We start from the raw sequence: 57,671 nt of genomic DNA on the forward strand, positions 1-57,671 counted from the left end.
TGCAACCTATATAAGTGATGTTACTTATGGCCGAGTATATTACATGCTAATAGAAACTAATTCTTCATACCAAGAACTAAAAATAGCTATAAATGGTAGTTTTGGCGCTGTGGTTGCTTCAGGGAAATTTAATCTAGAAGTGGATGCATTAAGAGACTTAAAAGAAGTTAAAATTAATGTAACTGCTTTTGGTGGAGAAGCTAAATCTACGATCAAAACCATAGGCGCTAATTTAAATGAATTGGTTGGTTTATTAGCAGAAAGTGCAAAAATAGAAACAGGCTTACCTATTAGCTATGTGGTACGAAGTGTAAATACATCAGAAATTGTAGGAGTACAACTTGCAACAACATATAGTACTACGTCTTGTGATCTTGTAAAAAATGTAGATGCTCCCATTCAAACAAAGCATTGGCACGGCAATAAAGATCTTGAAGAAGGTGGAGTAGGAGCTGCTTTTGAACGCGCCTCAGGTGAGTATATTTTAATTAATACGACTGGTGATAAATTTATGAGAAGTTATAATGGCGAATTAGACGGGCCATTTCCTGTAACCACCCTATTTAAAGGAGAATATCCATTTTTTACGGGTGATAAGAGTAATGCTACTTTTGACGGTATTGGTGCCATTGTAAATGTTAGAAAAAATGCCCAAGAAATTAGTATTAACAACCAAGCTCAATTTCTTGCTATTTCAAAAAATGGACTCCAATATAAATATGTGAATGGAGATACTTGGGAAGATTTCACCACGGTGAGCGACCTTTCTATTGAAAAACTAAGTAAGGGCACTAATCCATTTAATACCGGAGGAATAGGCGCTATACTAAATGTGTATTATGAACTGGAAAATGAAAAAGAGGACAAATACAAAAGCTCTATGCATATTTTTAATCAACAGGGCACAGAATATTCATTGTATTGGTCGGGAAGCTCTTATGCAAATACGGGTACTAACTTTAATATAGCATATGATATAAAACCAGCCGAAGGCAACGCGTCTTCTGCACCCAAAGAATACAACAGCCTACCTTTTAATACGGTTGGGGCTTCCTTTAGTTTCTATACTAGTGGTGTTAGGTATTTTGTAATTTTTGACAAATCAGGAAAAAGTTATGCCATAACAGATGCCAAGGACACGTATTCTTATTCTCAAGCATACCATCTTAACTAAATTGTAGCTTCTAAAAAATACCCAATGGGTATATTTTGAAATGTGGGAACAGTCGGTTTTCAGGTGCTAAAAACACTTGATGCCGACTGTTTATTTTTTTGCTTCAACTAATTCTAATTGGCTTATACTCACATTTGTGGTAAACATACCATAATTAACAAATGCTTTGTTTTTCTCTAATTTATCAATACTCCCCACTATTTTCCCATCTAACATCCGAACACGATCACCAATTTTAAAAATAGGTTTAGGTTTGTTCTTTTCTACATGCGCCTTTACCTTTTTTTCTTTCTTTTTTTCTTCACGGATAACTTCTACTTCCTGAATTACTTCTTTCTCAACTTCGGCTTTTTTTATCTTTTCAACCTTTACTTGTTGCGAAGATTTCTTTTTACGTTTGCTATTTATGTGTAAAAAGCTTAGCTATAGTTTTGCTAATTTCCTCTAGTTTTTCCAAGGGCGTAATTAAACTAGGGTTGGTAACATTTATCTTCTGCGTCGTATTTAGGGAAGATTGCATTGGATAAATTAAAATACAACTTGTCTTTTTAAAATACGTATTCAAATAAGTCGGAATTTTACTCATATTTTTATGGTAAGAAAGCTGTTCTTTTCTGCTCAAAACAATAATTATGTTGTCGTCTTTGAAAGAATTTTTAGCTATAATCAAAAAATTATCCCAATCATTATACGTTTGAAATGAACATTCAATAGGATATTTATTTTTAATATCTTTTATAAATTTTAAAGTTTTTTCATTTCCATAAAAAAGGAGTTTAGCACTGGTATTTCTGGCGATATTCCACACTTTCAGTAACCAAAAAGGAAAACCTATTTCTTTTTCCGCATTTTCAGGTACAATAACGATATGTCTTTTTATAGTAGCGAGAGGTTGAACAGGTTTATAAATTAAAGTGGTAGTGCTACTTTTAGTTAAAATACCTTCTGTAAGGTTTCCTAAAAATGAATCGGAAATACCTTTATGAACATGGAGCCCTAAAATTAAATCAGTTATAGCGTGTTCTTTTGTAACGCTAGTAATTCCATTTACTAAATTGATGTCATAGCGCAATAGTTCATGTAATTTGGTGTCTGTCGCGGCTGCAGCTACCGCTGCTTTACTTAGTATTGTTTTCGCTAGTTTATCTGCAGAACCATTAGTCTTACTATTGTCAACCATACTTAGCGCATACAAGCCGTCTTTGTTACTTTTGGATTTGATAGTGATTCCTAAATTAATGAGTTCATCAATAGTATCAATATTACTAATAGGAATTAATATTCGTTCTAGATGATCAGTTTCTTCAGGTAAAGCATCTGTATGTTCTAAAAGGGCAATATTTTGAGCACCTTTTTGAGCTACAAAGGAAGCGATAGTACATGTAAACAGAATCATAAGTATTGTTCCATTCAGAATAGTTTCGTTTAATAAACGCACCGGCTCGCCAGATGGTGTTTCCCCAAGAATTATAGAATATCCAACCAAAACCGCTGCTAATGTTGCTGCTGCTTGGGCATTACTTAATCCAAAAATTAATCTACGTTCATCTGAAGAAAAACCATAAATTTTTTGTGTACACCATGCAGCAATAAATTTTGCAAGAGTTGCAATAAAAATCATGATTGCCGCAACTTTAATCGTTTCAAAATCTTTAAAAAACACACGGTAATCTATAAGCATTCCCACCCCAATTAAGAAAAAGGGAATAAAAATAGCATTTCCAACAAACTCCACCCTATTCATTAAAGGGGAGGTGTGGGGAATAAGTCTGTTTAAGGCTAAACCAGTTAAAAAAGCCCCTATAATAGGTTCTATTCCCGCAAGCTCTGCTAGACCAGCCCCTAAAAACACCATTACTAAAACAAAAATATATTGAGAAACATTATCATCAATTTTTTTAAAAAACCATCTACCGATAATTGGGAACAGGAATAGCACAATGAAACCAAAAATTAGTATGGAAACTGATAATCGAATCCAAAATTGTGCATTTACTTCTCCCGTTGTCATTCCTACAATAACTGCTAAAACCAATAAAGCTAGGGTGTCAGTGATCATTGTTCCGCCCACCGTTATGTTTACAGCTCTATTTTTGGCAACACCAAGCTTGCTTATTAATGGGTAAGCAATTAGTGTATGAGATGCAAACATACTAGCAAGTAAAACAGCTGTTTGTGTAGAAAATTCTAGTATATAAATCCCACATAAAGTACCTAATGTCATGGGAATACTAAAAGTAAGTAAACCAAAAACTATACTTTTTTTACTATTTTTTTTAAAGTCAACTAAGTCTATTTCTAATCCTGCAAGAAACATGATATAAAGTAATCCGGCTGTTCCAGATAGTATAATTCCACTATCTCGTTCTATTAAGTTAATTCCATTAGGGCCAACTACAGCACCTGCAATTATTAGCCCAAGAAGATGTGGTATTTTAATTTTGTTTAAGATTATTGGAGCAAACAAAATAATCACCAATATTAAAAGAAATTTTAAAACAGGATCTGTTAATGGCAGCGATGTTTCAAATATGTTTACTACTATCATAACTTAATTTATAGAATGAAATATTAATAACTCACTCAATATTTGAGTAATTAACGTGGGGGAGTGTTTAAAAAAACGTTCTATTTTTTATTTGAATGTATTAAAAACAAAAATCATTCAAATAACTTTTCCGCTTCTAAATTAAGATAGTTTGGTAGTATAAATATAAATGAAACTATGAGTTGTATGCTAATTAAATAATGAAACCAATCATTTATACGGGTTGTTCAGTATTACTTATTTTTTCTTAATAGGAATGTATTTTTAGATGGTGTAATTTACTTTTTTTGCAATAATTTAATACTTAAGGCTAGTATTGTATTAATTATGCGAGCTCGTTTAATGAATATATTTTATAAAGTATTCATCAGTCTTTACTCAAGTTAAATGCTACTTGTTTCATGTATAAAATAACTAAATTAGAAATTACTTCGCACTTATTTTTCATAAAATAAGAGTATAGGGTTCGTCTTTAAATAATTCCAAAGTACATTTTTTTTGATTTAACGCATGGCTCCATTTTTTTTAAAAGTTTCCCTAAAAAGAGAACCTACAGGCTTATAGTGACGAAAAAAGAATAAGAACTAATGAAGGTATTTAAATGTTATGTTTAGTTAAGAACGTATTAAGTACCAACCTTCAAGTAATATTCCAGCTGTCCATTTTTTTATACGTTACATTCATGCTAAATATCCTGATTTTTTAAGGGAATCCTGTTATGAATTCCATTTTATTATTTGTGTTTCCTTATTTTACCATTTAGATCTTAAATAAGGGTAATGCTCTAAATACTGTTTTTAATTTCTAAGGGAAAGTTGAACAGTCTATTTTCAAAACAAATTCTACGTAAATTAGAATCATACAATTATTTCTAATTTTTAAAATAGATATTGAATTCTTGAATAATCCGTAGTGATAGAATTGCTTAGATGACATTGGTCATTTCATATATGTTAAATGAAGTTTAACTTTGAAGTATACTTAAAATCATTCTAAAATGAAAAGAATATTAATTCCAACAGATTTTTCAAAAAATGCGCATAATGCTATAAATTATGCCCTTGAACTCTACAAAAGAGAATCTTGTGAATTCTTTATTTTGCATTCTTACTATCTTACTGGATACTCAAAAAACAACCTTTTAAGTCCTGAACCTACCGATAAAAAACTTAATGAGGTAAAAGAGTTAGCTGAAATAAATATGGTAAAGCTAAAGGATCAACAGCGTTTTAAAACGGGGAATAACAATCATACATTTCATTTTTTAAATGAATTTGGTTCTTTTAATGATGTACTTAAAAAAGTTGTTGAAAAGGAAGACATTGAGTTAATACTTATTGGATCGGAAGGAGGACAGGACGATAAAAAAATAATTCAGGGTAGTAATGCCGTAAATACGATGGAGAAGGTTAGAAACTGTCCGGTATTTGAAATTCCAGATACTGTTACTTTTAAAAACCCTAACGAGATTGTATTTCCTACCAGTTTTAAAACGCATTATAAAGAAAAAGAATTGGCTACCTTAATTGAAATTTCTCAATTAACGAATGCACCCATTAGAATTTTATACATTCAAAAAGATAAAGAATTTAGTAAGCAGCAAGCAGAAAATAAAGAATTACTTAATCAAATTTTAGGAGCTACTAGTTTTACGCATCATGTACTATATAGTTCAAATTTACAAGAAGGTGTACGTTGTTTTTTTCAAAGCCGAGAGAGTGAGATGATTGCTTTTATAAATAAGAAACATAATTTCTTTGGTAGTATTTTCTCAAATCCAATGGTAAAAGATTTAGGCAATAACCCAAGTATTCCTGTTTTAGCGTTACATGATTTAAGAAACTAGAAAATTAAAACAGTATACTCTTTAAAACATATGGTAAGAACAGTTTATTTTTAAGGTAAATACTAGTCACCTATGCTGCTGTAAATACGATCTACAGAATGGTACGTCTAACCATTCTGTAGATCGTATTTTATGTAAATTTTTAGAAGGGACTTTTTAGTTACATCCAGACCTATTCATTAGGTCAATGTCGTTACCATTACTGCTTAGAAGTCTACTTCTTCTTTTTTGCTTCAACTAATTCTAATTGACTTATACTCACATTGGTTGTGAAAATTCCGTAATTAACAAATGCTTTGTTTTTCTCTAATTTATCAATACTCCCCACAGCTTTCCCATCTAACATCCGAACACGATCACCAATTTTAAAAATAGGTTTAGGTTTGTTCTTTTCTACATGCGCCTTTACCTTTTTTTCTTTCTTTTTTTCTTCACGGATAACTTCTACTTCCTGAATTACTTCTTTCTCAACTTCGGCTTTTTTTATCTTTTCAACCTTTACTTGTTGCGAAGATTTCTTTTTACGTTTGCTATTTTCTGTCTCTACAATCCGAAGTAATTCTGATACTAATGGTCGCTTCTTTTTATCTTGAAAATACTTCAATGAGGCATCATTAAGCTTATTCCCTAAATAAATCATACGTTGACTAGAATCATATAATTCCTGATAATTCTCAAGCTTAGATTTTACTTTAGTGTTTAATTCTTCAAAACGTTGTGCTTCGCTACGCGCTTTGGTTTCTTCCTCTCTTAATTTAGTTCCTGTTTTTACCATAGAACTACGCTCTTTTTGCAGTTTAGCTATCGTAGCATCAAAACGGACTTTACCGCTTTCTATCTTCTTTTTAGCACGGTTTATTAAACTATATGGAATTCCGTTTTTCTGTGCTACTTCAAAAGTAAAAGAACTCCCTGCTTGCCCTAATGCAAGTTGGTAGGTAGGCTCTAATGTATTAGAATCAAACAACATATTTGCATTGGTAGCATGTGGCAATTCATTAGCCAAAAGCTTTAAATTAGAGTAGTGCGTTGTAATTACGCCATAGGAACCACGCTCATAAAATACTTCAAGAAAAATTTCGGCTAATGCACCTCCTAATTCTGGATCACTACCAGTACCAAATTCATCAATTAAAAACAATGTTTTATCATCACACTTACGCAAGAAATAGTTCATGTTCTTAAGTCGATAACTATACGTACTTAAATGATTTTCAATAGATTGATTATCCCCTATGTCTGTTAGAATTCTATTAAACAAAGTCACTTTACTGCGTTCATGTACAGGAATCAGCAGCCCACTTTGAAGCATTATTTGAAGTATCCCCAGGGTTTTCAAGGTGATACTTTTTCCCCCAGCATTAGGCCCAGAAATAACGATAATTCTATTCTCGTCATGAAGTCCTATGGTCTGTGGGTAGGTCTTTTCTTTTTTGCGCTTATTTGTTAAATAGAGAAGTGGGTGGTAGGCATCTCTTAAATACAACTCATTTGTATCACTAATTTCGGGCATTACAGCATCCATTTCCATAGCATACTTTGCTTTTGCTGCTGTAATATCTATATGTGCTAAAAATTCCTGATACATGGAAAGTTCAGGTATAAAAGGGGTAATATGTGCCGTTAGCACCCTAAGAATTCGCTGAATTTCTTCTCGCTCTTCAAATTCTAAATTATTTAATTGACGACTAAATTGTAAAGCTGCCTCTGGTTCTATATAAACAATACTTCCTGTTTTAGAAGTACCCATAACGGCTCCTTTTACTTTTTTTCGGTTCATTGCTTTTACCGCTAAAACACGACGATTATCTACAACAGATTCCCTAATTTCATCTAAAAAATCTGAAGCTTGATACATGGTTAATGCTCTTGCAAAACTTTGATTTATCTTCCCCTTTAATCCGTTAATTTCTTGCCGGAGCATTCGCAGATTATCAGAAGCATTATCTTTAATTTCACCAAACTTATCGATCACAGCATCAATCTGTGCTGGAATTTCTGTATTTAACTCCACTTCCTCAGAGGCCTGAAAAAGCAATGGATAATACTCTCTAAATTTTTTTAAAAACTTTTTTAGGGTATTTACAGTACTACAAATATTCCCTATTTTACGAAAACCTGAAATTTCAATAGTAGCATTTTCAATTTTCAAAAGTTTTAACTCTTGATTTATAGCATCAAAACCATGATTGGGAATGCGGTTATCATTAGTAAAAGAGGCTACATATTCAGAGGTTTGCCCCAAATGTGTAACAATAGCTTCTTTTGATCGGAGCGGTGTAATATGTAGCGCATTTTCTTTACCTTGTTCCGTATTACAACGTGCTACTATATGGTTTAGAACTGTATAAAATTCTAAATCTTTTAATGTTTTATCGTTTATCTTATTCATTCTTTTTCAAAGATACATTGAAAAAAATATTTCACTATAAATTCCAAAAATAATTCAAAGGTATTTATTCCTGTTTTATAGTGCTTAAGGCTCATATAAGGCAATAAAAAACAGTTTTAGAAGTTTATAATAAGCTAGATACAGTAGTCCTCTGTAGCAATGCTAACTTATTTATAGTATTATGAAAAACCAAATTAAGCTTCTTACATATTTAAGTATTACCCTATTAATGACGGCTTGCGGGTCTACCAATAAAATGACTATGGGAGTGACGACACCAGCCAAAGTATATCTTTCTTCTGACGTTAAATCAATAGGTATCATCAATAGGAGTGAACCATCAAAAGGAAATAAAGGTCTTGATAAAATAGATCAAATTTTATCTGCAGAAGGCTTAAATCTAGATAAAAAAGGAGCCGAAGCTGCTATATCCGCATTTGCTTCAGAGCTAGGAATGCTAAAAAATTTGGATGAAATAAAAATTATAGAAAACGTAGAAGAAGTAAAAAGCGGATTAGGTGTTTTACCGGCTACATTATCATGGGAAACCATAGAAATGTTATGTGATACTTATCATGTAGATGTTATATTTTCATTGGCTTTTTATGACACCAATACAAAATCATCTTTTAAAGTAACCACAATGCCATTAGAAAATAATTTAGGAGTTAAAGTAAACGTTCCTGCGCAAGAGGTTACCTTAAATACCTTAGTGAATTGTGGATGGCGTCTATATGATCCTAAAACAAAATTGGTTATTGATGAAAGAAACTATACTAAAGAAATGCTTTTTCATGGTCAAGGAATTAATCCTATAAAAGCAGTTGAAGCGGTAAAACAACGTAATGAAACTGTGCAAGAATACAGTCGCAATGTGGGTATTGCATACGCACAACGATTGGTACCTAATAAAATAAGGATATCTCGAGATTATTATATGTCGGGTACGGATAATTTTAAAGTAGCACACCGTAGAGCGCTTACTGGTGATTGGGATGGTGCTGCTGAACTTTGGAAAAAAGAATTAAATAATTCTGATTTAAAAATACAAGGTAGAGCCAATTATAATATGGCCATAAGTAGTGAGATTGATGGTGATTTAGACCTTGCTATTTCGTATGCTTCAAAAGCGTATACAGACTATGAGAATAAATTAGCGCTAGACTATGTAAACATTCTCAAATATAGAGTAGAACAAAATAATGTACTAGATCAGCAACGTTCTCACTAAGGTTAACGTATTAATTTTAGCTATTTTTGATTTAAAATAATCAAAAATGATAGGGAATATTCATAAAAGCTGGAACAAACATTTAAAAGAAGAGTTTAATGCTCCTTATTTTAAGGCTCTTACCACTTTTGTGACAGAAGAATACCAAACACAGACCTGTTACCCAAAACAAGAAGAAATATTTGCAGCATTTAATCATTGCTCATTTGAAGAAACCAGAGTAGTTATTATTGGGCAAGATCCTTATCATGGACCCAACCAAGCTAATGGCTTGTGTTTTTCCGTTCATGATGGAGTTACGCACCCGCCTTCATTAAAAAATATCTTTAAAGAATTATCTACTGATATAGATAAGCCATATCCTACATCTGGAAATCTAGAGAACTGGGCGAAACAAGGGGTTTTACTACTAAATGCAACACTAACGGTTAGAGCTCACGAAGCTGGAAGTCACCAGAAAAAAGGGTGGGAAGTATTTACTGATACTATAATTAAGAAAATTAGTCAAGAAAAATCTGATATTATTTTTTTATTATGGGGAGGTTTTGCTAAAAAGAAGGTTAGGTTAATTGATAGTGACAAACATCATATAGTAACCAGCGGGCACCCATCTCCTTTAAGTGCAAATAGAGGCTACTGGTTTGGAAATAAATGCTTTAGCAAAACCAATCATATACTTAACAAAATAAATCAAAAGCAAATTACATGGTAATTAAAGACCATATGCTCAAATTTTCTACCATCAAAATATTACAATTATAACATTTCAAACAAAATATCCGGTTTTTGTAACTAATTTACCATATATTAAAGCTCTAAATTGACAATTCCTGCTAATTTTCAACATTATTATTAAGAATCTTTAAAAATTAAGTAACTATTCATTATTTATCTCGTTTAAAGATAAATTCTCAATATTTTTGACCCAACCAAAAAACACAACCATAATGAATATTAAATCTATCATACTCGTAGATGATGATGAATCTACAAATTTTATAAATAGTGTCTTTATAAAAAAACTAGATATAGATGTAGATGTCTATAAAGCATTAAATGGAGAAGAAGCCTTACAAATTTTAGAGGAAAGTTTAGAGGATTCAGATTTTTTCCCCTGTTTACTTACGCTAGATATTAACATGCCTGTAATGAACGGTTGGGCATTTTTAGAACGCTACAAAAAGTTAACGACTACGATAAAAGACAATTGCGTTATTGTAATGACTACAGTCAGTGAAGACGATAAGGATTTAATTAGAGCGACTGATAATGAAGATGTTAAAGAATTTTTTCAAAAGCCCATGTCTGATGAGAAATTCAGTGCTTTATTAAATAAATATTTTATATAAGCTTAATTTTATTTACGCAGTAGTAATGCTTCTGGCTTTAATTTTTTTTCAATTAAATTTAAATCAAAGAGTGTATCCTGAACTTTTTTAAGCGTTGAAACTTTTAGTTTGGATTGACTCCATTTTGTAATCTTCAACCACTCTTTTATATCCTCTAGTTCTTGACCATAAGCATTGGCAAGTGTTTTATCTATACTCGGAATATTTTTAAATTCTTCAGTATACCGATTAATAACCTCCGTAATATGATGGATTAAGGTAGCGTTATCTGCTATAAACTTATCAGTAGCGGCTATTACAAAACATGGCCAAGGGGTAGGGCAATCATCAATACGCCTAAAAACCCCACGATCTACTAGAGGTTTGGTCGTAAATCTTTCCCACATAAAGTAATCCGCGGTTTTATTCGTTAAGGCCTCAATAGCTCCATCCAAATTATTAATTACCTCAAATTTCAATTTTTTTGGATCCCAACTTTGATTATCAGCGTTTACATACGCCATTAGATGGCTTCCACTGCCAAACCTACTAATTGCCGCTGTAGTTCCTTTTAGGTCTGTAATAGTCTTATAATAGCTAGCTGCTGCCACATGAATACCCCAAAGTAGCGGCGTAGAAATAAATTCTTGAACTATTTTTACGGGATTACCTGCAGAAATACTTTTAACAATACCTTCCGTTAGAATAATAGCTAAATCGGTTTCATCATTTTCAAGCATTTGACACATTTTACCTGTGCCCTCGGGAATATCTGACCAACTTAAATCAATACCTCGTTCTTTAAAAGCATTTTCTTCTATAGCCATATGCCAAGGAAGATTAAAATGCTCAGGAACGCCAATAATTCTTACCTTTTTCATTATTCCGTAAGTTTATTCAAGGTAAATTTAATTAGTTTTTCGGTAGCTACTGTAGGGTTCGTTAAAAACTCTCCCGTACTTCTATTTGCTAAAATACAATTTAAAGATACTGCTCTATGTCCTAATAATTTTGCCAAACCATAGATACCAGAAGTTTCCATTTCTAAGTTTGTAATTTTCAAACCCTTATAATCAAAAGAGGCCAATTTAGCATTTAGATTTTCATCTTCTGTTTTCAAACGTAGTTTACGGCCTTGAGGACCATAAAAACCAACATTTGTAGCCGTAAACCCTTTATGCATTTCATCAGACATAAAAAGAGCCGCAAGGTCATGATCACAAGAAACTACGTATGGTGTAGACTTATCTTTAGACCAATCCGTATGTTTCATAAAACTATTCTGAAGCGCTTCATCTAAAATATGCTTTGCATCGTAAAAACGTAGCAAACTATCAAAACCAATAGCTCGTTCACTCAAAAGAAAATCGCCTACTTCAATATTTGGCTGAATAGCACCTGTAGTACCTATTCGTATAATATCTAATTGCTTTTTATGCTCATTAATGGTTCTTGTATCAAAATTGATGTTAACCAAAGCATCCAATTCATTTAGTACGATATCTATATTATCTGTTCCAATTCCTGTAGAAATTACAGAAATTCGTTTTCCGTTTAAGGTTCCCGTATGGGTATGAAATTCTCGTTTCCCTTTCTTTACTTCTATGGTATCAAAATATTTTGACACTACAGGTACACGGTCAGGATCTCCAACAGTAATAATGGTGTCTGCAAGATCTTCTGGTACTATATTTAAATGGTAAATGCTATTGTCAGCATTTAAAACTAGTTCTGATGCTTTTAATTGCATGTTATAATTTTAAAATTTTATTCGTAGTTGAATTGTAAAGGAAATTATATTTTAAAGCACCCCCTAGATAAAAATCGTTCTCTTGGATACAAGAGTAATAACTAGTTTCTCCTTGTAAAATTAATTTTCCTTTCTGTGTTAATTTTACAGGATTAAAGGAAGAGAATAATGGTTTTAACCTTCCTATAGCACGTTTAAATTGTGAATCGCCAAAACCTAAAATTCCCTGATCATTCAGTAATATCGTCATGAAATCTCCTTTATTAGCAGGCATTTTATCGACCGCTAATTGCAGAATTTTAGATTCCATATCATTTAACCCATTTTTTACAGATGGAAAACGATGTAAATGCGCTTGAATGCTTTCTTCAAGGTATTTAAATTGAAAGTTATTAAAATCTGTAAGATTTTCCAATCGAATAGGATTATCGCTGCAATAAAGCTGCCATACATAATCTGCATATTCTATATCATCTAAGCTAAGTACAACTTTGTTTTTATAAAGATTTTTTAGTTGGGCATCCGTTAAATCATTTAACCCATACTTCGCATCTGTTTCATCTTCTTTACCACTACAAACCAAAGATATTTGAGCGTATTTACGGTGCGTCTTAAGCCAACTTATTACAGCCAGCATATTAATCTGACAGAATAGATCGTACTCAAACCACAATACAATCTCATCTTCCTTTTTATGGTTACAAAGTGATCTGTATTCTTTTAAGGTTTTTTCTATAAATATAGATTTTGAAACCTTATAATTCTTGTTTAAAAACTCAAATCGTGTTTTCCAAAAATTCTCACTCCCCACATTACTTTCTGTTTTGCCTTCGCAAAGCATTTCGCGCCAAGTAATGATAGCACCAGGCACATCAAGAGTTTTTAATTTATTAGTGAAAATATCGCCGTTTGTTATGTGTAGTAGGGAACTCATTTAGGGTTTATTTAAAAATTAAGGGATATAAATGTACTATTAAAAGTAAAGCTACAAAAGAGAATTAACAGATTTCATCCGCCCACACGTTTAACTTTAAAACCTTTCTCTTTCAATAAGGTCATGATTTTATCTCTAAAATCTCCTTGGATAATAATAGCACCATCTTTAAAACTACCGCCAACACTTAGTTTTGTTTTTAATTCTTTAGCCAATTTCTTAAAATCATCATCGGCGCCAGTATATCCTTCAAGTATGGTAATAGGTTTTCCTTTTCTCTTTTCGTATTTGCAAATGATAGGATCATCTTGCATCCAAATTTTAGCACCAGAACTAGGCTTTTCTGGTATCTTTTCTTCTTGATGCTCTGGAAAAAAGTTTTTTAGTTGATCTTTCAAGTCCATTTAAAAGGTATTAAAATATTTTATTCAAAGAAACGTCTGTGATAATTTACTTGTCCTAAATGATAGGATAGATGCGTCGCTAAATGTGTTAAATAATAATCAATCGTTGTAATCTCTTCTTTTGAAGGAATTTTTGGACTATCATTCTTTAAATCAGCTTCTTTAATAGTTTCTAACGATTTTTCTATTGCTATAATTGTATCATCAACCTGTTTTATTAAAACAGGCCGACTACTATTTTTAAAAGAAAATTCTGCTTCTCTATTTCTTATATAATTTGTTTTACCAAAAGGCACACAAATTAATGCGTTTAAATTACCTACGATATGCAAACATAAGTTTCCTGCTGAATTGGTAATACTCTTATCTACTTTCCACAAAGAAGCTTCTTCTTTATAGCTTTCAATTTCTACTTTAAGTTTTAATAAATCTCGTTTAAAAATAATTTTTAATGTTTCTAAAGACATTTAGGTTATTTTTTTATCAACCCTAATTCTATCAAACGCTCCTGTAAATAGTCTCCCGCAGTTATATCTTCATATAATTTAGGGTTTTCTTCATCAATACAATTCTCTAAGCATTTTAAAGACATTTCACCTACGGGATGCATAAAAAATGGTACTGAGTAACGAGAAGTTCCCCATAATTCTTTAGGAGGATTCACCACCTGATGTATTGTAGATTTAAGCTTATTGTTAGTTAACCTTGATAACATATCTCCCACATTAATCATTAATTCTTCTGGTTTTGCTATAGCATCAACCCATTCGTCTTTATGATTTTTTACTTGCAAGCCTTTACCATGTGCCCCCATTAATAAGGTGATAAGGTTAATATCGCCATGTGCTGCAGCTCGCACTGCATTTTTAGGTTCCGATGTAATTGGAGGATAGTGAATAGGTCTTAAAATAGAATTCCCATTTTTAATATAATCATCAAAATAGGTTTCTTCTAAATTTAAATGCAAAGCCAAAGCTCTCAAAACATATTTTGCTGTTTTTTCTAACATTTTATAGGTTTCTTCACCTACTTCATTAAAATTAGAAAGCTCTTTAACAAGTACATTAGCCGGATATTCATTTTCTAATTTGGGATTATCTACAACGTACTGACCAAAATGCCAAAACTCTTTTAAATCACCTTCCTTCTTGCCTTTTGCATGTTCTTTTCCAAAAGAAGTATATCCTCTTTGACCGCCAATACCCTCTATTTCATAGGAGTCTTTAACGTCTTGTGGTAATTGAAAAAAACTTTTAATTTCTTCATACAAACCATCGACTAATTTATCAGACAAAAAATGGCCGCTAAGTGCTACGAAACCAATATCTTCGAAAGCACTTCCTATTTCTTTTATAAATTTTTCTTTTCTCTTTGGATCCCCAGATACGAAATCTTGCAAATCTACACTTGGAACAACACTCATATAATAAAAATTAAAAATCAAATTTAACTAAAAATAAGTGAATTCTCAATTGTTAAGAATGTTTTTGTTCTGAGCCAAATTTGTTACATTTATAGTACGCCACAAATCCGAATCAAAAGTTATGAAGTACACGGACTATACAATCTCTGATCATTCAAAAATTCAATTGTACAAACAACTTTTATTACCTCGTATGATTGAGGAAAAAATGCTAATTTTATTACGACAAGGAAAAATAACAAAATGGTTCAGTGGAATAGGTCAAGAAGCAATTTCTGTTGGTGTTACTGCTGCCTTACATGTCGATGAATATATCTTACCCATGCACCGAAACCTAGGCGTGTTTACCACTAGAAACATTCCTTTATCTAAATTATTTTCCCAGTGGCAAGGCAAAGCTAATGGCTTTACAAAGGGAAGGGATCGCAGTTTTCATTTTGGATCTCAAGCCTACAAAATAATTGGTATGATTTCTCATTTAGGACCGCAACTAGGAGTCGCAGATGGAATAGCACTTGCCAATGTTTTAAAAAAAAATAAACAAGTTACCGCTGTTTTCACAGGCGAAGGTGCTACAAGCGAAGGTGATTTTCATGAAGCCCTAAATGTTGCTTCAGTGTGGAATTTACCCGTACTTTTTTGTGTTGAAAATAATGGATATGGATTATCTACACCTACAAACGAACAATTTAAGTGCAAAAATATTGCCGACAAAGGTATTGGGTACGGTATGGAGTCACATATTATTGATGGCAATAATATTTTAGAAGTATTCTCTAGAGTTAATGCTATTTGCTTAGACCTGAGAGAAAACCCAAGGCCTGTTCTATTAGAGTTTAAAACCTTTAGAATGCGTGGTCACGAAGAGGCGAGTGGCACAAAATATGTCCCACAAGATTTACTGGATACTTGGGAAAAGAAAGACCCGATAGCCAACTATGAATCCTATCTCATAGCCTCTAAAATTATTTCATCTGACAGTGTTGCGCATCTAAAAACAAAAATACAGCAAGAAATAGAGGATGAGTTACAAATAGCCTTTCATGAAGAAGAACTGCTACTTGATCCAGAAAAAGAGCTGCAGGATGTATATGCTCCTTATAGGTATAAGGAATATCCTAAAAATATAGCTACTGAAAATATCCGATTGGTAGATGCAATATCCCAAAGTTTAAAACAAGCTATGGAAAAACATGACAACTTAGTCATTATGGGGCAAGATATAGCGGAATACGGAGGTGTTTTTAAAGTTACAGAAGGTTTTGTTTCGCAATTTGGAAGAGAACGGGTTCGGAATACTCCCATTTGTGAGTCTGCCATAATCTCTGCTGCTATGGGGTTATCTATTAATGGAATGAAAGCTATTGTAGAAATGCAATTTGCCGATTTTGTGAGTAGCGGATTTAATCCCATCGTTAATTATTTGGCAAAATCGCACTACCGATGGGCAGAAAAAGCAGATGTTGTTATTAGAATGCCCTGTGGAGCAGGAGTAGGAGCGGGTCCTTTTCATTCTCAAACCAATGAAGCCTGGTTTACCAAAACACCTGGGCTAAAAGTAGTATACCCTGCATTTCCTGTGGATGCAAAAGGCTTACTAGCCGCCGCTATTAATGATCCTAATCCCGTACTCTTTTTTGAACACAAGGCTCTTTACAGAAGTCTTTACCAAGAAGTGCCCACCGCCTATTACACATTACCATTAGGAAAAGCTGCTGTATTAAAAGAAGGAACCGCGCTTACTATTGTTTCCTATGGAGCAGCAATACACTGGGCCTTAGAGGTACTAGAAAAAAATCCGGAAATTAAAGCAGATCTTATAGATTTGCGAACATTACAACCCTTAGATTCTGAAACTATTTTCAACTCTGTTAAAAAAACAGGTAAATTAATTATTTTACAAGAAGACAGCTTATTTGGCAGCCTTGCTAGTGAAATTTCTGCCTTAGTTATGGAAAATTGTTTTGAATATTTAGATGCCCCTGTACAGCGAATAGCAAGCTTAGACACGCCAATACCATTTTCTAAAACATTAGAACATAATTATTTACCCAAAGATAGATTCTTAAAAGCTTTATTGGCCCTTTTAGCCTATTAAGTATTCGTGCTAAAAAATTATTTCATCGAATTAAAAAATTCTACATACTAATATGATCTTGCAGGCGTTTAACAACGGTTTAACATAGTTTATTAAATACCTTTATACGATTTTTACGTATATAAGTTTTACCTAAATAAAAATAATTATTATGAAGAAAATTTTAATACTGAGTTTACTTTTTAGTGTACTTTTAAATTCTTGTATTGCACCTAAAGCAGCAAGAGAAAAACGTAATTTAATTAACGGAAACTGGCAACTAACGAATGTTTCTTTTGAAGGGAAACCAGGCAGTTTTAAATCTATTTTATTTAATGATGCATTAGATATCTGTTTTGAAGGTAGTAATTGGTTTTTTAGAGAAAATAACAGTACTGGAAGTTACACAATTACACAGTCTACCTTATGTAATGGGGGAGAGCGATTTATTCGTTGGTCCGTAGTGGAAAATGATTATGGCACGAGTCAGTTACAATTTAAAGCAATTGATGAGAAGAAGAAAGATATCTCAGGAGGTTATGGATATCGTTTAGATATTGATGCACTTACAGCATCAAATATGAAATTAAAATCAAATGTGATGGCTAATGGTGAACAAGTAGCTGTAGTTTATGAATTTACAAAACAATAAAATGATGAAAAATATAGGTTTAAAATTAAGTACGGTTATACTAGCTGTTACATTGACAGTTAGCTGTAGCGCAGTTAAAAATGCAAACAATAAACAAAAAGGTGCCGTAATTGGTGCCGGTAGTGGCGCGGCTATTGGTGGTATCTTAGGAAATAATATTGGAAACGGTAATAATACCGCTTTAGGTGCTATAATTGGTGCTGTTGTAGGTGGTGCAGCTGGTGGATACATTGGTAACCGTATGGATAAGCAAGCAGAACGTATAGAAGAAGAAATACCAGGTGCAGAAGTTACTAGAGTAGGTGAAGGGATTAATGTTGTATTTAACGAAGATGCTGGTGTATATTTTGACACTAATAAATCTGTAGTTAAAGGTACATCTGCAACTATTTTAGATCGTTTGGTTGGTATTTTAAAAGAATATCCAGATTCTAATATTCTAGTAGAAGGCCATACGGATAGCGCTGGGCCAGCAGATTACAATATGAACCTATCAAAACAAAGAGCAGAATCTGTAACTAGTTATTTAAATACACACGGAATCTCTTCTAATAGACTGACTACAAAATGGTACGGTGAAACACAACCAAAATCTGATAACAGCACAACTGAAGGAAAAGCAAAGAACCGTAGAGTGGAAATGGTTATTGTTGCTAGTGATGAACTAAAACAAGAAGCGCTTCAAAAAACAAACTAATTTGTAGCACTTTTTTCAATGATATTTTAAATAAATCCTGGCGTTACTGCCGGGATTTATTGTTTAAATAAGTATCTTCACTAGTGTGAAAACATATGATACAATTATTATTGGTGGTGGTTTAGCTGGACTTACAGCTGCAATTCATTTGACACAAAATAACCATCGTGTACTTGTTTTTGAAAAACAAGAGTATCCCCACCATAAAGTATGTGGAGAGTATGTTTCCAATGAAATTGTACCCTACTTAAATACATTAGGCATCTCTCTATCTGATGCCGTAGCCATAGATACACTGCAATTTTCAACGGTACAAGGAAACACTATTACTACAAAACTACCATTAGGAGGTATAGGTATTAGCAGGTATGCCTTAGATTTTTCTCTTTATACCCGAGCCCTAAAGCTAGACGTTACTTTTATTTTTGAAGGGGTTAATTCGGTAGATTTCACAAATAACATTTTTCATGTTAAAACAGATTCAGGTAGGGTGTTCACATCCAAAACAACGATTGGTGCCTTTGGAAAACGTTCAAATATGGACAAGCATTTGAACCGTAGTTTTATGAATAAAAAATCTTCCTGGCTAGGGGTAAAAGCACATTATCAATTACCAGATTTTCCCGAACATCTTGTTGCATTACATAATTTTAAAGGAGGTTACGGCGGGTTATCAAAAACAGAAACAGGAGCTGTTAATTTTTGCTATTTAACTAACTACAAGAGTTTTAAAGACTCTAAAGGTATTACTAACTTTAATGCAAGAGTAGTTTCAGAGAATCCGTTTTTACGTAGCTTTTTAGAAGATGCCATTCCTATTTTTGATCAACCTCTAAGCATAGCACAAATATCTTTTGAGAAAAAAGAAGCCGTAGAAAACCATATGCTTATGTGTGGTGATTCTGCTGGACTCATCCATCCACTTTGTGGTAACGGAATGGCCATGGCAATACATAGTGCAAAGATCGCAAGTGAGCTACTCGTGGTTTATTTAAACTCCCCAACACCCAATCGAAAACTACTAGAAGTTGACTACAAAAATAAATGGAATAAAGCCTTTAAGCATCGCCTTTGGATAGGACGAAAATTACAGTGGCTCTTACTCCACAACAACCTATCAAATATAGCCATGAAAATTGTAGCAAAATCTCCAAAACTCTTGCAGTTACTTATCAAACAAACCCATGGAAAACCTATCGTATGTTAATTAATTTATCAGAAAGAAGCAACCAGCCCGAGTTGATGGATAGTTTTGAGGAGCCCATAGGCTCCTTAGAACTCGTTTTCCAAGATATTAACAGTGTAAATAGTCTGTTGGGTGGCAATAACATCACGATGAAGGCTATTCTACAATTGATGGATACTCAAAAAAAAGAACAGTATACCATTGTAGATATGGGATGCGGAGATGGTAACATGCTAAGAGAAGTGGCTTTATATTTCAGAAAACATAAGCTAAAGGCTTCTTTTATAGGCATCGACCTAAATGAAAAAGCCCTTGAAATTGCCCGAAAAAACGCTAAAGAATTCCCTGAAATCAGATTCCTTTACCAAGATATTTTAACGCTTAAAGAAGAAGATTTAAAATGTGACATATTGATAAACACGTTAACCATGCATCATTTTACTGATGATCAAGTACTCATTTTCTTAAATAAGTTTACTAAACTTGCTCAAATAGGGGTCGTGATCAATGATTTACAAAGAAGTAGATGGGCCTACTATCTTTTTCACCTGTTTAGTGCTATTTTTATAAAAACAAGAATTGCTAAGATTGATGGCTTAATCTCCATACAAAGAGCTTTTATCAAAAAGGAGCTGAAATCATATGCAAAAAAACTGCCTAATGTTTCTCATGACATACAATGGAAATGGGCATTTCGGTATTTATGGGTCATGAAACCAATAAAAAAACAAAGTACAAGTCACATAGTTTAAGCTAGATAAAAGAACACATGAATGACGTTAAAATAATATCGGTTGCAAAGCAACTTCCTGAATACAGCAGAACAACTGCCGAAATTCTACCCTTAGTAGAAACTTGGCTTGCAGGTCAAGAGGAACGTTTTCAGCGTAAGGTGGTAAAGATTTTCGAAGGTGCTGCCGTAGATAAACGCTATAGTATTATGGCTCCGGAAGAGGTTTTTGTAGCCACTTCTTTTGAAGATAAAAATAAAATCTATGTTCGAGAAGTCAAAAAATTAGGAAAGCAGGTATTACAAAAAGCCTTAAAAAAATCTAATTGGGAACCAGATTCTCTGGATTATATCATCACCGTGAGTTGTACAGGCATCATGATTCCTTCTTTAGACGCGTATTTGATTAATGATTTAAATTTAAGACAAGACATTGTTCGCCTCCCTGTCACAGAAATGGGTTGCGCTGCAGGGGTATCGGGACTCATTTACGCCACCAATTTTTTAAAAGCTAATCCAAACAAAAGAGCAGCCGTTATAGCCGTAGAGAGCCCCACAGCCACATTCCAATTAGAAGACTATTCTATGGCAAACATGGTCAGTGCTGCTATTTTTGGTGATGGTGCTGCTTGTGTATTATTATCTTCGGAAGAAGATGCTATAGGACCTAGAATTATTGGGGATGAAATGTATCATTTTAAAGATGCCACCCATATGATGGGGTTCGATTTAACCAATAACGGCTTGCAAATGATCTTAGACCCTGCCGTACCCGCTACTATTGCCGCTCATTTTCCAGAAATTGTCCATCCATTTTTAAAAAAGAATGGAAGTGCTATTGAAAAAGTGGATCATTTAATTTTTCATCCTGGCGGACGTAAAATAGTACAAACTGTAGAAGAACTTTTTGGAGCTTTAGGAAAAAACATTGATGATACACGAGAAGTGCTTCGCCTTTATGGTAATATGAGTAGTGCTACCGTTTTATATGTATTAGAGCGTTTTTTAGAAAAAGAAATTCCCAAAGGAGAACAGGGTTTGGTTTTGAGTTTTGGACCTGGTTTCTCTGCACAACGGGTTTTATTAGAGTGGTAATATGAAAAATACAGCAAAAAATAAATGGTCCATAATTCTTGGCGGAAGTAGCGGACTAGGTTTGGCTACTGCCAAAAAACTAGCGCAGCATAATTTTAATCTCATAATTGTTCATCGCAGCAGGCGAAGCGATTTAGAACAAATAACAGCCGATTTTGAAGCCATAAGACAGAAAGGAATTCTATTAAAGAATTATAATGTAGATGGCACCAATCCCGAGAAAAGAACAGAAGTAATTGAAGATATCAAAACTTGGATAGCTACAGATACTATTGCTGTTTTGGTACACAGTATAGCCAAGGGCAACCTTAAACCGATGCATTCCGAAATTGAAAAAGAATTAGAACATCAAGATTTTACCATTACCCTTGATGCTATGGCGATTAGTTTATATGATTGGACCAAAGATGTCGTGAAAAATAAGTTGTTCGCTACAGATACTCGGATAATTTCTTTTACTAGTGAGGGCAATACTAAGGCTATACCTAATTATGCGGCAGTTTCTGTTGCCAAAGTAGCTCTAGAAGCCATTACCCGTAATATAGCCCTAGAATTTGCTCCTATTGGAATTAAAGCCAATTGTATTCAAGCAGGAATTGTAGATACAGCATCACTTCAGATGATTCCTGGATATGAACGTATAAAAGATAGTGCTTTAAGTCGGAATCCGAACAAAAGATTAACGACTCCTGAAGACATTGCTAATGCTGTTTATCTGTTAACCATGGAAGAAGCTAAGTGGATCACTGGAACGGTTATTAAAGTAGATGGAGGAGAAAGTTTACAATAATATGGAACATCAAATTATACTAGCACAGTTGCCTTACACAGCTCCTTTTTTGTTTGTAGATGGTCTAACGGCTATAGACACCAATGGTGTTTCTGGATTTTATACCTTTAAAAAAGAAGCTGATTTTTACAAGGGTCACTTTAAAAATAACCCTATTACTCCAGGAGTATTATTAACGGAGTGTTGTGCTCAAATAGGACTAGTATGCTTAGGTATTCACCTGATTACTTCAAGTGATACTTTAAGAGATAATGCCTTGCAAATTGCGTTAACAAGTTCAGAAATGGAATACTATTTACCGGTGTATCCCGATGAAAAAGTAAGCGTTACATCTGAAAAAATATACTTTCGGTTTCATAAATTAAAATGTCATGTAAAAATGCATAATGCAGCAGGAAAATTAGTTTGCAAAGGAACGATTGCAGGAATGCTTAAAAATAAATCAAATGAATAACCGTGTGGTCATTACAGGTTTGGGAGTTTGCGCGCCAAACGGCGTTAACCTATCAGATTTCACCCATTCTTTAAAGAATGGAATTAGTGGTATCCGTTTCCAACAAGAATTGGCAGATTTAGAATTTGGGTGCCATATTGCAGGAAAGCCACAAGTAACAGATGCTCACAAACAGGCCTATTTTACACCATTACAATTGCGTGCTTTAAATTCTACGGGCATTGTCTATGGCGTAATCGCTGGTGTAGATGCATGGAAAGATGCTAAATTACCTATTAAAAATACTACTTCTCCGGATTGGGATAACGGAATTATTTTTGGTACCGGAATACTAGGGGTAGATCAATTTAGGGAATCTATTCATTTAATTGATGCCAAAAACACCCGTCGGTTGGGCAGTACCTCTGTTATGCAAACTATGGCTAGTGGCATAAGTGCTTATCTAGGTGGTATATTAGGTTGCGGTAATCAAGTAACCACAAATTCTTCGGCATGTACTACAGGTACCGAAGGTATTCTAATGGCGTATGAACGCATTAAGTTAGGGAAGGCAAACGTCATACTTACAGGTAGTTGTAGTGATAGTGGACCTTATGTTTGGGGTGGATTTGATGCCATGCGAATACTGCCAAGAACCTATAACAATAATCCTACGAATGCCAGTAGACCTATGAGTGCCTCTGCAACTGGTTTTGTAGCAGGGAGTGGGGCGGGAGCATTGGTGTTAGAGTCCTTAGATAGCGCATTAAAAAGAGGCGTTCCAATTTATGCTGAAGTTCTTGGGGGTGCCGTGAATAGTGGCGGACAAAGAGGTGAAGGCACTATGACAGCACCAAATAGTGAAGCGGTACAGCGCTGTATTGTTGATGCCGTTAGAGATGCCCATATTAATTTTGCAGATATTGATGTCATAAATGGGCATTTGACAGCAACAGCTAAAGACGCACTAGAAATAGAGAATTGGAGTAAGGCCTTGGGTCGTAAAGAAAGCAATTTTCCTTATATCAATTCTTTCAAAGGTATTTTTGGTCACTGCTTAGCCGCTGCTGGGAGTATTGAAGCTGTTGCAAGCATACTACAATTTAAGGAAGGTCTTGTGTTTGGAAATAGCAACTGTGAAGATTTGCATCCTGACATTACGCGGCTCATAGCCCCACATAAAATTCCTCAACAAACTATAAAGCATCAACCTAAAATTATGGCAAAAGCAAGCTTTGGCTTTGGAGATGTAAATGCATGTGCTATTTTTAAAGAATATATAAACTAATTATCCCCGTATTTAATTACACCCTATGGAAACAGAAGAACGCTATCAGAAATTAAAAGAAATTATAAAAATCTACCTTCCTGAAGATGTGTCAATTTTGGAAGTTACCAATGAAAGTCATTTCATTAATGAGTTAAATATTAATTCTGCCAACCTCGTAGATATTGTGCTAGATGTTGAAGATGCTTTTGATATTACCCTTGAAAATGAAGATATGGATCAGATGCTTACCGTTAATGATGCCTTACAGATTATTCAGAATAAATTAGATGCTAAATAACTTCTTCTTCTTTCCCTTTAATCAAAAGAGATGCAACTATACCACCAATTAGTGCTAAAGCTATCACTCCTAAAGATAACCACTCTGGAAATTCTACATGATGAGACAAGAGCATTTTTATCCCCACAAAGGCTAGGATAACAACCAAACTATAATTGATGTATCTGAATTTCTGTAACATTCTAGAAATTAAGAAGTACATAGAACGCAAACCTAAAATAGCCAAGATATTAGAGGTAAATACAATAAAAGGATCTGCTGTAATGGCTAATATGGCAGGAATACTATCTAGCGCAAATAAAATATCTGTCAGCTCTATAACAATTAGGGCTACAAATAGGGGAGTAGCTGCATTCAATCCCATCCGCTTAACAAAAAAATCGTGTCCATTAATTTGAGACGTTATTGGATATACTTTTTTAATTTGCCGAAAAACAAAAGAGTTTTTAGGATCAAAGTTTTCATCATCTCCTTTTAACATCTTAAAAGCAGTATACAATAGGAATACTCCAAATACATAAATAATCCATTCAAATCTCGTAATTAAAGCTACCCCAAAAAAGATCATTAAAGCTCTAAACACAATGGCTCCTAGAATACCCCAAAATAATACGCGATGTTGGTAAATTAATGGAATTTTAAAAGAAGTAAAAATCACAGCAATAACAAACACGTTGTCAATACTTAAAGAAAGTTCTATTAAATATCCGGTAATGTACTTTAAAACAGCACCTTTGGGTGTAAGTCCCGTAGGATTTTCTATTAGCCCCGAAGAGAACAACCAATAAATCACTCCGCTAAACGCTAAAGCAACGGTAACCCAAACGGCGGTCCATATGCTAGCCTCTTTTGTTTTTATAATATGGTCTTCTTTATTAAAAACACCCAAATCAAGGGCTAAAAAAATTATAATTAGCACCAGAAACAATCCCCAAATTAACATATGAATGCATTTTAAAAAGTAAAAGTAATCATGATTTGATAATAATAAGTATCAGAATTAAAAAATAATTAATTCAATCGATTTTAATGGTTATTGAGTGTATTTATTAACTCCAATATATAGCAGAAAAATTAGACACCTAACATACAATGTAAGACTCAATTCAAATTTACAAAACACCAAAACTTTGTTTTTTTTTGCAATACAGCAACTCTGCTATGAAAAATAAAAAAAAATATTATTCTTTCTGGGTGATTATCCTGTTCTTTTCTGTAGTATTTTATCAACTTATTGCTCAAGAAAAAAATAGCACCAGCAAAAACTACACTAGCAGAAGAAGAATAAGAAGAAGAAGAAGAAGAAGAAGAAGAGATTGTCGTGTTTCTGTTCGAGTTAAATTGTACAAACATGGTAGAATTTAAACGTAACTAATTTTAACTCACTAGTAGCTACATTGCAAAGTTCTTAAAACGAGTAGCTTAAATTGGTCTGGTCCAAACCAAAATTAAGGTAATGGCAATTGATCCTTTCCTCTAAAAAACAAAGAAAGCCTTAAAACATTTATGTTTTAAGGCTTTCTTTCTAGGAATAACAAATAGGTACTATTTAACCCTACTCATTTTATCTTTTCTTTTTTGAAGTTGACGTTCTAATTCATCTACAGATGATGCTATTGATGCTTCAAAACTTCCATTGCTAGATTCTGCAAATAATACTGGACCAGGAATACTTAATTTAATATTACAAATTAACCCTGTATCTGGAGTAGAGGTATTTTCCTTTTTCAAAAAAACATCTGCACGAATAATATTATCATGTTTATCAAAAAGCTTTGTAAGTTTCTTACCTGCGAAAATTTCCAATCTTTCACTTGCTTTTACGTCGTTATATTCAAAATTGATATTCATATATATACTTTATTTAAATTGATACTAATACTAACTCTTTTCTGATACTTAAAGATACCACATTTTTTCCTTAAAGTAATTGTTAAATATGCATTAATACTATATTAAATCATTTTTAGTTTGAAGTATTTTTCGTACATTAATAGTGGATTTAAACACGAGGACATGAAAGAATCAAAAATTAATGTAGCACAGCCAAAAGATTTTTTGGATAAACGCAATTATTTAATCAAATTAGAGCGGTATTCAAAAGAATTAGATCAATTAGACGTAAAACTCAACAGTTACACTTGCGAGCCAAAAACGGAAGATTTATTTGAACGGAAGAGTTTGTTAAAACAACAGATGCATCGTTTAAAAAAAACAAATCAAGAAATAATTTACTCAGTTAAAGAACGAAAAGATCTCTTAGAAAATCAAGTTGATCGGATCAAAATTCAACTGCAGGAATTTATTACATTGCAATCAGAATTTCATGCTTATTATACAAGGGCACAACAGCATTAAGTTTCTTTTTTGATGTACAAATGCTATTCCGCCACTTGATTAATTTAATTTCTAGATGCTTGATTTTAGGAGGTGTCAATACTAAAAATATTGCAAACATTCCTAAGAATTAAGCGCTGGACAAACCCATTGCGGAAAATAGTTGCATTATCTTAGATTGGACGTTTTCAATAACAACAAGTGGTATATATGCTCTTGTCATAGACTATTATTAGGTAAGGGAAATTCTATAGAAACGATTAATTGAATAACTGATTGTAATTTCTTGAAGGTAAAAGGCGATACCAACAACCCCTACTTATCAATTTTAGAGAATGCCAAATGGGAAAAAACATCCATTTGGTATAGCAGACCTCCTCACAAATCATAATTATATAAGGTTAAAGCGCTTTAAAAGAGGAATCCCGTACAATTAAATTTGTCTTAATCTCAATAGTTTTAGATACCAATTCTTTATTAGGAAGGTTAATTTCTTCTATTAAAGACTTAGCTGCAATTCGACCAATACGTTCTCCTGGTTGGTCTACAGTAGAAAGCTCTGGTTGTATTATCGTTGAATTTATTGAATTACTAAATCCTACCACCGCAACTTCTTCTGGGATTTTTACATTAAATTTATGCAATGCTTTAATAGCGCCAATAGCGGCATTGTCTGTAATTGCAAAAATAGCATCTGGTCTTACTTTCTGACTCAATAAAACATTCGTAAGTCGCTTGCCATTATTTAATGAAATATCTTCCGTACTCTGTACTAATTTTGGATTGAAAGGAATACCATACGTTTTTAAAGCTCTTTTATAGCCTTCAAAGCGTTTTTCAGAATTGAAGGAATTCTCTGTTTCTTTAAGGATGGCAATTCTTTTTTTTCCTAAACCAATTAAATGTTCTACAGCATTGAAAGCCGCTTCTTCCTCATTTATTACAATCTGAGTACAAGGTACTTTTTCTGAGACTTTATCAAACAATACTAAGGGAATTCGCTGTAAGGTTTCCAATACCTGATGGATAGATTTTGTTTTTTTAGCTAAAGATAATAAAATACCATCTGCACCAAATTGCAACATGGTTTGCAACATTTCAGTTTGTTTATTCTCTTCATTGTTAGATTCTGAAATTATCACCCGATATCCATTGAGTTCGGCCTCTTCCAATATCCCTTTGAGTAGGGTAGACGTGTACAAGTGAGAAATATTAGGTACAATCACTCCTATAATATTCGTTCTATGAGTTCTAAAACCTTTAGCAAACAAATTAGGCACATAATTTAATTTTTCAGCCAATTCTTTTACCCTACTAATGGTAAGATCACTGATATCTGGATGATTATTTAAGGCTCTTGACACTGTTGAAACAGAGATACTTAACTTCCTTGCTAGATCTTTTAAGGTAACCGTAGTCTTCTTTTCCATGTCCTCTCTTTTTTATATTTTAAGAGTAATTTATGACTCCCCCAATAAATTTAACACATTGCAATCGTTCCCGCAAACGTTTGCATAAGAAATTTGTAAATTTTGCACTTAAAAATTATAATATCAATATAAATTTAACCTGTATTTAAATAATTAACTCAAAAACTTTTATTAACTAAACGACAAATTATGAAGAATTTAATTTTTGCATTCGTTTGCATTCTTGGATTTTCGAGCGTATCCGCACAAACAGAAATTAAAGGTGTGGTCAATGATGATTCAGGAATACCCGTTGCAGGTGCCAACATTATTATCAAAGGCACAACTGCAGGAACTATTTCCGATTTTGACGGAAATTACAGTTTAAACTCAGGTTTAACTGGAACACAAACTATTCGTGTTACCTACATTGGGTATGGAGTTGTTGAAAAACAAGTAACATTAAATGGAGGAACAGTACAAGTAGACATTGTAATGATAGAAAGTGGAGAACAATTAGATGAAATTTTATTGACAGCGACATCTACTACAAGATCGCAAAAAGAATCTCCTTTATCTGTTACTTCTTTAGGTGCTAAACAATTAGCTAAAGCAAACACAAGCAGTCAAGCTGATATTTTAATCGGTGTTCCTGGAATTACTGCTGAAGGTGGTGGTGGTGAAGTTGCCTCTAACGTTTTTGTGAGAGGACTCCCTTCTGGAGGTCAATATCAGTATACGCCATTACAAATTGATGGTATGCCGGTGTTAAGCACATTCGGACTTAACTCTTCTGCACATGATGTTTATTTTAGAAATGATATCGGTATTAAAAACTTAGAATTTGTACGTGGGGGTTCTTCTATATTATACGGAGTAGGATCTGTCGCTGGTATTATTAACTACAACAGCATCACAGGTGGTGTAAATCAGAAAACAACAATTCGTACAGAAGTGGCTACAAACTCTCGCTACAAGGCAGATTTTGTGACTAGTGGCCCTTTAGGTGGCGAAGATTCTAATACCTTTTACGCGCTTTCTGGTTTCTATCGTTATGATGACGGACCTATTAAAACAGGATTGCCTACAGAAGGGTTTCAATTAAGAGGGAACCTTAAACAGGTGACTAAAAATGGTTCTATTACTTTTTCTGGTCAATTTATAGACGATAAAGTACAGTTCTTTTTACCTTATCCTTTAGAAGGTGGTTCTCGTGACCGTCCTACTGGTAATGATGGAAATACGATTTATACCTTACAAACAGCCGCTGCATCAAACATTTCGTACCGAACACCAGATGGGGTGTATGAATCTCCTATTGAAGATGGAGTTGCTACAAAAGGCGGATTTTTCCTAACGCATTTCAAGCATAATTTTTCTGATAATTTAAAAATGGATGCCAAGTTGCGCTACTCAAAATATGCTCACCAATTTAATTTATTTTTAGATGGTAGTGGTGTTAGCGGTGCTAATGTTGTAGAAACTCAAACAGAATATTTAGCCGCAAGAGGTTTAACCGGTGGAGATTTCACCTATTTAAACGGACAGCCTTTAGCTGCTAATGCTTTATTATTTGAAAACAGAATTTTAGACAGAACCAGACCTTTGTCTGAGACCATGGCAGATATTAAATTAACAAGAACTGCTGGCGATCATACCATCACTGGAGGTACTTTTATTTCTAGATCTTCCGCAGGAGATTTTAATGTCATCACAAATTATCTTGGAGAATATAACAACAGACCAGATTTAGTAGAACTTTCTGGATACTCTATTAATGGGGTTACCAATAGAGGTACTGCGTATACCAACAGAAATATTTCTAGTAATAAAATTGCTTTGTTCTTGGCAGATGAAATTAAATTGGACAGATGGAATTTGGATTTTGGTGTACGTTATGAACGTGCTTCTGGAGATATTGAATCTGAAGGATCAACATCTTATGCTGTAGATAATACTGGAATTGCTAATTTAGACAATGTTACTTGGGGTAATGGCAGCTGGACAAGAGGGCATGTTTCTGCAGATGATTTTGCAGTTGCTTTAGCTGGTTTATATAAAGTAAGCGACGCTTTTAGCGCGTATGGTAACTTCTCTAGAGGTTATTTCTTTCCTGAATTAAGAGGTACAAAATTTGATGGTTTCGGTAATCCTAGTAGTTATGATACTGAAAAAATCATACAAGGTGAAGCAGGTGTTAAATATGGTAAAAATAACTTCTCAGGTACTGGCGCATTCTATGCTATAAATCTTAACGACCGTAGAGTAGTGAACTTTATCAATGCGCCTGGTGGCGGTTTTATTGAAGACGTAGATACACAAGACACAAAGACTTTTGGTTTTGAAGGCACCTACAACTGGAGATTTGTTCAAGATTTTAGTTTAAACGGTTCGCTAACTATACAAAGTCATGAAATCACTAAATCTACTGCAAATCCACAATTTGAAGGGAATAAAATTTCTAGACAGCCAAACTTTATAAATGCTATTGGTATCGATTATGACAATGCGGTTTTAGATGCTGGTTTTAATTACAACTATACCGGTAAAAAATATACAAATGATTCCAATACAATTGAGTTAGATGCTATTAGTATTGCCAACTTAAATCTAGGATATACCTTCAAAACAGACGAAGATGGAGGTAGTGTTAGACTTGGTGCACAAGTATACAACCTATTTAATTCTGAAGGAATTACAGAAGGTTCTCCTCGATTGAATAATACGCAAACAGAAGAAGCATATTTTGTAGGTAGACCAATTTTACCAACACGTGTCTTCTTAAACGCGACATTTACTTTTTAAGTTAAATATTTAGTATAGACCAAACACATTGGTTCCTGAGAGCTTCCAATGTGTTTTAATTTTTTTATTTATGAAAGAACATTTAATCAAACAGGCCATAAGCATATTAGAAGAAAACTTCCAAGAAGGTGGTTTTACGATACCTTGTAAAGGCTTATATCCTTTTCAATGGAAGTGGGATAGTGGTTTTATTGCTATCGGGCAAGCACATTATGATATGGAGAAGGCAAAAACTGAAATTGCGACCTTATTGGATGCGCAATGGCAAAATGGATTTATTCCACATATCATTTTTCATAATGAGAGTGACACCTACTTTCCTGGGGCAAACGTACACCGCTCAGATTTGAGTCCGCTTGCTTCAAAAAAATACAAATCTACAGGAATGACTCAACCTCCAGTTACTGGTTTTGTTCTTGACGAAATGTATCGAATTGCAGAAGATAAAGAAGATATTTTGAACTATATCGCTACTCAAATAGATAACGTATATGACAATCACGCGTATTTCTATACGCATAGAGATGTGAACAATGAAGGACTTGTTTTTATCTATCACAACTGGGAATCAGGCACTGATAATTCTCCTATTTGGGATGATATTTGGAAAACTATGAATCCGCCAGACTACACCTTTGAACGCAGGGATACAACTCATGTAGATGCGTCACAACGACCAACAAAGCGCGAATATGATCATTACTTAAATATTATAGAAATTGCAAAAGAGTATCATTATGACGATGCTAAAATTGCAGAACATTCGCCCTTCCTTGTTTTAGATCCTTTATTTAATGCCATGCTTATAAAGTCTAACGAATCGCTTATTCATTTATACCGATTATTAGGAGATACAGGAAAAGTAGTGCAATTAGAAAAATGGCAAGAAAAGAGTATCAAAGGCTTTAATGAAAAATTATGGGATGATAAACTGAATGCTTACGTACATTATGATTTGAGAAAAGATGCTCCTATCCGTTTTGTTACTTCTTCTTCCTTTTCTGCTTTATATGGAGGAATTCCTAATCAAGAGAGAGCAGACCTTTTAATACAGACTATGATGGGAAAATTTGGCGATGAAGAATTATATTTATGTGCTTCTTTTGATCCACAGAGTGATCGTTTTGATCCCAAAAAATACTGGAGAGGTCCCGTTTGGATAAATATGAATTGGATACTCTACAATGGTTTAAAAAGATATGGTTTTAATGATATTGCACAGCGTGTAAAAGAAGATTCTATAGCATTGATAGAAAAGAATGGCTTTTTTGAGTATTTTAATCCTATTAAAAAAGTTGGAGATACCGAAAAGATCGGTTATGGAGGTAACAACTTTTCATGGAGTGCTGCCTTGCTCATCGATATGCTTAAATAAATAAAAACCAACCAACTATGAACTATCTAGATTATATTATTATAATAGTATATCTCTTAGCTTTTTTAGCTATGGGCTTCTTTTTTAAAGAGAATAAAACTTCCGGAGATTACTTTTTAGGCGGTAAATCTATGGGGTGGTTTCCTTTGAGTTTATCCACAATGGCAACACAATTATCAGCAGTTAGTTTTATTTCTGCTCCCGCTTTTGTAGGTTTAAAACAGGGGGGAGGTATGCAATGGCTTACCTATGAATTTGGGGTGCCATTGGCTATGGCCTTTTTATTAATCGTTCTCTTACCTACCTTATATAAATCTGGTATAGTCAGTGTTTACGAGTACTTAGAAAAACGTTTTGATTCTTCTTCCAGACTCTTAATTAGTGTTGTTTTTCAGATTAGTAGGTCGGTAGCCACTGGAGTTATGGTCTATGCCATGGCGCTGATATTACAGGCGACCATCCAATTAGATTTTGTTGTTTCTGTGCTGTTAATTGGTATTATTACCATGATCTATTCGTTTCAAGGCGGAATGAAAGCGGTCATTTGGGGCGATGTGATTCAGATGACCATTCTCTTTTTCGGAATCATTATTTGTTTGTTTTACGGTTTTAGTGAGTTGGGTGGCGTAGATAATTTCTTAACGAAAGTAGATCCAGACCGTATTCAAGCAGTAGATTTTAGTAAATGGGGTTTTAATAATGCCGATGGGAATGATGAATTTGGTTTTTGGCCTATGGTCTTAGGAGGTTTCTTTTTATATGCCTCTTACTACGGAACAGACCAAACGCAATCCCAACGTTTATTGTCTTCTAAAGATATGCCTTCGTTAAAAAAGTTACTATTAGCCAATGGTTTACTGCGGTTCCCTTTTACCTTAACCTATTGTATTATGGGATTGGTGCTTGGAACACTTTTAGTGCAAGATGTTAGTTATCAAGAAATGATTGATACTGTTTATAATGCAAATATTGGCTCTTTAGAAGGTAAAAGGGCAGATTTAATGGTCCCTGTATTTATTATAAAATACTTGCCTAACGGAGTTATTGGTATTTTAATAGTCGCTATTATGTCTGCAGCAATGTCTAGCTTAAGTTCTACTGTAAATTCACTTTCTGCGGTGACTATGGAAGATATTGTAAAGCGTTTTAAACCCAATATTGAAGACAAAAAATACATCAGCTACTCTAGATACTTATCTATTTTTTGGGGCTTAGTATGTTTATTCTTTGCTTTTTTTGCGGGGAGTATTGAGGGTACCGTAATTGAGGTTATTAATAAAATTAGTTCTGTTTTTTACGGACCTATACTGGCGGTATTTATTTTGGCAATTGCTACTAAAAAAACACATGCTTTAGGGGCTAATATTGGGATCATATCTGGTGTCCTTTTTAATATGTACTTATGGCTGTATGTTCCCCAAATATTCTGGTTCTGGTGGAATGCATTAGGTTGTTTAGTTACAATTATCGTTGCATTAAGCGTTAGTTATATTGTGAAGGCTAAACCAAAAGAAGGGCTAGAAGTGGTCTACGATCCTAGTAGAAAAGAACTCGCTATCTTAGTCGTTTATTTTTGCGTAATTGTATTAATAAGCACCTCCTTACCTGCTATTTTAAGTTAAAATACATTCGATGAAATTTGTAATTGCACCCGATAAATTTAAAGGCTCTCTAACTGGTATTGAATTTTGCGATGCTGTAGAAGAGGGACTCCTAAAAGTATTTCCGCAAGCGGATATTATAAAAATTCCTTTAGCCGATGGCGGCGATGGTACTGTTGATGTTATTAAAAATTACATTCACGGTACCATGGTTACCGTATCCGTAAATAATCCGCATTTTAAACAGGTAGAAGCCTCGTATTTATATTCTGATGAAACCAAAACTGCCTTTATAGAAATGGCAGAAGCTTCTGGCTTAAAATTATTAGATGCTGATGATTTTGATTGTATGAATGCCAGTAGCTATGGTACAGGAGAACTAATTGCAGATTGTGTGAGTAGGGGAGCAGAACACTTAATTTTAGGTATTGGAGGTAGCGCTACTAATGATGCTGGAATAGGCATGTTAACCGCTTTAGGCTTTGAGTTTTTTGATGTCAATAAGCAACTACTGAAACCCATTGGTGCTAATTTGATCTATATTGACCATATTGGTACCGATAAAGTAGCTAAAAATTTAAAGAAATTAAAGGTAAAGGTTGCGTGCGATGTTACTAATCCACTGTACGGAAAAGATGGAGCTGCCTATATTTATGCTGCCCAGAAAGGAGCAAACGAGAAGCAGATAGTAGCGCTAGATCTTGGACTGCAACAGTTTGCCCGTGTGGTTAATTCTATGTATGCTATAGAGGTACAATCCATTCAAGGTGGTGGTGCCGCGGGAGGAATGGGCGTAGGGGTTTCTGTATTTTTAAACGGCACACTTGCATCAGGCATCGAGCTAATAAAAGAATTGGCAGATTTTGATACTCAAATAAAAGATGCTGATTGGATTATTACGGGAGAGGGGAAACTGGACCTTCAATCATTATCAGGAAAAACAATACAAGGGGTATTGACCGCTGCGCATAAAGAAAAAATAAAAGTTGCCGCTTTGTGCGGAGTTGTAGATTTATCTATAGCAGCACAAGAAGCATTGGGCATCACCTATACTACAGCTATCTTAAAAGAAATTACCACTATAGAAGAAGCTATGGCAACGAGTACTGATAATTTGGTTTTTGCGGCTTATAATTTTGCCCGTTGTATTAGTTAAAATAATGTTTTGTTCATAAAATGTGGGTTTATTATTCGGATTTCTATAAATATTGCCGAATTTTGCCCGCATTTTAAATTTGAAGAAGAATGACAGAAAGAGATGAGTTTTTCATGAAAAGAGCTATAGCACTTGCCGAAGAAGGTATGAATGCTAATGCTGGCGGACCTTTTGGAGCCGTAGTGGTAAAAGACGACGAAATTATCGCAGAAGGATATAATAGAGTTACGTCTACCAATGATCCTACAGCACATGCTGAGGTCGTGGCTATTCGTGAAGCCTGTAAAAAACTAAATAATTTTGAACTTACAGATTGTACTATATATACGTCCTGTGAACCATGCCCTATGTGCTTAGGCGCTATTTACTGGACCAGGCCTAAGATGGTTTATTTTGGTTGTAACCGTGAAGATGCTGCTGCCATACAATTTGATGATCAGTTTATTTATGATGAGATTGATAAAGATATTGACGGGCGTCAAATTAAGTTTGTGCAATTAGCACGTAAAGATGCCTTAGAAGTATTTAATGCTTGGGATGCTAAGCAAGATAAAAAAGAATACTAATTTAAATTAGTATTTAGTAAAAAAGCCTCGAAGATAAATCTTCGAGGCTTTTATATATAGGGTATTTTATACTTATTTAGCTTCTTCGTTGATCGCATTGATACCAACGTTCCCTTCCGCAATAACTGTTTCTAAGTCACTAGCACTTTGGTGTACTCTAATGTTTCCATCAAAAAATAATAATTCACTAAAAGTAATAGGAGTACCATTGTCTAACATAGAAACTTCTGTAGTACTTTCTTCACAATTACATTCAATAGGCGCTAAAGTAATCGCTACCGCTCCTGTAGAAGAAACATCATCTAAATAAATAAATGCTGGGTGAATATCATTATTAGAATTGGTTAAGCTTAATAAAATTGTTGTAGTTCCGTCCTCTTTTTCTGTAAATGTAGCGGTTCCAGAAATTGCGGCATTATCGGCAGAATCTAAAGTATATACTTTGGTGCGCAATGCTACTTCTGTAGTTTCAGTATCTTCTGTTGAACAGCTCATAAAAGTAAACGCTGCAGCTAAAAACAATAGTAGGGAGATTTTTTTCAAGTTCATAATTAGTTAAAATTTAGTGTTATTAATCGCACAAATGTATATAAAGGGAATCATATTTTTTTTGCGAATTATGCAATTCTTTTACGATGCGATTATTCAACGTTAACAGGTTTATTTTTAACGTTAAAAAGCTATTTCACCCCATTATTTTTTCCAACTTTAAATAAAGTTATACCTCCTTTTTAGTTCCTGTAAGTTAATTCTTATCGCTAAGAGTATCTTAATATGAGTAACAAACTGTAAATTTGAGGTATAGAACAGTAAAACATCTTTAAAAAACCGTAATACGTTACCCGAATGAACGATTTTATTCAAGAAAATTTAAAGGCTATTTACCACATTCTAGCTACTATCGGAATAGTAGCTCTACTACTTGTTTTAACCAATTACTTTCATAAATGGTTGAAGAATAAATTACAGGCTAAATTTCCCAATCAAGAAGCTAGCACGCTAGATTTATTGCGTCGTATTCTTAAAACCTTATGGGTTGTTTTAGGGTTAATTTCCTTGATATTTGTGTTTATCAATGAACAATATTACCAACGGGTACAGAAAGATTTTTGGCTTATTTTCTATTTAGGCTTAGTGCTTATTCTTACCATTATTGGGGTCTCTGTAGTACAGATGCTTTTTTCCCATGTCATTGCAAAACGTGTAGAAGAAAAGAGCGATCCTACCAGTTATAAATTTTTACGAAATCTGGCCGTATTTGGGGTCTATTTCTTAGGTGTTCTTTTTGCGGTCATGGCCTTCCCTTCCTTACGTGGCTTGGCACAAACAGCTTTGGGTGGGGCAGGGGTTATTGCCGTTATTGCTGGGGTAGCCTCTCAAGAAGCCTTAGCTAATTTAGTGGGCGGTGTGTTTATTATCACCTTTAAGCCTTTTAAAATATTTGATATTGTACGTATTTCTGATGACATGGTGGGTACGGTGATAGATATTACTTTACGCCATACGGTAATCCGAAATTTTGAAAATAAGATGATTGTGGTTCCAAACTCCATCATCAATAAGGAGAAGCTTATCAATTATGATTTAGGCGATCGTAAATGCTGCCAATGGATAGAGATTGGTATTTCTTATGATAGTAATATTGATACCGCTAAAGAGATTATGCGCGAGCAGTGTACCCAACATCCCAGTATTATTGATAATAGAAATCCTTTAGATATAAAAAACGGAGATCCTAAAGTATTGGTGCGCGTCATCGGTCTTAATGAGTCTGAAGTTACGCTTAGAGCATGGACCTGGGCAAAAGATTATCCATCATCATTTGTCATGAAATGCGATTTATTGGAAAGCATTAAGAAAGAATTTGACGCAAAAGGTATCGAAATTCCGTTTCCACACCGTACTATGGTTTTTAAAGAAAGTCAGTTAGCGGAATTAAAAGAACAATTAAAGCCGAAAGATTCTTAGTGAAAATTGCGATAATGAACTTCAAAATATGCTAAAACTTATTGTCATCACCTATATTAAAGATACTAGTGTAGGACCTCATTTTGCATACCTTAAAACATTTCTAATTCGTTTAGCATCTATATCTTCTAGAAACTACTACTTTTCCCATAAAACATTCTACTAAAGCAAGTTAGGCTCATAACTAGATGCGATAAGAAATATCTTACAAAAAAAAATCATTTGACCCTTAGCTGCAATAAAATACAGAATCGCTAGTTTAAATAGGTAACACAAAATCCACCTAAATACCAAAAAGGAATATGAAAAAGTTTTTATTTAAAATAAGCTGTATAGGTTTGTTATGCATTAGTGCAACTAGTTGTAGTAGCAAGGGCGATATGGATAATTTATTAGTGGGAGATTTGCCTAACGCTCAACCAGGAGATTATGTTGCTCCTATAGGTATTCCTGATGCGTGGATTTCTCCAGATATAGCTAGCCCAGAAAGACCTACTACTTGGGATACCGAGCAAATTGGTTATTATTTTGTAGAATATGCCGTGGGCTCTGATACTGATAATACGTACGGAACACCAAGTACGCCGCGTAAAACAATTCCGTATCCTGTTCCTGCAGGATCATTGGTAGTTGTTGCTGGCGATTATCATTATGTGCAAAATTATATTAAGCTTGAAGGTGAAGGAACTGGTGAAGCATGGGTAGCTGGAGTAAGCGGACCTGTATGGGTAGTTAGTGATACTGAAAATAAAGCGGAGATTACAGATAAACAGTTACTTATATCTGGTAGTTATGTGTATTTAGATGGTTTTTATTTTCATTCTGGTGGGAGAGTACAATTGGGCTCGTATAAATTAGGGTTTCAAGTAGATCACATCTTGGTTAGAAATAGTGAAATGAAAGGCGAACATGATGTTACCGGTGGTGTTTTAATAAATACAGTGGGCTTAAAAGAAGAACCTGCTAGCGATATTATTATATATAACAATAAAGCACACGGTATCGGACCACTTGATTCAGATGTAGATATTGATGCTCGTGGTTGTTCTATACAATCATATACTAGTAATATGTGGGTAATAGATAACGAGTTTAGTGATTCTGGAGCTGGACTTCAAGTAGAAGCTAGTAATTTAGAGAAACAAACTTCAACACATCATATTTACATTGGAAGAAATCACATATTCAATATTGCTCAAGCTGGGATTGGAATAAAATATGCTTTAGATATTATCATCAGTGAAAATGTAATTCATGATATTATAGATACCCCATGGTCTCCCGCTAAAGGAATTGGTTTTCAATATGCTCCAGATCGTGTTTGGATTCTTTATAATGAAATTTATAATGCTAACACAGGTATTCGTGGTGCTAGTGATAATGGTGGTGCAGGTACCAATGGTAAAAGTGTTTTTATAATTGGTAACTTTATACATGATGCCTCCATAGACGGTACGGCACATAATGGTGCTACCAAAGGTTTAGGAATAGAAATAAACAATGGTGCTACACCAAGATACATCATTAATAATACTATTGTAAATAGTGATATCGCAGTTGCCAATGGCTATTATAACTCTACCATGATCATTGAAAACAATGTATTTTCTAATACACGAGATTTTGATGTTATGTTAGAAGATAGTTACCAAACTGGAACACTATCTACACTTAGAAATAACCATTTTGATGCTGAAGCTAAAATTACCTGGAGTAATGGTGTTACTCATGATCTAGAAAGTTTTCAAGCTGCATTTGATAAAGGAGAAGGTTGCATTAGTGACGCTCCATTATTTGTAGCTGCAAATGCTAATGATTTCTCTTTGCAAACAGCGAGTACTGCCGTAGCTGCGGGATTAACTCCAAGTGAGTTAACATTGGATGTATATGATCATTTTGAATCTTTATACGGACTTAACATAAAAGTTGATATCAACCAAGTAGCTAGACCAACTACTGGCGCATGGAATATGGGAGCTTATACCAACTAAACAATAAAGCTTCTAAGCTGCTATAGCTTACTATTTAAAATTTCTACTCACGTACGTAAAGACACTTGTTTTTTAGCTACGTGAGTTTTTTTGTTTTACCGAATCAGAATACTTGTGTATTTGAGATTCACTTAAGGATGATTTCAAATATAGCAGAAATGAAGCAATGGATGCAGAACCAAATATTAAAGCGAACAATGCCACCGCAACAGCTCGCTCAAAATTTCAGAAATACTTAATTTCTGAAATTTCTGCCGTATTTTACATACGCGGGTATTTGAGATTATCCTGTGGATGATTTTAAATAACGGCGAGATGAAGCGTTGGACTTATAAGTTTTATAGATGAAGCTAGAACAGGTGATAATTTAGTTGAGTTTGATTCAATTGAGAGAGGAGTTCCTATATTTTCTATTTTACATAATATAAATTATAGTACAAATTGACATAACTTGTAAAACGGCGAATAGAACTTTTTCAGTTCTATTTTACATAGTTGCAGTTATCGGCCGTTAGGACTATAACGTCCGCAATTATGTAACAGCCGTTTTATTGAGATAAATGTTCTTGTTTCTATATAATTTATAATATTCAAGTGACTTCTCTTGTCATAAAAATTGAATATTCTGTAAAATAGCTCCTATAAATTTAAATATGCGATTCTCACGAAACTTCAGAACTACAAAATTTGTGAATAACTTCTAACGCTTGCCAACGCCAAAATAAAAGCTAAACTTTTTGGGCTGTATTAAAAATCGCGTACCTGCCTGTCGGCAGACAGGTATGATAAAATGTACGTTATAAAAAATTTACGAGATTCTCTTGGATTACCACTTAAAGAAAGCAATTATAAAAGCAAATAAAATATTAAATTAATAGTTCTCTAGCCATTCCACTACTCTCCTATCCACGGCTCCAATAATAAGTGTTTTATGAACTTTTAGAAGAAAAATTTGCAAGAAACTGTAGTAACAACTTTGCCAGCGCACCAACCCGCTCAAAAAATAATAGGTCTATCAGAACTTGTATTTTTATGCCGTACCAAAGCTCAGGTTACATAACCCACCTACGTAAAAAAAACTTCGGCAGGCAGGCGCAGAACATTATTGTACACGTGACAATCTAGAAAGTCTAGTAGACTTTTTAGATTGGCGGCGAGACTGGTGTGGCTGGGAATGGGTTAAACGGCGAATAAAACTTTATCAGTTCTATTTTGCATAGTTAAAACTATAGGCCTTCAGGTCTATATCGTCAGTATTTATGTAAAAGTTTAATGTGTTGACAAAACGGCTAACTATTAGCGTGAAAAAAATAAGTCAGACTAAATAATTAGATAGATTTTTTTGATTTTTTTATAAAAATCTTGATTGGCAAAATATTCATTTACCACATATAAAAAATACATTGCTGATTTCTATAAGAATAACCTATTTTTAACTTCTTTTCAGCCTTTCTGAGTAGTTTGTATTTATCGCGTATTTCGTCATCATCTTCTATGCAATTACTTTCTTTTAACGCTAAAGAATTAAAATAAGCTGCATCCCAATCGAGTCCATTTTTTGCATGCTTTCTTGAAAAACATATACTAGTAGAATTACTGTCAAAAAACATTCTTTGTTCAACAACTTCAATTACCTTTTCTACACTTAGAGATGATGTTCCTTTTTCATCTTTTTTATACTCCGTATTAAGGTGAATTGTTTCTTCAGTAATTAGAGTTTTTATTTTTAGGGTATCATCTATGATGAAATAATCTTCTGAAGTCCAAAGGTTTGCAAGCCCTTGTTTATATAAATGATTAATTAATATAAGCTTGTCTGCCTCATAGTAATAATCAATTCTTCCTGATAATACTTGAGAACACTCATAATGTTTTGTGATATAATGTATTAAGGTATCTTTCTTTTTTATTCTTTCTTGCAAAACGTCATATTCATTATTAGCAGCATCAAACGTCTGTTGACTGTATCCGTAGGTTACAACACATAAAAAAAGCATCATAAAATATGCTGGCTTTGTGCTATAATTTTCTGAGAACCTAAATTTTTTTTTAATATCGGATTGTAAATAATCCTGTGATTTTACCATAATAAAATTAGAAAGAATGTTTGAACTATATAATAAAGAACCATAATTAAAAGGCTTTTTAATAAATTTTATTAACCTTTCGAAGGTACAAAATTTTAACAAGTAACAATTTACAGCATTTCGTAACCTTGTTTTTTTTTATCTTTTTAATGGTATATAATCGTACGTTCAATTAGAAATTACTCATTCTTTCAAATCGTTAGTTAGCATAAACTAAAAAGTTGATGATCTTCATGGGTACATCAACTTTTTAGTATTTTTGGCTCTTAATGAAGAAAACTATGCTTCTCCTCTAGCAGGATAATCTGCTTTTAAGATATAGTCGATACCACCTAAAACGTCGTTAAAACCAGGTCTGCCAAATGGCATAGACTGTATAGATTCCCAATACACGGTTTGTTCTGGAGTTAACAAAAACAATCCAGGTTCGGTAAAATGTTTAGGCTCGTTGTTTATACCTTCAGAAATGAATAAACCCCATGCTCTGGCTTCTTCAATAGATAAACCATAACCCAATGGAATATCTGAAATGTCCCATTCGTCATGCGTGGCTTTAGCAACTTCGGCTGTGTCTGTACTAATGGCTATTACAGAAACGCCACGTTGTATAAACTTATCTAATTTTTTCTGTAACTCTTCTAACTGCGATTTACATACAGGGCAATGTTTACCCCTGTAAAACAATATCATGGTAAAATTTTCAGGTGATTGATCACTCAATTTCCAGGTGGTATCATTCACTAATTTAATTGCTAACTCGGGTGCTTTTTGTCTCGGTTTTATCATGTTTCTATTATTATATTTAATTTGAAGATAATTTAGTCGTAAAAATGAACTAGGGTTGACACATATGTATAAATTATTGCTTCAAACAACTAAAGCTTTAGTCTTCAACTCATTGGCTACCCGTGTTTAAAAACACCACCGTAATTTTAGTATTCTCTTATTTAAGGTGGTTGAAATTTTGGTACTATAGTGGTACTTTTAAAAAATAGGTATTCTATTAGCTAAAAATTATGAAGAAATTTTAGCATCTTTTAGTATTGATAACTAGAAGATAGTTTTCCATTCCATACCCATTCCCACTTCATGCCTATTGTCGGGCGCATAACAAGTAATACTTCATCCTTATAGAAAAATTTTTTAGTACTTAAAAAGTAAAGGAGATAACACTTGTAAAGCCGACACACAACCTTGCTCCTACTTCAAAAAGGCTACAAGGCCTTGTATTTTTATGCCGTACCCAAAGCAAAGTGCACATAAGCCTCCAACGCAAAATGCTTCGGCGGGCAGACCCGAAATAGTATCGTACATTTTTGAATTTTTGGTTTTGCCATTAGCTGGAGTTCGAGTTAAAGAACCTGTTTATAGGCATTAGTTCTTATAAAGTTGAAACCAAGCTCGCTATAAATCGCTCTTAGGTGAAATACCTCCTAATGCTTCTAGATTAGATTAAAATTCAGAAAAAGGTCTTCAAAATTTTAACCAGTCCATGCCCCATATTTTATAAGAATTCTAAGGCGTCGAATAGCCTATTTGCCATTTTCGGAAAAAAATAGCCGCTAGTAAACGTGCAATTGCTTTTATAGTTTCATATCTTAAATTCTAAACCAAAAAAGTTCAGCATCTTGCGACACTGAACCTTATAAATTAAACAGATTACCTATTCTTATTTCATAATGAGAACATCACTTACCACATGGATGATTCCGTTTAAAGCTTTAATATTTCCTGTCAGAATATTAACTTTATTATTCTTCTCATCTGTAATAATTATCTGATCTTTTTTCATACTAGCCGTTAATTCCTTCCCACTCATTGTTTTAAAACTATAGTTCCCTTTGGCTCCTGCAATCGCTTTTACTAACTTATCGGTAGTAATTTCGCCAGAAACTACGTGGTATTGTAAGATACTAGTCAATAAGGCTTTATTCTCCTCTTTTGCTAATTCTGCAATAGAAAGTTTACTTGGTAGTTTCTGAAAGGCATTATTATTAGGAGCAAAAACAGTATAACTGCCTTTGGTAGACATCATTTCTACTAAATTTGCGGCCTTCAATGCACTTACTAATGTAGATAAATCTTCATTATTACTCGCTAGTGCTGCAATACTCGTAGCTCTAATTTCTTTCGAACGTGCTTCTTCTTTTATTTTTTTGGCTTCTGCCTCTTGTTCTGCTTTTAATGTTGCAGCTTGCTCTTCTACCTTAGCTTTTTCTGCTTCTATTTTCTTTTCATCTTTGCATGCAGTAAAACTTAGTACAGCAACCATAGCTCCTAACAAGAATACTCTCTTTTTTAAAATCATAAGTCTAGTGTTATTTATTTATACTTTTAGCAAATAGTTTTTACACATAATTTCAAATGCTTTAAACATTTATTGCCTTAAGTCAAATATATAGGCACTATTCGCGGTTCATTAGCTCAAATGCGAAAGATACTAACGCTTATAAACGATAAATAAAAGCTTCTTTTATTTTATAAAATTCCTTCCTTACTGAAAACATAATTATCAGGTGTAGATGAGACATAACAAATTTCGAAGAAAATCCCATTTATTCCGAATACAGAGAATATAATTAGAAATAATTAGTTCTACTTTTGAAATCATTCGCTTATCACCCTAAAAAAATAAATTGACTGTAATGCTATTTCCTAAAACTATCTACATACTTATTATATTTTTATGCTGCTGTACACTACTTCATGCTCAAAAAGAAACTAGAGAAATAACACAACACCCTACCTTAGGAGAAGTAACATTAGTAACCGTATATGAATATTATACCGACACTATTAGCTACGCGTACTTTGAAAAAAACACCACCCTTGAAGACCCTATATACGGGAATATGAATGTTGTTGGAGAGTATAATAATGAGGGGGAATTAACCGGGGAGATACGAATAAAGGCGGAATATAACGATCCAACTTTTGGATTAGTGCGTATTGAGCAGGAATATGATGAGGGTGAGCTAGATACTGATTATAAAATTAAGAAAAAATTCAAGGATCCAGATTTAGGGATTGTAAATGTAGTTATGAGCTTTTATGAGGGCGAATTAGAAGAAACTTTTAAATATAAAAAAGAGACTAAAGAGGATGCAACGCTAGGGATGGTTGAAACTACAGTGGTCTATGATGAGGAAGATCTCAAAGATCGGGAGACCATTACTTATGGTACTACGACTATTGATAAAAGCTTTTATAAAAACAAACTAACCTCTGAAGTAAAAACATATGCTGATGAACACAACAATTATATACGCCAAGAAAAGAAATATTATAATGGAAAAGTACTAACTAAAGACTTACGTTATCAAAATGGTAAAAAAGACGGTTTGGAGCGTCATTTTTATACTGATGGTGTACCACAATTAGAACTTAACTATAAGGAAGGAAAAAAAAATGGAGTGCAGAAGACGTATCATAGCAATGGTCAGTTAAATGAAGAAGAAACTATTGACGAAAACGGCAAACGAAATGGTGCGTATGTGCGCTATAAATATGATGGTAGCTTAACCACTAAGGGAAGCTATATACATGGTAAAAAAACTGGTGCTTGGGAAGACTATGGGGGTCATAACCCTAACTTACTTAAAAAATGTACATATACTGGAGACAGTGCTACTTGTGAGGAAATGGACTATTATGATCATGGTGCTTATTTTACTATAAAATCTGTAACCACATTAACTCAAGACCAAAGTGGTTATTATAAAAATGGGCCTTATACCTCCTATTATAATTACAAAAAAAACCAAATCAAAAACCAAGGTGTTTTTAAGAATGGAGCTAAGTTTGGTGTTTGGGTGACACGAGATAAAATGGGTAATACGGTTTGCAGCCTTACCTACCTCGCTGACCATAAGATTATAAACCAAGAATTTGCTTCGTATTATGAGGACGATGGAACACTATCTAGAAAAGGGAGTAATGTGGCCGACTATTCTTGTGGTGGAGAAACCGACTTTTCAGGGGAAGGATACCTGAATGATTATGATCATGGTACCCTATCTTCCGAAAAAAAATATTTTGATGGCACTCTAGTCGCTGAAAAAATGTACAAGTATGGTATTTTAACTTTTGAAAGAGAGTTTAAAAATGAAAAGAAAATTGGACTTATTGCTTATGACGATAAAAAGCGGATTAAGTATGCGCTAAAAATGAGAAATGACACGACCTATTTAGAGCGATTTCAATACAACGAAAAAGAATTAAAAATTAAGGATAAAGGTTTTATAGTTGATAAACAGAAGGAACCATACACCTTAGAAAGAACCGTAACTTATGCGAGTGGAGCACTATTTGCTCAAGGAATGGTAGTGGTAGATACCTCGCAAACTTCTAAAAGAGTAGCTGAATTATCTGATTTGACATTTTTAAATACTGGTGTGTGGAAATCATACTATAAAGATGGTACCCTTGAATCTATAGGTGAATATAAAAATAATCAACCTATTGGCATTTGGAAATCATATTATGAGAATGGAGCTTTAAAAGTAAAAGGAACTTATCAATACATAGATAAGCCAGATTTATTTGGAAGATACACGAGTATTAAAATTGGGGTATGGAGTTCTTATCATAAAGATGGAAGCATTGATACAGAAAAAGATTTCAAAGACGGCCTGTAACCACACTCCATAAATAAATAGCGCTTTAAACTATTAAGTACTTCACGAGCAAGCCAATACCACTTCTTTAGAAGTAATTGAAATGCTCCATATGAACATTATAAGGAGCATAACCGATGACGTGTTTATCGAGGATGAAAAATATGTGAGTGCATTTCTAGAATAAAAAAAGCGATAACCACCTATAACTATTGATTAAATAGAACAGAGAAAGATACTGCGTTTGTTCAAAACCGACTATAAAGCTTGTAAGACCAAATGAATACGCCATAAATAGGTGTAGTGCCATTCTGAATATTAAAACGTATATTTAACTATTATGCGTGCATAACAAAATGCAACCAAAATAGAAGCGATCATGACCAAGTACCCCCATATTTTTGAGCCTTTAGATTTAGGATTTACCACCCTTAAGAATCGAATTATAATGGGTTCCATGCATACCGGATTAGAAGAAGAAAAAAATGGTATTGATAAAATAGCCACGTATTATGCCGAACGCGCCAAAGGCGGAGTCGGCTTAATCGTTACCGGCGGCATAGCACCCAACGTACAAGGTTGGACTGGTCCTTTTTCTGCACGAATGAGTTCTAAAAAACATGCAAAGCATCATAAGGTCATTACGGATGCCGTTCATAAAGAAGGGGGTAAAATTTGTATGCAAATACTACATGCTGGCCGGTATGGGTATCATCCATTTGCAGTAGCACCTTCCGCTATAAAATCGCCCATCTCCCCTTTTAAACCCTTTAAACTCAAACAATCTGGGATTAATCGTACCATTCGTGATTTTGTAACTTCTGCTAAACTTTCAAAACTAGCGGGTTATGATGGTGTAGAAATTATGGGTTCTGAAGGTTATTTAATAAATCAATTTATTGCAAAAAGAACCAATAAACGTACCGATACTTACGGCGGTAGCTATGAAAACCGAATGCGTTTACCCATTGAACTCGTAAAGCAAACACGTGAAGCCGTTGGGAAGGAGTTTATTATTATCTATCGCTTATCCATGTTAGATTTGGTAGAAAAAGGAAGCTCGTGGCAAGAAGTGGTTGCCTTAGGTAAAGAAATAGAAAAAGCTGGTGCTACTATTATAAATACGGGAATCGGCTGGCATGAAGCTCGCATACCCACCATTGCAACATCGGTACCGAGAGCGGCATTTACTTGGGTGACCAAAAAGATGAAAGAAGAATTAACGATTCCGTTAGTTACCTCTAACAGAATAAATATGCCCGAAACTGCGGAGCAAGTTTTAGCAGAAGGTCATGCCGATATGGTTTCTATGGCGCGACCTTTTTTAGCAGATCCAGAATGGGTGAATAAGGCGGAGGCAAATAAAGCAGATGAGATAAATACCTGCATTGGTTGTAACCAAGCCTGTTTAGATCATGTTTTTCAACGTAAGGTTGCTAGTTGTTTGGTGAATCCGCGGGCATGTCATGAAACAGAACTGAAGTATACCCCAACAGAAACAAAGAAAAGAATAGCCGTGGTAGGTGCTGGTCCGGCAGGTTTGGCAGCCTCAACCATCGCAGCACAACGTGGACATGAGGTTACACTCTTCGATGCCGAAAAAGAAACAGGCGGACAATTTAACCTAGCGAAGCAAATACCCGGGAAAGAAGAATTCTACGAAACCATTCGCTATTTTAATAGACAATTAGAGCTACATAATGTAACGATAAAATTGAATACTAGAGTAACTGCAGAAGACTTGCAAAATGGCAATTTTGATGAAGTTATTGTAGCGACCGGAATACAACCAAGAACTCCGAAAATTGAGGGTGTAAACCATCCAAAAGTCCTGAATTATATAGATGTTTTAAAATTGAAAAAACCTGTGGGCAAACGCGTTGCGGTGATCGGGGCAGGCGGAATCGGTTTTGATGTCTCCGAATATTTAGCTCATGAAGGAGAAAGTACAGCGTTAAATATTGATGCTTGGCTTAAAGAATGGGGAATTGATAAGACTTTAGAAGCGCGTAGCGGTATTGAGAATATACAGGCAGAAATGCACCCATCGCCAAGAGAAATTTATATGTTTAAGCGTAGCAAAGGTAAATTTGGTGCAAATCTTGGTAAAACCACAGGGTGGATTCATCGGTCTACGTTGAAAAAGAAAAATGTGCAATTTATTAATGAGGTACAGTACACAAAAATAGATGATGAAGGTTTGCACTATACCCAAAATGATGCGCAAAAGATACTAAAAGTAGATACTGTGGTTATCTGTGCAGGACAAGTACCCTTTAAAGAACTTTTAGAACCATTGCAAGCAAAAGGCATAAAAGTACATGTCATAGGTGGTGCGGATGTTGCTGCTGAATTAGATGCTAAACGCGCCATACATCAGGCGTGTAGATTAGCCGCTGAAATTTAATGCAGCTAAAACAAGTTGAGGCGCTATTTTAAAATGAATTACTTTTCAAGAGGTATAAACGCACCATTTTCGTACCTGAGTTTTAGAATTTTGCCTGTAGCCTTCATGAAGCCCGACGGGGAATCTAAGTCTCCATCAATATAGCTCTCTTCTAACTCATGATATGCTATTTCTTTCGTTTCTGAGTTGTATTGCGGTATCAACTCATCATGTCCTCTACTTATCTCGTATATGAATTTATCATCGCCATTAAAGCAACTATCGCAGTCTTTTAAAACTCCATCTCTAAAGCTTAATAATCTGAATACGTAAAATTCTTTACCGCTACCGTGTGTACCGTAAGCTTTTGCTAGGTATTTGTCCTTGTCGATGAGCTGTATTTGATAATGGTAAACTTCTGTATGATCTGTACTATACTGATCATCGGTTTTAGTTGTTAAGAATCCAACAGCCAATTCATTATTTACTTTGTATTGATACATGGAGTTATAGACATGCCAGGTACCCCCATTAAATTCGTCCCATGAAATTATCTTTAGTTTATCATCTTCTGATGCTATGATCCTCATGTATTCTGATAACGAATCGTATTTAACATTCAAAAAAGATTCTTTTCGTAGTGTTTCAGCCAATGTGTTTTGAAACCGTATTAAAATAGTATCTCTAGCTTCCCCATAGTTACCTCCATAGTCATGTCTGTTATCACTAAACTTTTTATAAATGGAAGTCAGATAATTATCTATAGCACCAGCATCAATAGATTGTTGAGCATGTAGGGTAGTACAATATCCTATTAAAATAATAAAGCTGAATATAAAAGTTAATTTTTTCATTACTAAAATGCGCTAAATGTTCAGCTATAGTACAAAAAAATTGGGGGAACACTCTTTTTATATGAAGAATTCCATATAAAAACGCTGGTTTACTACCCTTCCCATTTCCGCCTACTTCATCTAATTCTAGTATAGCTCCATAACTACACATTCAATTCTTCTTCGTTGGAATTTGATCGTATTAAAATAGCTTTGGTGAACATTAAACTACTAATAATAACAATAGGTCTACGTAGACAATTAAAAATGAGCATCAACTTGTGTGCTAATCATCACGGGTACAGCAATTAGTGGTGGCACATTGGCAGTATTTTTTATTGTATTGATGCAATACGATGAGGCTTATTGTAGGTAAATAGATAAAACTTTCCGGGATAGAGAACCATGCAAATATTTACAAAATATAAGAAGTATCTAACATAGCGTCTTGTTATTTTAAGGTAATAGGCAGCACCTTAAAAGGAGATAATTTGGCTATCGTTTAAGCAGCACTCTATAGTTATAAAACTAATTAAGCGTAGGATAAAGTGATAAGCGTTCAGTTCTATGAAAAGTAATGTGGCCTGCAAATGGAGTTGGTGCACTAATCGTAGCTTCAAAAATTATGTTATTTGTCTCCATATCTATTTCTATACTTTTTCCAAAAGGCTGAGCGCCAGAAGTAATACCTCCAGGAGAAAACAACATATGGTTATATGCTTCTAAATAGTCTACATCAGATACCACTCTAGAATAGGTTTCTTCTCCCCGTTCTTTACCATATTGCCATAATTGTTGAATGGTGCTATTCGTTTCGTCTATTTTATACTGTACTGCCCTGCTGTAAGGACCCAGACCCGTATAATTTCTATTATCGCCATTATCAAAAAGTATAACAGACCCATCTGCCAATACCTTAGTGGCATGTTGGTACCAATTCCATTCAAAATCAGCATGATTTTCCGTACCATCTAGAATAGCTTCATTGGTAATTGCTGTACCGGAAGCATCTAAAGGTTGTAATAAATAAGAGCTAAGGTCTTTTGAATTACCTGAAGTTTTCCAATCTGCATGTGGTGCCATTATCCAAACCACTTCATTTGCTGCAGTAAGTTTTACCACACCTTGTGTTCGTCCTGAAATAACTAAAGTATCATCACTAGCATCATAACTAACACCGTTTACATGAATCCAATCCTCGGGATCGGTAGTCAATGTAGTTCGGGTATTATCTAAAGATTCATTTAGATTCCAAATAGTTATAATTTCATTAGACGACCTGTCTATTTCTATAATATAATCTTCTATCGTACTCGCATTATGTTTGTCTACCAAAACAATAAAATTTCCATTAGGTTTTTCCAGTACTTCATGATGAAAACTAAAACCAGGCATATCCCAAGTATTTATAATGTTTCCCAAAAGATCTACTTCATAAATTGCATCTGGTTCATTATTTGCAAAATAAAAATTACCATTTGCCAAACGCCCTGGGCCGTTATCATAGTGTAAATTACTTAAAATAGGATGTTCCTTATAATTTAAATACCACCTAATAGCTCCATAGGAGTCAAAAATAAAGGGGCTAAAAGGGTGTATATCAGTATCGTATCCATAATAGCTCACCAAGGTCATTCCTTCTGCCATTTGGCTTCTATCAGCCGTTTTTATTGTAATTTCTGGCATAGCAGAAATAAGGGAAGCTGTTTGTATTTTAAGTGTTTGAGCGCATAAGGAAACCTTATTGGTGTCATAAAAAGTGAATTCTACTTCATTTTCATAATCTGGATAAAGTCCATGAACCGGTATCTCTATATTATTTCCAATTTCAGAAAAACTTTGAATAACATCAGAGTCAGCACCATTTTTTCCTATAACACGCATAGTTACAGAAATAGGTTCATTGGTCTTAAAAATAACGAGTGCAGATAAAGGTGCGTACCCTGAAGGGTTTAGGAGCGTTTGTACTTCAATGGTTAATTCATCCGAACAACTAAAAATTTCATTTTCAGTAGAATCAGTAGCTACATTGGAAACAGTATCGGAAACCGAATCATCATTATTACAGGATACTATAAACAACCCCAATAAAACAAGTAGTTTAATTTTTCTTATAGAGGTCAGTAGTTAATTACTTATTAATTCAGCTTGATTGATTTTATCATTATTGACCATTTTAACAATAAGATTATTGAATATTGTAGCTTTACTTTGAGATCTGTTTATTCTAAAACAAAATTCATTGAAATATCTATTTAAATTATTGTCACTAACCCAAGAATAAGTTGTTCTTATCCAAGATTTAACCTGATGTATCATTGTATGAAGCGCTTTAAAATTTAACCCTCCATTACTTTCTATTTGTGTGATGTCGTAAGCCTTTGCAATAGGACTATAGCCTCTCCATTTATCTGTAGTAATCTTTGCGTTTCGGCTGATATGGTTGACAAAAATATATTGTAAGGATTGTGCTGAAAAATCATCTATTTTCATAGCATACATTCTTTTTACCTTTCCATCTTCTGTAAGCTGAACAGCTGTAACCGCCTTCTTTTTCTTAGCATTGTAGCTTCTGCCAACTTTTGTTTCTTCTCTGCCCCCTAAAACAAATTCATCTACATGAACAACTCCGTCCATAGGATTATTCCCACTCGAAGACATAGCTTCTCTGACCTTAAGCATAAAAAGTCTAGCTGTTTTTTCTGTTACTCCGTAACGTACTCCCATATAACTTGCAGATAAGCTTTTCGTGCTTGTAGCCATCTCAAAACAAATAAAAAATGCTTTGCGAACACCAAACTTTACCTTGTGAAATAAAGTATCTGCTGTTGCGGATTCTGTATGTCTACAAATATTACATTGCCTAGAGAAATCAGCACGTGTTTGACAGGCTATATGATTGCATCTAGAACATTTAAAAGGGGTTTTAGACTTAATATTTGTTAAATATTCTTTGCAATCATTGTCCGTTTTGAAGCAATCAGAGAACTCTAGAAGATTTTGACCCTTGAAAATATCCATAATTTAATATATTTACTGAGTATCAAGATACGAAGTTAGCTACTGACCTCTATTTTCTTATATCCAAGGTATCATTATTTAAATTAAAATGAGTAAAAATGTAAATATACACATTACACTCCCTTCCTATTGTCTACTTGCATAAATAGTATGCTATAAGCATCGGCAAAAAAAAGTAGCACCAAATTTTGTTAAGGCATCGGCTTGCTCAAAAAACGTATAGGGAGGATCTATTTAAAATGGCCAAAAGAAACAATTATCGGGAATTAAACTTTCTATTTTTTGTTCATTTTCCTCAGAGATATAATTTTTTCCAATATGCAGTTTATGTAATTTTTTACAATCCTGCATAGTTGTTGGCAAATCTTTTAATCTATTTTTCTCTAGAAATAAATAATAAAGATTTTTCATGTTCCCTATAGATTCAGGAATCGCTTCAATTTCATTATCTGTAGCAAAGAGAAGTTCTAAATTAGATAGCTTACCTATATTCTTTGGTAAATGGGTAAGTTTATTATGTTGAATGGATAGTGTTGTTAAGGATGTTAGGTCACAAAAAGAGTCTGGCAGCTCTTTTATGTTGTTGTTACTCAGCCATATGGTTTCAAGCTTATCCAGCTTTCCTATATCTTCTGGTAAACCTTCTAATTGGTTTAGTTCTATTTCTAATGTTTCTAAGTGCTTTAGTGAACCTATCCAGTTTGGGAGCTCTGAAATAGAGTTCTTTGATAAAGTTGAAACTAAGTCGCTATTAAGTGAAACACCCCTAGTGCTTGTAGATTAGATTAAAATTTAGATAAAAATTATTTTTTTTAAATGGATTTTAAGACAGTATTAATAGAGTTTTAATATTAAACCCGTACCCTGTCGCCTAACATTTAAAACGATTAAATATGAGTACAACATTTTTGAATATCAAGGCAAAAGGAATAACCAAGACTGTAGCTGAATTCTCCAAAGAAGATGGTCAGAGCAACAAAGAGTTCCGTGAATTTATCAAAGAACAAGTGATAGAGCACAGAAAAGAGGGAATGGACGTATTCAAATCCCCAAGACCAGGAGATGATAGAAAGAACGAATAACTCCAAAATGAAAAAAGGAGTGAATTACAATAAGCTAAGAGGCTATTTAGGTATTACTAGATGGCCTCTTAGTAATTCAACTGCTAAATCTGATAAGCAGGTGTTAATAGAATAATCTGTGCGCGACCTTTACATTCCTATTAATTTATTTTTATAACAAGCTGTGATAATAAGAATTCCATGTTCTAGCATTTTTTTTATCTGTCCATTTCATTTTTAGGACGACGTTCACCTAAGGCATAATTAAATAAAAACTCCTTAAATTTCTATGCTTTTAATTGCATAAACTTGAACATAAATACTAACTAATATGTGTTAAGGGAAAATTAGTTCCAAATCTACTTTAATTCTATTCTTCACACATTCCCACTCCGCTCCTATCGTCGCTTCAGGCAAAGCGTATTTATTCATAGCTCTTTTATTGTTTTTTAATGGTATTCATAAACCTCGAAAACTCGGTTTCATTACATTTTTAGAAAATTTTTAGAAAAAAAATCAAACAAGATTTGAGGTAAGAAAGCCAACGCTCGCCCCCGCTCCTGCTTTAAAAGGTTTACCAGATCTTTTTCATTTGGCCGAACCAAAGCAAAGTTAGAAATCCCTTCTTAGCTAAATTACTTCGGCGGGCAGACGCGAAATAGTATAGTACTCTTTTGGTTTTGCCAGTAGCTGAAGTACGAATCAAGAAAGCTGGCACATTGGCATTAATTTGCATAAAGTTGAAACCAAGTCGCTATAAACCGCTATTAGGTGAAACACCCCTTGTGCTTATAGCTTTTAATAAAACTTAGAAAAGGGTCATCAAAAATTATAACCGGTGCTTGGCCCATGTTTTTATATGAACTTTAATGAGTCGAATTGCCTATCCGCCATTTTCGGAAAATAAAATAGCCGCTAATAAACACGCAATTGCTTTTATTGTTTAATATCTTAAATTCTAAACCAAAAAAGTTCAGCATCTTGCGACACTGAACTTTATAAATTAAACAGATTACCTATTCTTATTTCATTATTAGAACATCACTTACCACATGGATTATTCCGTTTGAAGCTTTAATATTTCCTGCCAGAATATTAACTTTATTATTATTCTCATCTTTAATAATTATCTGGTCTTTTTTCATACTAGCTGTTAATTCCTTCCCACTCATCGTTTTAAAAGTATAGTTCCCTTTAGCTCCTGCAATCGCTTTTACTAACTTATCGGTGGTAATTTCGCCAGAAACTACGTGGTATTGTAAGATACTAGTCAATAAAGCTTTATTCTCCTCTTTTGCTAACTCTGCTATAGAAAGCTTACTTGGTAGTTTCTGAAAAGCGTTGTTATTAGGAGCAAAAACGGTATAACTGCCTTTGGTAGACATCATTTCTACTAAATTTGCGGCCTTCAATGCACTTACTAATGTAGATAAATCTTCATTATTACTCACTAGTGCTGCAATACTCGTAGCTCTAATTTCTTTCGAACGTGCTTCTTCTTTTATTTTTTTGGCTTCTGCCTCTTGTTCTGCTTTTAATGTTGCAGCTTGCTCTTCTACCTTAGCTTTTTCTGCTTCTATTTTCTTTTCATCTTTGCATGCAGTAAAACTTAATACAGTAACCATAGCTCCTAACAAGAATACTCTCTTTTTTAAAATCATAAGTCTAGTGTTATTTATTTATACTTTTAGCAAATAGTTTTTACACATAATTTCATATACTTGAAAACATTTCTTGCTATGAAGTAAATATATAGGCACTTTATGCACATCTTTAGCTCAAATGCAAATTATACTACCCTTATAAAACATAAAAAAAGGCAAAATTAATCTGATGCTAGCCCCACCTTTATCAAAAAATTAAAGTGGGCAGGTACCGATTGCTATCCTTCATTTTGTAGTATTGGTTTAGTCTACACACTACCCCTAAGTTAAAACCAATCTTTTTGCTCTTCTTTAAAATTGCGTATTAACTATTACACGGATTAAACAGTTCCTAACGTTTCTCGTGGACTTCCTTTTTATGATAAAACTGAATATTATGTTTAGTCATACACATCATCTGCTTATCAGATAGAAAATATAATCAAAAACATTTAGCTTTGTTCATAATGAAATACATTACTTACCCTACAATAAATATTAAATCTCCTTTAATGCTTTTTAAAACTACAGCTCTTCTTTTTATATTCTTATGTTTCTCTACGAAGCTTCAGGCTCAAAAATAAACTAGAGAAATAACGCAACACCCTAGCTTAGGAGAAGTAACATTAGTAACAGTATATGAATATTATACCAACACTATTAACTACAAATATTTAAAAAAAAACACCACCCTTGAAGACCCTATATATGGAAACATGAACGTTATTGGTGAGTACAATAAAGAGGGTGAATTAACCTGGGAGACCCGAATAAAGGAAGAATATAACGATCCAACTTTTGGATTAGTGCGTATTGAGCAGGAATATGATGAGGGCGAGCTAGATACTGATTATAAAATTAAGAAAAATTTCAAGGATCCAGATTTAGGGATTATAAATATAGTCATGAGCTTTTATGAGAGAGAATTAGAAGAAACTTTTAAATATAAAAAACAGACTAAAGAGGTTATAACTTTAGGGACGGTTAAAACTACAGTGGTCTATGATGAGGAAGATACCGAAGATCGGGAGACCATTACTTATGGTACCACTACCATTGATAAAAACTTTTATAAAAACAAACTTACCAATGAAGTAAAAACATATGCTGATGAACACAACAATTATATACGCCAAGAAAAGGAATATTATAATGGTAAAATTCTAACCAAAGACTTACGTTATCAAAATGGTAAAAAAGAGGGCTTGCAAACGTATTTCTATACGGATGGAGTCCCCAATACAGAACAAAACTATAAAGAGGGAAAAGAACTTGGACTTCAAAAATCTTATTACAGCGACGGACAATTAAAAGAAAAAAAAACTATTGATGCACAAGGTAATAAAGATGGTGAATACGTACTGTATAAGCGTGATGGTAGCTTAACCACAAAGGGAAATTATACTAATAGTAAAAAAACTGGTACTTGGGAAGAATATGGTGGTCATAACCCTAACTTACTTAAAAAATGTACATATACTGGAGATAGTGCTACTTGTGAGGAAATGGACTATTATGATCATGGTGCTTATTTTACTATAAAATCTGCAACCACATTAACTCAAGACCAAAGTGGTTATTATAAAAATGGGCCTTATACCTCCTATTATAATTACAAAAAGAACCTAATCAAAAAAAAAGGTGCTTATAAGAATGGAGCTAAGTTTGGTGCTTGGGTGACACGAGATGAAATGGGAAATATGGTTTGCAGCCTTACCTATCTAGCTAACAATAAGATTTTAAACCAAGAATTTGCTTTGTATTATGATGACGATGGAACACTATCAAGAAAAGGGAGTAACGTGCCCGACTATTCTTGTGGTGGAGAAACCAACTTCTCTGGAGAAGGATACCTAAATGACTATGATCATGGTACAATATCTTCTGAAAAAAAATATTTTGATGGCACACTAGTCGCTGAAAAATGTACAAGTATGGTGTTTTAACTTTTGAAAGGGAGTTTAAAAATAAAAAGAAAATTGGACTTATTGCTTATGACGATAAAAAGCGGGTTAAGTATGCTTTAAAAATGAAAAATGATACAACCTACGTAGAACAATTTCAATACAACGAAAAAGAATTAAAAATTGAGGATAAAGGTTTTGTAGTTAATAAACAGAAAAAACCATACACCTTAGAAAGAACCGTAACCTATGCGAGTGGAGCACTATTTGCTCAAGGAATGGTAGTGGTAGATACCTCGCAAACTTCTAAAAGAGTAGCTGAATTGTCTGATTTGATATTTTTAAATACTGGTGTGTGGAAATCATATTATAAAGATGGTACGCTTGAATCATTAGGTGAATATAAAAATGATCAACCTATTGGCATATGGAAATCATACTATGAAAATGGAGCTTTAAAAGTAAAAGGAACCTATAAATTTATAGATAAGCCAGATTTATTTGGAAGATACACGAGTATTAAAATTGGGGTATGGAGTACTTATCATAAAGATGGAAGCATTGATACAGAAAAAGATTTCAAAGACGGCTTAAAGTAAGTTCTACTACTTATAAAGTTATAGAATCAATGAGATTTTCAATAGTTGTAAACCG

49 protein-coding genes and 1 pseudogene (1 of these 50 cut by a window edge) are annotated in these 57,671 nt (G+C 33.8%); 29 read left to right on the forward strand and 21 right to left on the reverse strand.

The genetic code is table 11. The annotated features are described in order from the left end of the window. On the forward strand, nucleotides 1-1,174 hold the 3' portion of the coding sequence (locus tag CELAL_RS19025; protein WP_013552520.1) for a thiol-activated cytolysin family protein. The gene continues 803 nt to the left of window position 1, outside the view; 1,174 of the gene's 1,977 nt are visible here — the last part of the coding sequence; its start codon lies off the left edge, out of view; it ends in the stop codon at nucleotides 1,172-1,174. 90 nt (nucleotides 1,175-1,264) lie between these two features. Here the strand turns inward: CELAL_RS19025 and CELAL_RS22895 are convergent. Both CELAL_RS22895 and CELAL_RS19030 read right to left on the reverse strand, forming a co-directional pair. After that, nucleotides 1,265-1,579 (reverse strand): annotated as a pseudogene (locus CELAL_RS22895) (endonuclease MutS2); the annotation flags it as partial. Further along, nucleotides 1,575-3,722, reverse strand: a complete 2,148-nt coding sequence (locus CELAL_RS19030) for a cation:proton antiporter (protein WP_013552521.1) — start codon at nucleotides 3,720-3,722, stop codon at nucleotides 1,575-1,577. The gene CELAL_RS19030 and the pseudogene CELAL_RS22895, both read right to left, overlap by 5 nt. Nucleotides 3,723-4,719: 997 nt before the next feature. Here CELAL_RS19030 and CELAL_RS19035 point away from each other — a divergent pair. Further along, nucleotides 4,720-5,568: a universal stress protein gene (locus tag CELAL_RS19035; protein ID WP_013552522.1), complete on the forward strand. Its 849-nt coding sequence runs from the start codon at nucleotides 4,720-4,722 to the stop codon at nucleotides 5,566-5,568. Nucleotides 5,569-5,782: 214 nt separating this feature from the next. On the opposite strand, the gene CELAL_RS19040 is transcribed toward CELAL_RS19035, so the two are convergent. Then, nucleotides 5,783-7,960: an endonuclease MutS2 gene (locus CELAL_RS19040; protein ID WP_013552523.1), complete on the reverse strand. Its 2,178-nt coding sequence runs from the start codon at nucleotides 7,958-7,960 to the stop codon at nucleotides 5,783-5,785. A gap of 181 nt (nucleotides 7,961-8,141) precedes the next feature. On the opposite strand from CELAL_RS19040, the gene CELAL_RS19045 reads away from it, so the two are divergent. From CELAL_RS19045 to CELAL_RS19055, 3 genes are all read left to right on the forward strand, one after another. After that, nucleotides 8,142-9,191, forward strand: a complete 1,050-nt coding sequence (locus CELAL_RS19045) for a DUF6340 family protein (protein ID WP_013552524.1) — start codon at nucleotides 8,142-8,144, stop codon at nucleotides 9,189-9,191. Nucleotides 9,192-9,237: 46 nt separating this feature from the next. Next, entirely contained in the window at nucleotides 9,238-9,903 is a 666-nt protein-coding gene (locus CELAL_RS19050; RefSeq protein ID WP_013552525.1) for a uracil-DNA glycosylase, read from the forward strand. Between the two features lie 235 nt (nucleotides 9,904-10,138). Further along, nucleotides 10,139-10,540, forward strand: coding sequence for a response regulator (locus tag CELAL_RS19055; protein ID WP_013552526.1), 402 nt, complete (start codon nucleotides 10,139-10,141; stop codon nucleotides 10,538-10,540). An 8-nt stretch (nucleotides 10,541-10,548) separates the two neighbouring features. Here CELAL_RS19055 and CELAL_RS19060 read toward each other — a convergent pair whose 3' ends face one another. The 6 genes from CELAL_RS19060 to CELAL_RS19085 form a co-directional block, all read right to left on the reverse strand. Beyond that, nucleotides 10,549-11,400, reverse strand: coding sequence for a substrate-binding domain-containing protein (locus tag CELAL_RS19060; protein ID WP_013552527.1), 852 nt, complete (start codon nucleotides 11,398-11,400; stop codon nucleotides 10,549-10,551). After that, entirely contained in the window at nucleotides 11,400-12,269 is an 870-nt protein-coding gene (locus CELAL_RS19065) for a nucleoside phosphorylase (protein ID WP_013552528.1), read from the reverse strand. Before CELAL_RS19065 ends, CELAL_RS19060 begins: the two co-directional genes overlap by 1 nt. 1 nt (nucleotide 12,270) lies before the next feature. Next, nucleotides 12,271-13,203: a hypothetical protein gene (locus CELAL_RS19070; protein WP_013552529.1), complete on the reverse strand. Its 933-nt coding sequence runs from the start codon at nucleotides 13,201-13,203 to the stop codon at nucleotides 12,271-12,273. A gap of 74 nt (nucleotides 13,204-13,277) precedes the next feature. Further along, nucleotides 13,278-13,607 carry a translation initiation factor gene (locus CELAL_RS19075; protein ID WP_013552530.1) on the reverse strand — a complete coding sequence of 110 codons (330 nt, stop codon included), beginning with the start codon at nucleotides 13,605-13,607 and terminating at the stop codon, nucleotides 13,278-13,280. Nucleotides 13,608-13,627: 20 nt separating this feature from the next. Further along, nucleotides 13,628-14,074 carry a DUF1572 family protein gene (locus CELAL_RS19080; protein ID WP_013552531.1) on the reverse strand — a complete coding sequence of 149 codons (447 nt, stop codon included), beginning with the start codon at nucleotides 14,072-14,074 and terminating at the stop codon, nucleotides 13,628-13,630. Between the two features lie 5 nt (nucleotides 14,075-14,079). Beyond that, nucleotides 14,080-15,030 (reverse strand): isopenicillin N synthase family dioxygenase, encoded by a 951-nt coding sequence (locus CELAL_RS19085; RefSeq protein ID WP_013552532.1) that lies wholly within the window; start codon nucleotides 15,028-15,030, stop codon nucleotides 14,080-14,082. 121 nt (nucleotides 15,031-15,151) lie between these two features. Here CELAL_RS19085 and CELAL_RS19090 point away from each other — a divergent pair, with 121 nt between their 5' ends. The 10 genes from CELAL_RS19090 (at nucleotide 15,152) to CELAL_RS19135 (ending at nucleotide 24,258) form a co-directional block, all read left to right on the forward strand. Further along, nucleotides 15,152-17,128, forward strand: coding sequence for an alpha-ketoacid dehydrogenase subunit alpha/beta (locus CELAL_RS19090; protein WP_013552533.1), 1,977 nt, complete (start codon nucleotides 15,152-15,154; stop codon nucleotides 17,126-17,128). A 151-nt stretch (nucleotides 17,129-17,279) separates the two neighbouring features. Then, nucleotides 17,280-17,759, forward strand: a complete 480-nt coding sequence (locus tag CELAL_RS19095; protein WP_013552534.1) for a lipocalin-like domain-containing protein — start codon at nucleotides 17,280-17,282, stop codon at nucleotides 17,757-17,759. A 4-nt stretch (nucleotides 17,760-17,763) separates the two neighbouring features. After that, nucleotides 17,764-18,456, forward strand: coding sequence for an OmpA family protein (locus CELAL_RS19100; RefSeq protein ID WP_041558353.1), 693 nt, complete (start codon nucleotides 17,764-17,766; stop codon nucleotides 18,454-18,456). Between the two features lie 85 nt (nucleotides 18,457-18,541). Then, entirely contained in the window at nucleotides 18,542-19,663 is a 1,122-nt protein-coding gene (locus CELAL_RS19105; protein ID WP_013552536.1) for an NAD(P)/FAD-dependent oxidoreductase, read from the forward strand. Next, nucleotides 19,657-20,394: a methyltransferase domain-containing protein gene (locus CELAL_RS19110; protein WP_013552537.1), complete on the forward strand. Its 738-nt coding sequence runs from the start codon at nucleotides 19,657-19,659 to the stop codon at nucleotides 20,392-20,394. The genes CELAL_RS19105 and CELAL_RS19110 overlap by 7 nt, the downstream gene beginning before the upstream one ends. 17 nt (nucleotides 20,395-20,411) lie before the next feature. After that, the gene (locus CELAL_RS19115; RefSeq protein ID WP_013552538.1) at nucleotides 20,412-21,467 is read left to right on the forward strand and encodes a type III polyketide synthase; all 1,056 of its coding nucleotides are present in this window, start codon (nucleotides 20,412-20,414) and stop codon (nucleotides 21,465-21,467) included. Between the two features lies 1 nt (nucleotide 21,468). After that, a complete protein-coding gene (locus CELAL_RS19120; protein WP_013552539.1) occupies nucleotides 21,469-22,257 on the forward strand; it encodes an SDR family oxidoreductase in 789 nt (262 codons plus the stop codon). Next, nucleotides 22,235-22,711 (forward strand): 3-hydroxyacyl-ACP dehydratase FabZ family protein, encoded by a 477-nt coding sequence (locus tag CELAL_RS19125; protein ID WP_013552540.1) that lies wholly within the window; start codon nucleotides 22,235-22,237, stop codon nucleotides 22,709-22,711. Before CELAL_RS19120 ends, CELAL_RS19125 begins: the two co-directional genes overlap by 23 nt. Then, nucleotides 22,704-23,978 carry a beta-ketoacyl-[acyl-carrier-protein] synthase family protein gene (locus CELAL_RS19130; protein ID WP_013552541.1) on the forward strand — a complete coding sequence of 425 codons (1,275 nt, stop codon included), beginning with the start codon at nucleotides 22,704-22,706 and terminating at the stop codon, nucleotides 23,976-23,978. The genes CELAL_RS19125 and CELAL_RS19130 overlap by 8 nt, the downstream gene beginning before the upstream one ends. A 25-nt stretch (nucleotides 23,979-24,003) precedes the next feature. Further along, entirely contained in the window at nucleotides 24,004-24,258 is a 255-nt protein-coding gene (locus CELAL_RS19135) for an acyl carrier protein (protein ID WP_013552542.1), read from the forward strand. Here CELAL_RS19135 and CELAL_RS19140 read toward each other — a convergent pair. After that, entirely contained in the window at nucleotides 24,251-25,201 is a 951-nt protein-coding gene (locus CELAL_RS19140) for a TerC family protein (protein WP_013552543.1), read from the reverse strand. The genes CELAL_RS19135 and CELAL_RS19140 overlap by 8 nt on opposite strands. A 218-nt stretch (nucleotides 25,202-25,419) precedes the next feature. Here CELAL_RS19140 and CELAL_RS22230 point away from each other — a divergent pair, with 218 nt between their 5' ends. Further along, nucleotides 25,420-25,623, forward strand: coding sequence for a hypothetical protein (locus CELAL_RS22230; protein WP_148229713.1), 204 nt, complete (start codon nucleotides 25,420-25,422; stop codon nucleotides 25,621-25,623). Nucleotides 25,624-25,803: 180 nt separating this feature from the next. Here the strand turns inward: CELAL_RS22230 and hpf are convergent, their stop codons facing one another. After that, complete coding sequence (hpf, locus tag CELAL_RS19150) at nucleotides 25,804-26,109, reverse strand: ribosome hibernation-promoting factor, HPF/YfiA family (protein WP_013552544.1); 306 nt, start codon at nucleotides 26,107-26,109, stop codon at nucleotides 25,804-25,806. A 165-nt stretch (nucleotides 26,110-26,274) separates the two neighbouring features. On the opposite strand from hpf, the gene CELAL_RS19155 reads away from it, so the two are divergent. After that, on the forward strand, nucleotides 26,275-26,616 hold the full coding sequence (locus CELAL_RS19155; RefSeq protein WP_041557820.1) for a hypothetical protein: 342 nt from the start codon (nucleotides 26,275-26,277) through the stop codon (nucleotides 26,614-26,616). 380 nt (nucleotides 26,617-26,996) lie between these two features. Here CELAL_RS19155 and CELAL_RS19160 read toward each other — a convergent pair whose 3' ends face one another. Further along, entirely contained in the window at nucleotides 26,997-28,025 is a 1,029-nt protein-coding gene (locus CELAL_RS19160) for a LacI family DNA-binding transcriptional regulator (RefSeq protein ID WP_013552546.1), read from the reverse strand. A gap of 189 nt (nucleotides 28,026-28,214) precedes the next feature. Between CELAL_RS19160 and CELAL_RS19165 the strand changes: the two genes are divergently transcribed. From CELAL_RS19165 to CELAL_RS19185, 5 genes are all read left to right on the forward strand, one after another. After that, nucleotides 28,215-30,809 (forward strand): TonB-dependent receptor, encoded by a 2,595-nt coding sequence (locus tag CELAL_RS19165; protein ID WP_013552547.1) that lies wholly within the window; start codon nucleotides 28,215-28,217, stop codon nucleotides 30,807-30,809. Nucleotides 30,810-30,879: 70 nt separating this feature from the next. Then, complete coding sequence (locus tag CELAL_RS19170; protein WP_013552548.1) at nucleotides 30,880-32,184, forward strand: MGH1-like glycoside hydrolase domain-containing protein; 1,305 nt, start codon at nucleotides 30,880-30,882, stop codon at nucleotides 32,182-32,184. A gap of 17 nt (nucleotides 32,185-32,201) precedes the next feature. Then, a complete protein-coding gene (locus CELAL_RS19175) occupies nucleotides 32,202-33,806 on the forward strand; it encodes a sodium:solute symporter (protein WP_013552549.1) in 1,605 nt (534 codons plus the stop codon). Nucleotides 33,807-33,816: 10 nt separating this feature from the next. After that, nucleotides 33,817-34,941: a glycerate kinase gene (locus tag CELAL_RS19180; protein WP_013552550.1), complete on the forward strand. Its 1,125-nt coding sequence runs from the start codon at nucleotides 33,817-33,819 to the stop codon at nucleotides 34,939-34,941. Nucleotides 34,942-35,030: 89 nt separating this feature from the next. Further along, a complete protein-coding gene (locus CELAL_RS19185) occupies nucleotides 35,031-35,507 on the forward strand; it encodes a nucleoside deaminase (RefSeq protein ID WP_013552551.1) in 477 nt (158 codons plus the stop codon). Between the two features lie 72 nt (nucleotides 35,508-35,579). Here the strand turns inward: CELAL_RS19185 and CELAL_RS19190 are convergent, their stop codons facing one another. After that, on the reverse strand, nucleotides 35,580-36,056 hold the full coding sequence (locus CELAL_RS19190) for a hypothetical protein (protein ID WP_013552552.1): 477 nt from the start codon (nucleotides 36,054-36,056) through the stop codon (nucleotides 35,580-35,582). A gap of 297 nt (nucleotides 36,057-36,353) precedes the next feature. Here CELAL_RS19190 and CELAL_RS19195 point away from each other — a divergent pair, with 297 nt between their 5' ends. Together CELAL_RS19195 and CELAL_RS19200 are read left to right on the forward strand one after the other, a co-directional pair. Further along, nucleotides 36,354-37,475 (forward strand): mechanosensitive ion channel family protein, encoded by a 1,122-nt coding sequence (locus tag CELAL_RS19195; RefSeq protein ID WP_013552553.1) that lies wholly within the window; start codon nucleotides 36,354-36,356, stop codon nucleotides 37,473-37,475. Nucleotides 37,476-37,777: 302 nt separating this feature from the next. Then, entirely contained in the window at nucleotides 37,778-39,466 is a 1,689-nt protein-coding gene (locus tag CELAL_RS19200; RefSeq protein WP_013552554.1) for a right-handed parallel beta-helix repeat-containing protein, read from the forward strand. A gap of 1,382 nt (nucleotides 39,467-40,848) precedes the next feature. Here CELAL_RS19200 and CELAL_RS19205 read toward each other — a convergent pair. From CELAL_RS19205 to CELAL_RS19215, 3 genes are all read right to left on the reverse strand, one after another. Continuing rightward, nucleotides 40,849-41,466 (reverse strand): hypothetical protein, encoded by a 618-nt coding sequence (locus CELAL_RS19205; RefSeq protein WP_148229714.1) that lies wholly within the window; start codon nucleotides 41,464-41,466, stop codon nucleotides 40,849-40,851. A 366-nt stretch (nucleotides 41,467-41,832) separates the two neighbouring features. After that, nucleotides 41,833-42,339 carry a peroxiredoxin-like family protein gene (locus CELAL_RS19210; protein ID WP_013552556.1) on the reverse strand — a complete coding sequence of 169 codons (507 nt, stop codon included), beginning with the start codon at nucleotides 42,337-42,339 and terminating at the stop codon, nucleotides 41,833-41,835. Nucleotides 42,340-43,222: 883 nt separating this feature from the next. Beyond that, the gene (locus CELAL_RS19215) at nucleotides 43,223-43,861 is read right to left on the reverse strand and encodes a fasciclin domain-containing protein (protein ID WP_013552557.1); all 639 of its coding nucleotides are present in this window, start codon (nucleotides 43,859-43,861) and stop codon (nucleotides 43,223-43,225) included. Nucleotides 43,862-44,198: 337 nt separating this feature from the next. Here CELAL_RS19215 and CELAL_RS19220 point away from each other — a divergent pair, with 337 nt between their 5' ends. Then, nucleotides 44,199-46,190 (forward strand): toxin-antitoxin system YwqK family antitoxin, encoded by a 1,992-nt coding sequence (locus tag CELAL_RS19220; RefSeq protein ID WP_013552558.1) that lies wholly within the window; start codon nucleotides 44,199-44,201, stop codon nucleotides 46,188-46,190. Nucleotides 46,191-46,548: 358 nt separating this feature from the next. Continuing rightward, nucleotides 46,549-48,576 (forward strand): NADPH-dependent 2,4-dienoyl-CoA reductase, encoded by a 2,028-nt coding sequence (locus CELAL_RS19225; protein ID WP_013552559.1) that lies wholly within the window; start codon nucleotides 46,549-46,551, stop codon nucleotides 48,574-48,576. Nucleotides 48,577-48,614: 38 nt separating this feature from the next. On the opposite strand, the gene CELAL_RS19230 is transcribed toward CELAL_RS19225, so the two are convergent. From CELAL_RS19230 to CELAL_RS22900, 4 genes are all read right to left on the reverse strand, one after another. Continuing rightward, complete coding sequence (locus tag CELAL_RS19230; protein ID WP_013552560.1) at nucleotides 48,615-49,409, reverse strand: hypothetical protein; 795 nt, start codon at nucleotides 49,407-49,409, stop codon at nucleotides 48,615-48,617. Nucleotides 49,410-49,916: 507 nt separating this feature from the next. Beyond that, entirely contained in the window at nucleotides 49,917-51,476 is a 1,560-nt protein-coding gene (locus CELAL_RS19235) for an aryl-sulfate sulfotransferase (protein WP_013552561.1), read from the reverse strand. Between the two features lie 39 nt (nucleotides 51,477-51,515). Continuing rightward, complete coding sequence (locus CELAL_RS19240) at nucleotides 51,516-52,409, reverse strand: IS1595-like element ISCal1 family transposase (protein ID WP_013549103.1); 894 nt, start codon at nucleotides 52,407-52,409, stop codon at nucleotides 51,516-51,518. A gap of 234 nt (nucleotides 52,410-52,643) precedes the next feature. Continuing rightward, nucleotides 52,644-53,126 (reverse strand): leucine-rich repeat domain-containing protein, encoded by a 483-nt coding sequence (locus tag CELAL_RS22900; protein WP_083807820.1) that lies wholly within the window; start codon nucleotides 53,124-53,126, stop codon nucleotides 52,644-52,646. Nucleotides 53,127-53,302: 176 nt separating this feature from the next. Here CELAL_RS22900 and CELAL_RS19250 point away from each other — a divergent pair, with 176 nt between their 5' ends. Continuing rightward, complete coding sequence (locus tag CELAL_RS19250) at nucleotides 53,303-53,491, forward strand: hypothetical protein (RefSeq protein WP_013552564.1); 189 nt, start codon at nucleotides 53,303-53,305, stop codon at nucleotides 53,489-53,491. A gap of 1,001 nt (nucleotides 53,492-54,492) precedes the next feature. On the opposite strand, the gene CELAL_RS19255 is transcribed toward CELAL_RS19250, so the two are convergent. Further along, nucleotides 54,493-55,131, reverse strand: a complete 639-nt coding sequence (locus CELAL_RS19255; RefSeq protein ID WP_013552566.1) for a fasciclin domain-containing protein — start codon at nucleotides 55,129-55,131, stop codon at nucleotides 54,493-54,495. Between the two features lie 698 nt (nucleotides 55,132-55,829). Here CELAL_RS19255 and CELAL_RS19260 point away from each other — a divergent pair. Further along, a complete protein-coding gene (locus CELAL_RS19260) occupies nucleotides 55,830-57,059 on the forward strand; it encodes a toxin-antitoxin system YwqK family antitoxin (protein ID WP_013552567.1) in 1,230 nt (409 codons plus the stop codon). Further along, nucleotides 57,038-57,616: a toxin-antitoxin system YwqK family antitoxin gene (locus tag CELAL_RS19265; RefSeq protein ID WP_013552568.1), complete on the forward strand. Its 579-nt coding sequence runs from the start codon at nucleotides 57,038-57,040 to the stop codon at nucleotides 57,614-57,616. The genes CELAL_RS19260 and CELAL_RS19265 overlap by 22 nt, the downstream gene beginning before the upstream one ends. Nucleotides 57,617-57,671: the final 55 nt, after the last annotated feature.

It is taken from the genome of Cellulophaga algicola DSM 14237 (assembly GCF_000186265.1).
Classification (GTDB): domain Bacteria; phylum Bacteroidota; class Bacteroidia; order Flavobacteriales; family Flavobacteriaceae; genus Cellulophaga; species Cellulophaga algicola.

Excerpts from the sequence above, each read along its gene's own strand:
- CELAL_RS19120 (WP_013552539.1), top strand. The coding sequence starts at position 21,469 with ATGAAAAATACAGCAAAAAATAAATGGTCCATAATTCTTGGCGGAAGT.
- CELAL_RS19215 (WP_013552557.1), bottom strand. The coding sequence starts at position 43,861 with ATGATTTTAAAAAAGAGAGTATTCTTGTTAGGAGCTATGGTTGCTGTA.
- CELAL_RS19205 (WP_148229714.1), bottom strand. The coding sequence starts at position 41,466 with ATGATGCTTTTTTTATGTGTTGTAACCTACGGATACAGTCAACAGACG.
- CELAL_RS19040 (WP_013552523.1), bottom strand. The coding sequence starts at position 7,960 with ATGAATAAGATAAACGATAAAACATTAAAAGATTTAGAATTTTATACA.
- CELAL_RS19160 (WP_013552546.1), bottom strand. The coding sequence starts at position 28,025 with ATGGAAAAGAAGACTACGGTTACCTTAAAAGATCTAGCAAGGAAGTTA.
- CELAL_RS19240 (WP_013549103.1), bottom strand. The coding sequence starts at position 52,409 with ATGGATATTTTCAAGGGTCAAAATCTTCTAGAGTTCTCTGATTGCTTC.
- CELAL_RS19265 (WP_013552568.1), top strand. The coding sequence starts at position 57,038 with ATGTACAAGTATGGTGTTTTAACTTTTGAAAGGGAGTTTAAAAATAAA.
- CELAL_RS19140 (WP_013552543.1), bottom strand. The coding sequence starts at position 25,201 with ATGTTAATTTGGGGATTGTTTCTGGTGCTAATTATAATTTTTTTAGCC.
- CELAL_RS19035 (WP_013552522.1), top strand. The coding sequence starts at position 4,720 with ATGAAAAGAATATTAATTCCAACAGATTTTTCAAAAAATGCGCATAAT.
- CELAL_RS19195 (WP_013552553.1), top strand. The coding sequence starts at position 36,354 with ATGAACGATTTTATTCAAGAAAATTTAAAGGCTATTTACCACATTCTA.
- hpf (WP_013552544.1), bottom strand. The coding sequence starts at position 26,109 with ATGAATATCAATTTTGAATATAACGACGTAAAAGCAAGTGAAAGATTG.
- CELAL_RS19115 (WP_013552538.1), top strand. The coding sequence starts at position 20,412 with ATGAATGACGTTAAAATAATATCGGTTGCAAAGCAACTTCCTGAATAC.
- CELAL_RS19075 (WP_013552530.1), bottom strand. The coding sequence starts at position 13,607 with ATGGACTTGAAAGATCAACTAAAAAACTTTTTTCCAGAGCATCAAGAA.
- CELAL_RS19185 (WP_013552551.1), top strand. The coding sequence starts at position 35,031 with ATGACAGAAAGAGATGAGTTTTTCATGAAAAGAGCTATAGCACTTGCC.
- CELAL_RS19170 (WP_013552548.1), top strand. The coding sequence starts at position 30,880 with ATGAAAGAACATTTAATCAAACAGGCCATAAGCATATTAGAAGAAAAC.
- CELAL_RS19100 (WP_041558353.1), top strand. The coding sequence starts at position 17,764 with ATGAAAAATATAGGTTTAAAATTAAGTACGGTTATACTAGCTGTTACA.
- CELAL_RS19180 (WP_013552550.1), top strand. The coding sequence starts at position 33,817 with ATGAAATTTGTAATTGCACCCGATAAATTTAAAGGCTCTCTAACTGGT.
- CELAL_RS19090 (WP_013552533.1), top strand. The coding sequence starts at position 15,152 with ATGAAGTACACGGACTATACAATCTCTGATCATTCAAAAATTCAATTG.
- CELAL_RS19050 (WP_013552525.1), top strand. The coding sequence starts at position 9,238 with ATGATAGGGAATATTCATAAAAGCTGGAACAAACATTTAAAAGAAGAG.
- CELAL_RS19135 (WP_013552542.1), top strand. The coding sequence starts at position 24,004 with ATGGAAACAGAAGAACGCTATCAGAAATTAAAAGAAATTATAAAAATC.
- CELAL_RS19165 (WP_013552547.1), top strand. The coding sequence starts at position 28,215 with ATGAAGAATTTAATTTTTGCATTCGTTTGCATTCTTGGATTTTCGAGC.
- CELAL_RS19220 (WP_013552558.1), top strand. The coding sequence starts at position 44,199 with ATGCTATTTCCTAAAACTATCTACATACTTATTATATTTTTATGCTGC.
- CELAL_RS19085 (WP_013552532.1), bottom strand. The coding sequence starts at position 15,030 with ATGAGTGTTGTTCCAAGTGTAGATTTGCAAGATTTCGTATCTGGGGAT.
- CELAL_RS19175 (WP_013552549.1), top strand. The coding sequence starts at position 32,202 with ATGAACTATCTAGATTATATTATTATAATAGTATATCTCTTAGCTTTT.
- CELAL_RS19260 (WP_013552567.1), top strand. The coding sequence starts at position 55,830 with ATGAACGTTATTGGTGAGTACAATAAAGAGGGTGAATTAACCTGGGAG.
- CELAL_RS19065 (WP_013552528.1), bottom strand. The coding sequence starts at position 12,269 with ATGCAATTAAAAGCATCAGAACTAGTTTTAAATGCTGACAATAGCATT.
- CELAL_RS19030 (WP_013552521.1), bottom strand. The coding sequence starts at position 3,722 with ATGATAGTAGTAAACATATTTGAAACATCGCTGCCATTAACAGATCCT.
- CELAL_RS22230 (WP_148229713.1), top strand. The coding sequence starts at position 25,420 with ATGAAAAATAAAAAAAAATATTATTCTTTCTGGGTGATTATCCTGTTC.
- CELAL_RS19095 (WP_013552534.1), top strand. The coding sequence starts at position 17,280 with ATGAAGAAAATTTTAATACTGAGTTTACTTTTTAGTGTACTTTTAAAT.
- CELAL_RS19055 (WP_013552526.1), top strand. The coding sequence starts at position 10,139 with ATGAATATTAAATCTATCATACTCGTAGATGATGATGAATCTACAAAT.
- CELAL_RS19250 (WP_013552564.1), top strand. The coding sequence starts at position 53,303 with ATGAGTACAACATTTTTGAATATCAAGGCAAAAGGAATAACCAAGACT.
- CELAL_RS19130 (WP_013552541.1), top strand. The coding sequence starts at position 22,704 with ATGAATAACCGTGTGGTCATTACAGGTTTGGGAGTTTGCGCGCCAAAC.
- CELAL_RS19200 (WP_013552554.1), top strand. The coding sequence starts at position 37,778 with ATGAAAAAGTTTTTATTTAAAATAAGCTGTATAGGTTTGTTATGCATT.
- CELAL_RS19125 (WP_013552540.1), top strand. The coding sequence starts at position 22,235 with ATGGAGGAGAAAGTTTACAATAATATGGAACATCAAATTATACTAGCA.
- CELAL_RS19070 (WP_013552529.1), bottom strand. The coding sequence starts at position 13,203 with ATGAGTTCCCTACTACACATAACAAACGGCGATATTTTCACTAATAAA.
- CELAL_RS19045 (WP_013552524.1), top strand. The coding sequence starts at position 8,142 with ATGAAAAACCAAATTAAGCTTCTTACATATTTAAGTATTACCCTATTA.
- CELAL_RS19230 (WP_013552560.1), bottom strand. The coding sequence starts at position 49,409 with ATGAAAAAATTAACTTTTATATTCAGCTTTATTATTTTAATAGGATAT.
- CELAL_RS19225 (WP_013552559.1), top strand. The coding sequence starts at position 46,549 with ATGACCAAGTACCCCCATATTTTTGAGCCTTTAGATTTAGGATTTACC.
- CELAL_RS19060 (WP_013552527.1), bottom strand. The coding sequence starts at position 11,400 with ATGAAAAAGGTAAGAATTATTGGCGTTCCTGAGCATTTTAATCTTCCT.
- CELAL_RS19155 (WP_041557820.1), top strand. The coding sequence starts at position 26,275 with ATGAAAGAATCAAAAATTAATGTAGCACAGCCAAAAGATTTTTTGGAT.
- CELAL_RS19255 (WP_013552566.1), bottom strand. The coding sequence starts at position 55,131 with ATGATTTTAAAAAAGAGAGTATTCTTGTTAGGAGCTATGGTTACTGTA.
- CELAL_RS19190 (WP_013552552.1), bottom strand. The coding sequence starts at position 36,056 with ATGAACTTGAAAAAAATCTCCCTACTATTGTTTTTAGCTGCAGCGTTT.
- CELAL_RS19080 (WP_013552531.1), bottom strand. The coding sequence starts at position 14,074 with ATGTCTTTAGAAACATTAAAAATTATTTTTAAACGAGATTTATTAAAA.
- CELAL_RS19110 (WP_013552537.1), top strand. The coding sequence starts at position 19,657 with ATGTTAATTAATTTATCAGAAAGAAGCAACCAGCCCGAGTTGATGGAT.
- CELAL_RS19210 (WP_013552556.1), bottom strand. The coding sequence starts at position 42,339 with ATGATAAAACCGAGACAAAAAGCACCCGAGTTAGCAATTAAATTAGTG.